The sequence below is a fragment of the Burkholderia cenocepacia genome, assembly GCF_900446215.1.
Lineage (GTDB): Bacteria > Pseudomonadota > Gammaproteobacteria > Burkholderiales > Burkholderiaceae > Burkholderia > Burkholderia cenocepacia.
The window spans coordinates 1-56,228 of record NZ_UAQZ01000003.1 but is presented as its reverse complement, the minus strand read 5'-3'; the positions used below and the strand labels follow the sequence as shown (position 1 = coordinate 56,228).

Sequence of the window (56,228 nt, the reverse complement as noted above, 5' to 3'; positions counted from 1 at the left end):
ATCGTCGACGCTCGCGCACCAATCCGAACACATCTTCAAGGCTTGCGGGCTGCCGGTGCTGTTCCCGTCGAACGTGCAGGAATATCTCGATTTCGGCCTGCACGGCTGGGCGATGAGCCGCTACTCGGGCCTGTGGGTGGCGCTCAAGTGCGTGACCGACGTCGTCGAATCGTCGGCGTCGGTCGACATCGACCCGCATCGCACCGAGATCGTGCTGCCGACCGATTTCATCCTGCCGGAAGGCGGGCTGAACATCCGCTGGCCCGATCCGCCGCTCGTGCAGGAAGCGCGGCTGCTCGACTACAAGTGGTACGCGGCGCTCGCGTACGTACGGGCGAACAAGCTCGACCGGATCGAGATCGATTCGCCGAACGCGCGCTTCGGGATCATGACCGGCGGCAAGGCGTATCTCGACGTGCGCCAGGCGCTGACCGACCTCGGCCTCGACGACGAAACCTGCGCGCGGATCGGCATCCGGCTCTACAAGGTCGGCTGCGTGTGGCCGCTCGAAGCGCAGGGCGCGCAGGCGTTCGCGCGCGGCCTCGACGAAATCCTGGTGGTCGAGGAAAAGCGCCAGATCCTCGAATACGCGATCAAGGAAGAGCTGTACAACTGGCCCGACGCGCAACGCCCGCGCGTGTTCGGCAAGTTCGACGAGAAGGATGGCGCCGGCGGCGAATGGTCGGTGCCGATGGGCAACTGGCTGCTGCCTGCGCACTACGAGCTGTCGCCCGCGATCATCGCGAAGGCGATCGCGACGCGGCTCGAGAAGTTCGAATTGCCGTCCGACGTGCGCGCGCGCATCGCCGCGCGGCTCGCGGTGATCAACGCGAAGGAAATGGCGCTCGCGAAGCCGCACGTGCAGACCGAGCGCAAGCCGTGGTTCTGCTCGGGCTGCCCGCACAACACGTCGACCAACGTGCCGGAAGGCTCGCGCGCGATCGCCGGCATCGGCTGCCACTACATGACCGTGTGGATGGACCGCAGCACGAGCACCTTCAGCCAGATGGGCGGCGAAGGCGTGCCGTGGATCGGCCAGGCGCCGTTCACCGACGAGAAGCACGTGTTCGCGAACCTCGGCGACGGCACCTATTTCCACTCGGGCCTGCTCGCGGTGCGCGCGGCGATCTCGTCGAAGGCGAACATCACCTACAAGATCCTCTACAACGACGCGGTGGCGATGACGGGCGGCCAGCCGGTCGACGGCGTGCTGACGGTGCCGCAGATCACGCACCAGCTCGCGTCCGAAGGCGCGAAGAAGATCGTGATCGTCACCGACGAGCCGGAGAAGTACGACAGCCAGAAGGCGCTGCTCGCGCCCGGCGTGACGATCCATCACCGCGACCAGCTCGACGACGTGCAGCGCGAGCTGCGCGAGATCGAAGGCACGACGATTCTGATCTACGACCAGACTTGCGCGACGGAGAAACGCCGCCGCCGCAAACGCGGCACGTATCCGGACCCGGCCAAGCGCGTCGTGATCAACGACGCGGTGTGCGAAGGCTGCGGCGACTGCTCGGTGCAGTCGAACTGCCTGTCGGTCGAGCCGCTGGAAACCGAATTCGGCACGAAGCGCCAGATCAACCAGTCGAGCTGCAACAAGGACTTTTCGTGCGTGAAGGGGTTCTGCCCGAGCTTCGTCACGGTCGAGGGCGGCCAGTTGAAGAAGCCGAAGGCGGTGTCGGTCGACGGCAGCGCATTACCGCCGATTCCGGAACCGACGCTGCCGGCGATCGATCGCGCGTACGGCGTGCTCGTCACCGGCGTGGGCGGCACGGGCGTCGTGACGATCGGCGCGCTGCTCGGGATGGCCGCGCATCTGGAAAACAAGGGCGTGACCGTGCTCGACGTCACCGGCCTCGCGCAGAAAGGCGGCGCCGTGATGAGCCACGTGCAGATCTCGCACGCGCCGACCGACATCCACGCGACGCGGATCGCGATGGGCGAAGCCGATCTCGTGATCGGTTGCGATGCGATCGTCACGGCCGGGGACGAGTGCACGTCGCGGATGCGGCACGACACGACGCGGGTGGTCGTCAACAGCGCGCAGACGCCGACCGCCGAGTTCATCAAGAACCCGAACTGGGCGTTCCCGGGCCTGTCCGCCGAGAACGACATCCGCGCGGCGGCCGGTGTCGCGGTCGACTTCATCGACGCGAACCGCTTCGCGGTCGCGCTGCTCGGCGACGCGATCTACACGAACCCGTTCGTGCTCGGCTACGCATGGCAGAAGGGCTGGCTGCCGTTGACGCTCGCGTCGCTCGAGCGCGCGATCGAGCTGAACGCCGTGTCGGTCGACAAGAACCGCGCGGCGTTCGACTGGGGCCGCCGCGCCGCGTACGACCTGGCCAGCGTGAAGCAGGCGGCGGCCGGCGACGCCCGGCCCGCGCAAGGCGCCACGGTGATCTCGCTGCACACGAAGAAGGCGGTCGACGCGCTGATCGCGAAGCGCGTCGAATTCCTGAGTGCGTACCAGAACGCCGCGTACGCGTCGCGTTATGCGGCGTTCGTCGACAAGGTGCGCGCCACCGAGCGCGCACTGGCGGACGGCGACACGGTGCAGGAACCGCTGACCGAAGCGGTCGCGCGCAACCTGTTCAAGCTGATGGCGTACAAGGACGAGTACGAGGTCGCGCGGCTGCAGTCCGACCCCGCGTTCCTCGCGCGCCTGCGCGCGCAGTTCGAAGGCGACTGGAAGCTGAAATTCCACCTCGCGCCGCCGCTGTTCGCGAAGACGGACGCCCACGGCCATCTCGTGAAGAAGGCGTACGGCCCGTGGATGATGTCGGCGTTCCGGCTGCTCGCGAAGGCGAAGTTCCTGCGCGGCACGGCGCTCGATCCGTTCGGCCGCACCGCGGAGCGCCGCACCGAGCGCGCGCTGATCGGCGAGTACGAAGCGCTGATCGGCGAGGTACTCGCGAAGCTGAACGCGGCCAACCGGCCGCTCGCGCTCGAACTCGCGGCGCTGCCGGACGGCATTCGCGGCTACGGCCACGTGAAGGAGAACAACCTGCGCGCGGTACGCCAGAAGTGGGACACGCTGCTCGCGAAGTGGCGTTCGCCGGCAGGCGGCCAGTCGCACCAGCAGGTCGCGTAACGCGCGGTCGCGGCGCGGCGTTCGAAGCAGGAACGCCCGCCCGTGCCGCCGCCCGTCGCGGTTCATGCAAAAAAAACGCCACGGAATCCAGGTTCCGTGGCGTTTTTCATTGCGCCGCGCCTGACGCGCGGCACACGCGGGCGTGAGCTTACTTCGTGTTCACGTTCGCGGCGGCAACGGCCGTCATGTTGATGATCCGGCGCACGGTCGCGGCCGGCGTCAGGATGTGGACCGGCTTGGCGGCGCCGAGCAGGAACGGGCCGACCGTCACGCCTTCGCCGCCGACCATCTTCAGCAGGTTGTACGCGATATTCGCCGCTTCGACGTTCGGCATGATCAGCAGGTTCGCTTCACCCGACAGCGTCGTGCCCGGGAACGCCTGCTTGCGGATCAGTTCCGACAGCGCCGCGTCGCCGTGCATTTCGCCGTCGACTTCGAGGTTCGGCGCACGCTCGACGATCAGCTTGCGGGCCTCGGCCATCCGGCGCGACGACGCCGACGGCGCGCTGCCGAAGTTCGAGTTCGACAGCAGCGCGGCCTTCGGCGCGATGCCGAAGCGCTCGATCTCGGCCGCGGCCTGGATCGTCATGTCGGCGAGCTGGTCGGCGCTCGGCAGCTCGTTCACGTACGTGTCGCACACGAACAGGTTGCGGCCCGGCAGCATCAGCAGGTTCATCGCGGCGAAGTGCTCGGCGCCCTTCGCGCGGCCCAGTACCTGCTCGATGAACTTCAGGTGGCTGTGGAACGTGTCGATCATCCCGCAGATCATCCCGTCCGCATCGCCCAGATGCACGAGCATCGCGCCGATCAGCGTGTTGAACTTGCGCATCGCGGCCTTCGCGACTTCCGGCGTCACGCCGTCGCGCGCGCCGATCTCCTGATACGCCTGCCAGTAGCGGTGGTAGCGCGCATCGTCTTCCGGATCGACGATTTCGAAATCGACACCGGCCTTCAGCTTCGAGCCGATCTTCTGCAAGCGCATGTCGACGACCGACGGACGGCCGACGATGATCGGCTTGGCGATCTTTTCCAGCAGCACGAACTGCGCGGCGCGCAGCACGCGCTCGTCCTCGCCCTCGGCGAACACGATGCGGGCCTCTTTCTGCTTCGCGGCCGCGAACACCGGGCGCATCACCATGCCGGTGCGGTAGACGGTCGCGCCGAGCTGCTCGCGGTACGCGTCCATGTCCTGGATCGGGCGCGTCGCGACGCCCGAATCCATCGCGGCTTGCGCGACGGCCGGCGCGATCTTGATGATCAGGCGCGGGTCGAACGGCTTCGGGATCAGGTAGTCCGGCCCGAATTCGAGCGAATGGCCTTCATACGCCTTCGCGACTTCCTCGCTCTGGTCGGTTTCCTCGGCCAGCTCGGCGATCGCGCGCACGCACGCGAGCTTCATTTCTTCCGTGATCGTGGTCGCGCCGACGTCGAGCGCGCCGCGGAAGATGAACGGGAAGCACAGCACGTTGTTGACCTGGTTCGGGTAGTCCGAACGGCCGGTCGCGACGATCGCGTCCGGGCGCACGGCCTTCGCGTCTTCCGGGCGGATTTCCGGTTCCGGGTTCGCGAGCGCCAGGATCAGCGGCTTGTCGCCCATCGTCTTGACCATGTCCTGCTTCAGCACGCCCGCGCTCGAGCAGCCGAGGAACACGTCCGCGCCGACGATCGCGTCGGCGAGCGTGCGCGCGTCGGTGTTGGCCGCATAGCGCTGCTTCGACGGATCGAGGTTGCCGCGCCCTTCGTAGATCACGCCCTTCGAATCGGCGACGAGGATGTTCGACTTCGTCAGGCCGAGATTCACCAGCAGGTCCAGACACGCGATCGCCGCCGCGCCCGCGCCCGAACACACGAGCTTCACTTCCGACAGCTTCTTGCCGACGACCTTCAGGCCGTTCAGGATCGCGGCCGACGCGATGATCGCGGTGCCGTGCTGGTCATCGTGGAAGACCGGAATCTTCATGCGCTCGCGCAGCTTCTGCTCGATGTAGAAGCATTCCGGCGCCTTGATGTCCTCGAGGTTGATGCCGCCGAGCGTCGGCTCGAGCATCGCGATCGCCTCGACGAGCTTGTCGGGGTCGGACTCCGACAGTTCGATGTCGAACACGTCGATGCCCGCGAATTTCTTGAAGAGGCAGCCCTTGCCTTCCATCACCGGCTTCGCGGCCAGCGGGCCGATGTTGCCGAGACCCAGCACGGCGGTGCCGTTCGTGATGACCCCGACGAGGTTGCCGCGCGACGTGTACTTCTGCGCGTCGAGCGGATCGGCGTGGATCGCCTCGCACGCGGCGGCGACGCCCGGCGAATACGCGAGCGACAGATCGAGCTGGTTCGACAGCGGCTTGGTCGGGGTGACCGAAATCTTGCCGGGTTTCGGGTTCAGGTGATAAGCGAGAGCGGCCTGCTTCAGTTGTTCGTCCATGATTGACCTGCGAGAGACATGCGGAATATTGACGACTCAGTACACAGCACCTTCGGCCGCGTCTGCTTGAATCGAGGGGATGGTCGACTGCGAGACGGCCCGCGACGCACCGGATCGGCACGCCATCGAACCTTGGCGGATGGCAAGAGGAAAGTACAAAGTACTGAACGATTTCTAAGGGTCGCCTAGTGTACACCCCCTAAATGACGTCCGTTGCTGCGACGCCGCATCTCCGGCATCAGCGCCGGGATGGTCTACCCCCGTTTGTTTCGCCGGTGGTGAGCCGGGCAGCGAACCCGCGCGAATTCCGCCGAAAACCTGCCTGAATCGGGTAAAATAGCGGGCTACGCGCGCAGCGATGCGATCGGCCCGCCGATCGCACCCCGGCCCTTCGGGCAGGTTCCCCTTGCTGCGCCACCGGGCCCGCGCCCGCTCCTCGCTCATCACCCAAGGAATGCCCATGACAGGCTACGATCGTCAGTCGATCTCGGATACGACCGCCAAAATCCTGCTCGAAGTGCAGGCGGTGCACTTCAATGCCGAAAAACCGTTCATCTTCACGTCCGGCTGGGCAAGCCCCGTCTATATCGACTGCCGCAAGCTGATCTCGTATCCGCGCGTGCGCCGTGCGCTGATGGAAATGGCGGAAACGACGATCACGCGCGACATCGGCTTCGAGCAGATCGACGCGGTGGCGGGCGGCGAGACGGCCGGCATCCCGTTCGCGGCATGGATCGCGGACCGGATGATGGTGCCGATGCAGTACGTGCGCAAAAAGCCGAAGGGTTTCGGCCGCAATGCGCAGATCGAAGGCCATCTCGAGGAAGGCTCGCGCGTGCTGCTGGTGGAAGACCTGACCACCGACAGCCGCAGCAAGATCAACTTCGTCAACGCGCTGCGCACCGCGGGCGCGACGGTGAACCACTGCTTCGTGCTGTTCCACTACAACATCTTCAAGGAAAGCGTGTCGGTCCTGAAGGACATCGACGTCGACCTGCACGCGCTCGCGACGTGGTGGGACGTGCTGCGCGTCGCGAAGGCGTCGGGCTACTTCGAGACGAAGACGCTCGACGAAGTCGAGAAATTCCTGCACGCACCGGCCGAATGGTCGGCCGCGCACGGCGGCGCGACGGCCCCGAAGGAATGACGCCCCGCCGGCACGCATGCCGGCGCACTGGCTGAACGAGCCGCCTGCTTCATCGCAGGCGGTTTTTTTTCGTCCGTCGCGTTGCGCGCCGACCGCGCGCAATCGCGGGCGCCGGTGTGCGTCGCTCATCGAACCCTAATGCTAGACTTGATCCATCGCCGCCCTCAGCTGCGCGGGCAACATACAACGCCAACAATGCCGGGAGCCTCGGCCCGGCCCACGTGACGGGAGAAGCGCCATATGCGTGTGGATCGCCGGATCACTCCGCCTGCGCCATCGGGTCGCCCTTCTCCGCTCCGTTTCTCCGCCCTCCTGTGCGCCGCCGTCTTCGCGGCGCTGCCCGCGCATGCGGAAGGCCCGTTCACCGTGACGAGCGACGACCTGACGGCGGGCGCCCGCGTGCGGCCCGCGAACGTGTTCGACCGCGGCGACTGCAAGGGCGCGAACCGCTCGCCGCAACTCGCATGGCACAACCCGCCGCCGGGCACGCGCGGCTACGCGGTCACGATCTTCGATCCCGACGCGCCGGGGCACGGCTGGTGGCACTGGGCCGTCGCGGGCATCCCGGCGACCGTCACGAGCCTGCCGGCCGATGCGAGCGCGTCCGGCTTCCTGCGCCGCATCGGCGCGAGCGAGGCGCGCAACGACTTCGGAATCGACGGCTACGGCGGCCCGTGCCCACCGCCCGGCAAACCGCATCGCTACGTGATCACCGTCTACGCGCTGAAAGGCACCGACCTGCGTATCTCGCAAGGCCGCCCCGCGCCGATGTTCGAGCACGAGATCGGCACGCTCGCGATCGGCACCGCGCGACTCACGGTCACTTACGGGCAGTAGGTAAGCGCGCGCCGCCGCCCGTGGCGGTCGCGATTGCCCGCGCCCGCGAATTTCTGTGCGCGGCCTGCGCGCTTTCTTCCGGTCATTTCGGCTTGCTAGACTCGGCTGCACCGGTCGCGGCATCCCGCCGCGCATCCGTCGCGCCGCCCAACTGCGGCGCGTGTCGCGGCGAGCCTGCGGGCCGCCGTTCCCGTCCCTTTCCGGAGAACGCTTCATGTCGAACATCGTCATCGTCTATCACAGCGGCTACGGTCACACGCAGAAACTGGCCGAGGCCGTGCACGCCGGTGCGCAGGATGCCGGCGCCGCCGCACGCCTCCTCGCCGTCGGCGAGCTCGACGACGCGGGCTGGGCCGCGCTCGACGCGGCGGACGCGATCGTCTTCGGCGCGCCGACCTACATGGGCGGCCCGTCCGCGCAGTTCAAGCAATTCGCCGACGCGACCTCGAAACCGTGGTTTACGCAGAAATGGAAGGACAAGATCGCCGCGGGCTTCACGAACTCCGCGACGATGAACGGCGACAAGTTCTCGACGATTCAGTATTTCGTCACGCTGGCGATGCAACATGGGATGGTGTGGGTCGGCACGGGCATGATGCCGGCCAACTCGAAGGCGGCCACGCGCAACGACATCAACTACGTCGGCGGCTTCACGGGCCTGCTCGCGCAGTCGCCGGCGGACGCGACGCCCGACGAGGGCCCGCTGCCCGGCGACCTCGATACCGCGAAGGCGTTCGGCCGGCGCGTCGCCGAAGCGACGGCGCGCTGGGTGGCCGGCGGCCGCTGAGCGCGCCCGGGGCACCCGCCCGCTCGCACCGGCCGCTGGCGTGGCCGCGCAGCGTGGGGGTGCACCAAAGGGACACAAGACGGCCCGCGGGCCGTCTTTTTTTCGCCCCGTGCGGTACAGGCCCGCCGGATGACGTCTTAAAATGGCGGTTTCAGGGCGCCGCGGCTCCCGTTTCATTCAGTGAGAGCGAAATGAGCACCAAAGTTTTTGTCGACGGCCAGGAAGGCACGACCGGCCTCAAGATCTTCGAATACCTGTCGGCACGCAGCGACATCGAGATCCTGCGCATCGATGAAGCGAAGCGCAAGGACGTCGACGAGCGCCGTCGCCTGATCAACGCGTCCGACGTCACGTTCCTGTGCCTGCCGGACGTCGCGTCGCGCGAATCCGCGTCGCTCGTCGAGAACCCGAACACCACGCTGATCGACGCGAGCACCGCGTTCCGCACCCATGCCGACTGGGCCTACGGCCTGCCCGAGCTGACCCGCGCGCAGCGCGAGAAGATTCGTACGTCGAAGCGCATCGCGGTGCCCGGCTGCCACGCATCGGCGTTCGTGCTCGCGATGCGGCCGCTCGTCGATGCGGGCATCGTCGCGCCGACGTTCGCCGCGCACAGCTACTCGATCACCGGCTACAGCGGCGGCGGCAAGTCGATGATCGCCGAGTACGAAAGCGCCGCGCCGGGCGGCAAGCTCGCGAGCCCGCGCCCGTATGCGCTCGGCCTCGCGCACAAGCACCTGCCCGAAATGGCCGCGCACACCGGCCTCGCGAACGCACCGATCTTCACGCCGATCGTCGGCCCGTTCCTGAAAGGCCTCGCGGTGACGACCTACTTCACGCCCGGGCAGCTCGCGAAGCGCGCGACGCCGCAGGACGTGCAGCGCGTGTTCGCCGAGTACTACGCGGACGAAGCGTTCGTGCGCGTCGCACCGTTCGACGCGGATGCGAACCTCGACAGCGGCTTCTTCGACGTGCAGGCGAACAACGACACGAACCGCGTCGACCTGTTCGTGTTCGGCAACGCGGAGCGCTTCGTCACGGTCGCGCGCCTCGACAACCTCGGCAAGGGCGCGTCGGGCGCCGCGATCCAGTGCATGAACCTCAACATCGGCGCGGCCGAGGACGCCGGTCTCAAACGCTGATTCAGCATCGCATGCCATGCAAAGCCGGCCACTGGCCGGCTTTTTATTTACCCGTATCAGGCAATATATAAAAACACCGGATCGCGCATTTACAAATATTTACAAGCTTTCCATTGCGCGATTACCAGTGAATTAATCCAGTCCGTTCTTTATCCAGTCAATCCCGAATAGGGATAAACCGGATACCGTCGATTTAAACGCTGCCGTTATACGCAGGAAGGCGCGGCGCGAGCGTGCCAGGCGTCGCGCAGCCCCCACTCCGGCAGCTTTCGACGGCCCGCCGCGCGTTTTAATTCTTACCAACCGCCTTATCGGGCAAGGATTCAAATTGCCGATCCCGTTTCAATCGCCTTTTTTAGACGGGTTCATCAATTGACAGCAAAAATCCAGGCAGCGACATTAGCTCGCACAATTAAACGATTGGAGACAGCGGCATGTCGCACGCCTTATCGAAGGGGGTGGCAACGGCCTTTGCCATTGCCCCTTTCCTGGTTGCATGTGGTGGGGGGGACTCTGGCGGCGCGCTCGCGCCGATCGATGCGCCCCAATGTTCCGGCTCGAGCTGCGGCACGCAAGGGCCGCCGCCTTCGCAGCCGATCAACGGCGCACTGTGCCCGGCCAACGCGGATATCGTGAAGAGCACGTATCTCGGCGGCGCGGGCAGCGGCGAGATCGTCAGCGTCAACATCGACGCGGTCGCGATGACGTACACGCTCAAGTGGCTCGAATCGCCGATTCCGCTGAAGACGGGCACCGTCACGCCGAGCCGCGCCGGCACGACGATCACCGGCAAGGTCGTCCATCCGCCGACCGGCACGCTGCCGACCGCCGAGCAGACGCGCTGCGCGTTCGTCCTCACGCCGGGCACCGGCACCGCGCCGGACGGTTCGACCTATTCGACGGCCGCCGACTTCAACCAGGCGAACCCGCCGATGCTGCTGGTCGGCATGGGCGTGGCGGGCGGTGGCATTCCCGGCGCGACGGTTCAGTACGACGGGCTGACGATCAGCGTGATCGGCCTCCCCGTATTCCAGAACGTCGGCCAGGTGCCCAATCGCCACTTCGACTTCTACCCGTTCCTCGGCTTCGCGAACACGACGACCGACCTCACGAAGCTGCCGGGCACGTACAACGCGCTGCTCTATCACCTCGTGCCGTCGGGCAACTATGCAACGAAGGGCGTCAACTCCAGCGAGACGTTCGATGCGAACGGCGCGTGCACGTCGAGCGGTTCGGGCGGCTGCCAGACCACCGGCGATCCATGGAAGACGAGCGCGAACGGCGGCTACTTCGACAGCACCCAGGCACCGCAGATCCTGCCGCAAACGAAGCTGCCCCTGATCGGCGCGACCGGCAAGTCGGCCACCGCGCACATGGTGATCGGCCAGCTCAACGGCGCGACGGTGCCGGTAATCGTGCGCACCGGCTACGTGAACCTCGGCACGCCGCCGTTGCACACCGACGCAAAGGTCGACGACGAATCGGGCATCGCGGTGCTCGGCGCGGCGACGGCGATCACGTCGGGCGCGATCGACGGCGGCTACGCGGGCGCGGACTCGAACTTCAAGTACACGGCTGCGCTGATCCGCGGCAGCAACGCGTCGTTCATCAACCCGTCCACGCAGGCCGAGGAAGACGGCTTCACGCTCGACTACGGCCAGGCGACGCCGGGCCTGCTGAACGCGAAGACTACCCCGCCGAGCGGCGCGAGCTACCCGTCCGCATCGGGCGTGGTGATCGCGACGGGCGGCCTGTATGCGGCGCTGATCCAGGGCACGGTGAACGGCGGCGTCACGCCGACGTCGGCGAATTCGACGACGTCGTCGACCCCGTACTTCGGCGTGGGCGCGCAGATCAGCAAGTAGCGATCGAGGACGCGGCGGCCGGCCTGCCGCCGCGCATTGCAGGGAAGGCACGAAGGCGCTCGGCACGGCGCAAGCAGGACGAGCACGACCAACAGAAGCGGCCGACAGGGAGCTGGCCGCCGCACAAAGACAAATCTGGAGGAGCAACATGAAGCGCAACCTCATTCTGGCGGCGGCCCTTGCCGCCCCCCTTCTTTCGGCTTGCGGCGGCGGCAGCGACAATCCGCCCCCGCTCGTCGAAGACCGGCTTTGCCCGGCCACGCTCGACTACAACACCGTGTTCACGGGCGGCGCGGGCAGCGGCGAACTCGCAAAGGTGCAGCTCGACACGACCAAGATGACCTGGCAGGTCACCTATGTCGAATCGCCGGTACCGCAAAAGACCGGCACCGTCGTGCCGACCCGCGCGGGCACCGTCGACAGCGGCACGCTCACGCAGGAAACGCTGCTGCCGACCAACAAGCTGAACCAGTGCGCGTTCCGCCTGAACGGCGCGAGCCTCGACGCGTCGCGTCCGGCGCGCATCTTCGTCGGCTTCGGCGTCGCGGGCGGCACGATTCCCGGCAAGGAGATCCAGTTCGACGGCGTGCTCGGCCAGGCGGCGGTGCCCGACACGAAATTCCCGTACTACCCGTTCATCGGCTTCTCGTCGATCGAAACCGACATCACGAAGGTCGCGGGCACGTACAGCCACATCGGCTTCGGCGAAGTGCCGTCGCAGAAATTCGCGCCGGCGTCGATCGACGCGAAGGTGACGATCAACGCGGACGGCACGTGGACCAAGTGCGACACGACGGGCCAGTTCGCGGGCGGCGCGTGCGTGCAGCAAGGCACGAACTTCGTGCAGTCGGCCGACGGCAGCGGCGCGTTCCAGTCGAACAACTACCGGAGCCAGCTGAAGCCGACGCTGTCGGCCACGCCGCAAGGCAAGGGCTTCATGATCGTCGGCAAGCTGCGCAACCAGCTCGTGCCGATCCTCGTGCGCACGGGTGTCGCGAACCCGAACCCGACACCGGACAGCAACGGCGTGCCGGGCCTGACCGCCGACGACGAATCGAGCATCTCGATCCTCGCGCCGCAGACGGCGGTGGCGGCCGGTTCGCAGAACGGCGAGTACATCGGCGTCGACAGCCAGTTCGACTACCGGACCACCGCGCTGATCGACAAGCAGGCCACGCTGCTCGATCCGTTCCAGCCGTCGCAGGCGTCGCTCGCGACCGCGCTCGATCTCGACTACACGCAGAAGGTGCCGGGCACGGTCACGACGATCCACACGGGTTCGGGCAGCACGTCGCCGACCGGCAAGTTCATCTTCACGGGTGGCGTGTTCGGTTTCCTCGACAACGCGGGATCGACGCCGTATTTCACGATCGGCGCATTCGTCCAGTAAGCGGAGGGAAAAGCCGTGATGAAGAAAACCCTTCTCTGCGCGGCGGCCGGCGCCGCCGCCGTGGCGCCGCTCGCGGCGCACGCGCAGAGCGCCGGCAGCAACGTCGTCACGCTGGGCTGGTTCCACATCATGCCGCAGCAGAGCAGCACGCCGATGACGACCAACGTCGCGCCGACGCCGATCAACACGCCGCTGCGGCTGCCGCCGTCGTTCACGTCGCCGGGCACCGGGCTGCACACGAGCGGCGCGGACACCGTCGGCCTGACGGTCAGCCACTTCCTGACCGACCACATCGCGGTCACGTCGGTGGCCGGCGTGCCGCCGGTGTTCAAGGTGTCGGGCCAGGGCACGATCAAGCCGCCCGGCCCGGCCGGCGCGCTCGGCACGCAGAACATCGGGCTGGGCTCGGTCAACCCGATCGTGAAGAGCGTGCGGCAGTGGAGCCCCGCGGTGATCCTGCAGTACTACTTCGGGCAGGCCACCGCGAAGTTCCGGCCGTTCCTCGGCCTCGGCGTGTCGTACAACTGGTTCAGCGACCTGCAGCTCAACACGAACTTCATCAAGCAGACGCAGGACAACCTCGGCGCGATTCTCGCGGCGGGCGCGGGCAAACCGGGCACGACCTCGGTGGAAGCGAAGGCGTCGTCGTCCTGGCAGCCGGTGTTCAACGCGGGCCTGCAGTACAACATGACGGAACACTTCGGGCTGGTGGCGTCGGTCACCTACATCCCGCTGAAGACGACGTCGACGGTGACGATCAAGGCGGCCGACGGCTCGGTACTCGCCGAGTCGAAATCGGACCTGAAGGCGGACCCGATCATCAGCTACGTCGGGATGACGTACAAGTTCTGAGCGCGGCGACAGCCGGCAACGGAAGCGCCGCGACAAAATCGCACGCAAAAAAAAGCCCGCCTAAGTGGCGGGCTGAATCCATATCAGAGGAGACATGGAGGAGACAGTTCCAATCATATCGAATCGGTTTCCGCAATGCAACATTTCCGTAGAGAAAATAAGGATTTTCCCTCGAATGCGGCCTCTAGTCCGCCGTAACGGCACCTGACCCCGTTCCGTTCTCCCGCTCGAGCACCTCGCCCAGCGCGTCGCGCAGCAGCGCGACCGGCCGCATCAGCCGGCCCGGTAACGCGCCGTGCACGATCCACACGTTGATTCGCGTTTCCAGCCCCGCCGTTTCCACGATCCGCAGCGCATCGCGATGCGCACTGCGCGCCAGCGCGTTCGGCGGCGCGATGCCGATGCCGGCGCCGCGCGCGACGAGCGACAACTGCAGCTCCGAGCCGAAGGCCTCGACCGCGACGTCGAACGGCAGCCCGGCCGCGCCGAGCGCGCGGCTCAGCGCCGAGCGCATTCCGCAGCCGTCCTGGCTCAGCACCCACGGAAAACCCGACAGCGTGTCGAGCGACAGCGGGCCGTCCGGCAGCGGGAAATCGCGCGCGGCGACGAGCACCGTCGGCTGCGTGGCGAGCAGCGTCGCGGTCAGCGCGTCGGGCAGCGTCGCACTCGCCGGCACCATCACGGTGGCGACGTCGAGCGCGCCGCGCTCGATGCCCTGCACCAGCGCAGGCGACCAGCCGGCCGTCACGCGCAGCGTGAGACGCGGAAATGCATCGCGCAGCCGGTCGATCGGCCGCTCCAGCGCGAGCTCGGACAGGAACGGCGGCACGCCGATGCGCAGCTCGCCCGACGGCTCGCTGTCCGGCGCGCCCGCCGCCATCAGCTCGTCGACCGCGCCGAGCACGTTGCGCGCGAGCGCGTAGACGTCGCGCCCGGCCGCAGTCGGCTTCAGCGGCTTGCTCTGCCGTTCGAGCAGCGGCACGCCGAGCAGCGTTTCGAGGTTCTGCACGCGCCGCGTCAGGCCCGGCTGCGTCAGGTGGAGCTTCGCGGCCGCGGCGACCATCGACCCGCTGTCGACGACCGCGACGAACGCCTGGAGATCACGCGTATTCAAAACAAACTCGCATAATCATGTTAGACATATTTCAATTGTCGCATAAACATCGGCCCCCTACGATGGGAGTTCCTTCGATCTTCCTCCCAGGCTTCCGATGAACTGCCCTGCCCACCGTTGCACTGCCCCCGTTTCCCCGTCCGTCGCCGCGCCGCCCGCGCTGAGCACCGGCATGACGCTGTTCTTCGCCGCGACGGTCGGCGTGATCGTGATGGACCTGTTCGCCGCGCAACCGCTGACCGGCCCGATCAGCGCGGACCTGCACCTGCCGCCCGGTCTCGCCGGCCTCGTCGCGATGCTGCCGCAACTCGGCTACGCGGCCGGACTCGCGTTGCTCGTGCCGCTGGTCGACCTGTTCGAGAACCGCCGGCTGATCGTCGCGACGCTCGCCGTCTGCGCGGCGGCGCTCGCGCTGCCCGCGTTCACGCAGTCGGGCACCGTGTTCCTGCTCGCGACGCTCGTGGCCGGCGCCGCGTCGAGCGTGATCCAGATGCTGGTGCCGATGGCCGCGTCGATGGCGCCCGAAGCCCAGCGCGGCCGCGCGGTCGGCAACGTGATGAGCGGGCTGATGCTCGGGATCCTGCTGTCGCGGCCGCTCGCGAGCCTGATCGCCGGGTCGGCCGGCTGGCGCGCGTTTTATCTGCTGGCCGCGCTCGCGAACGCGGCGATCGCCGTCGTGCTCGCGCTGCGCCTGCCGGCGCGCACGCCGTCGATCACGGCCGGCTACCGCGCGTTGCTCGCGTCGATGGGGCGCCTGCTCGCCGACGAGCCGGTGCTGCGCCGGCATGCGCTGTCGGCCGCGCTCGCGATGGCCGCGTTCAGCGCATTCTGGACCGCCGTCGGGCTGCGGCTCGCGCAGCCGCCGTTCGCGCTCGACCTGCACGGCATTGCGCTGTTCGCGTTCGCCGGCGCGAGCGGCGCGATCGTCACGCCGCTCGCCGGCCGCGCGGGCGACCGCGGCCACGGCCCGGCCGCGCAGCGGCTCGCGCACGGCACGATGCTCGCGGCGCTCGTCGTGCTCGGCGTCGCCGGCGCCGGCTGGTTCGGCTTCGATGCGCATGCGCATCGCGGCGTCGCGCTCGCGCTGCTGGCCGGCGGCGCGGCGCTGCTCGATGCGGGCGTCATCGTCGACCAGACGATCGGCCGCCGCGAGATCAACCTGCTGAACCCGGCCGCGCGCGGACGCCTGAACGGGCTATTCGTCGGGCTGTTCTTCTGCGGCGGCGCGCTGGGTGCGGCGCTCGCGGGCAGTGCATGGGCATGGGGCGGCTGGAGCGCGGTATGCGGTGTCGGGTTCGCGTTCGCGGGCGCGACGGCCGTGTTCGGGCTGGTGGCTGGACGCGGGGCCGGCGCGGCGGCGCTGGATCGGCCGCGTGGGTGAGCAGGCAACGCGGTGAAGCGGCTTCCAAAAGCCGAACGCCCCGCCCTCTTGCAAGGGACGGGGCGTTCGGTACGCCGGAGCCGGCCGGGAATCAGTGACGGACCAGCGCCATCATCGCGCCGAAGCCGACGAACAGCCCGCCCGTCAGCCGGTTGAACACCTTGGCGACGCTCTGGCTCTTCAACGTGGCGCCGATGCGCGTGCCGAACGACGCGTAGACGAGATACCAGCTCACCTCGATCACCGCGAACGTGACGACGAGGATGCCGAACTGCGGCAGCGTCGGCTCGGCCGCGTTGATGAACTGCGGCAGCAGCGCGGCCGCGAACAGGATCGCCTTCGGGTTGCTGCCCGCGACCAGGAAGCCATTGCGGAACAGCACCGCGCGCGACGCCGACGCCCCGTGCGACACGGCATCGACGTCGGCCGCCGGCGTGTCGTCCACGCGGGCGCGCCATGCCTTCACGCCGAGATAGATCAGGTAGGCCGCGCCCGCGAAGCGCAACCCATTGAACATCGCCGGCCATGCCTCGAGCACCGCGCCGAGGCCCGCCGCGGATACCGCGAGCATCAGCACCAGCGCGCTCAGGCAGCCGGCCATCGTCGCGGACGAGCGCCGCAGCCCGTGCCGCGCGCCGTGCGTCATCACGAGCAGCATGTTCGGGCCCGGAATCGCCGACACGACGAACACCGTCGCCACGAAAAGCCACCACGTATGCAAGTTCATGACTGCCTCTGCCTCAAATGTAGGGGGAAACGAACCGCCGATTATGCCGTGCGGGTCGCGCTTCTGTCGCGGGTCAGCGGCCAGCGCGGCGCAGCGCGGCCTCGCCGAGCACCGCGAAGTCCTGGTCGCCGCCGCCGTGCGCGAGCGCGTCGAGCAGGCTGTCGCGCACGACGCTCGCCACCGGCAGCGGCACCGACGTCGCGTCGCCCGCCTCCAGCGCGAGGCGGACATCCTTCAGCCCGAGCCGCGCCTTGAAGCGCGCGGGCTCGTAGCGCCGCTCGGCGATCATCGCGCCGTAGCCTTCGTAGACAGGCCCCGGAAACACGCTGCTGGTGATCACGTCGAGGAAATCGCGCATCGCGACGCCGTGCGCGCCGAGCAGCGCGGACGCCTCGCCGAGCGTCTCGATCGCCGACGCGAGCGTGAAGTTCGCGGCGATCTTCGCGACGTTCGCGTGCTGCGGCAGCGAGCCGAAGCGCCAGGTCTTCTGGCCGATCGCGTCGAACAGCGGCTGCACGCGGTCGATCGCCTCGGCCGGGCCGCCGGCCATGATGGTCAGGCGCGCGGCGGCCGCGACGTCGGGCCGGCCCATCACCGGCGCGGCGACATAGTCGATGCCGCGCGACGCATGCGCGTGCGCGAGCGATTCGGCGAGCGCGACCGACACGGTCGCCATGTTCACGTGGATCAGCCCACGGGGCGCCTGGGCCAGCAGCGCATCGTCGAACACCGCGCGCGCGGCCGCATCGTCGCCGAGCATCGAGAACACGGCGTCGCCGCGAAACGCGTCGGCCGGCGTGTCGACGATCTGCGCGCCGAATGCCGCGAGCGGCTCGGCCCGCTCGCGCGACCGGTTCCAGACCCGCACCGTGTGACCCGCCTTCAGCAGGTTCGTCGCGATCGCCTGCCCCATTTCGCCCAGCCCGATAAACCCGAGATCCATGTCCTGCTCCTTCGCTCCGTGAAGCCGCGAGTTAAACACAGATGCCGGCGGTCTGCAGCGCCTGCCGCCGGCCGGGCGCGGTGCGATACTGCACGGATGGCGACCGCGACCTTCCGCTTTCACGGCGAACTGAACGCCTTTCTCGCGCGCCCGCAGCGCGACCGGGCGTTCGCGCACGCATGCGCCCGCGACGCGACGGTCAAGCATGCGATCGAGGCGCTCGGCGTCCCGCACACCGAAATCGGCCGGCTGTACGTGAACGACGCGCCGGCCGCACTCGACCGGCCGCTCGACGACGGCGACCGTGTCGAAGTCCTGCCCGAACGCGCCGGGCCGGCGGCCAACGGTGCAACGGGGCCGCCACCGGCGGCATGGCGCTTCGTCGCCGACGCGCATCTCGGCGGCCTCGCGCAACTGCTGCGCCTCGCCGGGTTCGACACCTGCTACGACAACCACTACCGCGACGACGAACTCGCGGCGCTCGCCGAGCGGGAGAACCGGATCGTGCTGACGCGCGACCGCGAGCTGCTCAAGCGGCGTGCGGTCGTGCGCGGCTGCTACCTGCATGCGCAGCGGCCGGCCGACCAGTTGCACGAGCTGTTCGAGCGGCTCGATCTCGCGCCGCACATGCGACCGTTCCGGCTGTGCCTGCGCTGCAACGCGCCGCTGCATCCGCTCGATGCAGCCGCCGCCGCGCCGCGCGTGCCGGCCGGCGTCCGGCTGCGGCACCGGCGCTTCGCCGCGTGCGACGTGTGCCGGCGCGTGTTCTGGGAAGGCTCGCACTGGCGGCGCATGCGCGCGGTGGTCGACGCGATGCGCGCGCCGCCGCCCGTCCGGGCCGACGAACCGGGTGAATCCGGTGCCTGAAAAAACAAAACCCCGCATGCCGAAGCATGCGGGGCTGGCCGACCGATGGCCGGCAACGCCGGCCGTGGCGGCAGAACCGCTTAGTTCTGCGTGCCTGCGTCGTTCGTGCCGGCGGCCGATGCGGCTGCAGCCTTCGCCTGGCCCTTCTTCGAACCGTGGTGCTTCAGCTGGTGCTTCGGCTTGCTGTGATCCTTCTTGGCCGGTGCCGGAGCGGCGGCCGACGTGTCGGCTGCCGGCGCGGACGCCTGTGCGAATGCCGAAACCGATGCGAGAGCGAATGCTGCGGCGATGATCGAAGCGAGCGTCTTCTTCATTGTTCTTCCTTTAGCGGAGAAAAAATCAAACGTACCGGTAATTAAAGATGCGAGGCATTCGCATCGGAGCCCCAGGCCGCATGGCCGGCTTGCGCCGTGCCGTCGCGACAAAACCTGACGCACTGGTTCTATAACGCACCGCCTTCGCGGCAAGTTGACACGTTGCTTGCGTCCTCGGGTTTCCCCGGGGGGGCGCTCGTCGGCCGGCGCCGGCCGGCCCGACGGGCCGCCGCCGCACGGCGCCGCAAACCGGCTCGCGCGGCGCCGGAGCGACGCTTATACTGGCGTCCATCCGTCCCTTTCCCGGAAACCGGATCGCGGCCGGTCACACGACCCCCGCCGTCTCGAGGCGCTCAAATTGCCCGACCACAATCTGGACAAACTGAAAATCGACCGGCGTCCGATCGCCCCGGTGCCGCGCCGGCGCCGCTGGGCGCGCTATGCGGTCGCCGCCGCGCTGATCGTCGTCGCGATCGTCGCCGGCCTCGCCCTCACCGGCCGGCCGACCGTCGACACCACCTCCGTCACGTCCGCCTACCCGTACCAGAACGACACGCAACTCAATGCGACCGGTTACGTCGTGCCGCAGCGCAAGGCCGCGGTCGCGTCGAAGGGCCAGGGCCGCGTCGAATGGCTCGGCGTGCTCGAAGGCACACGCGTGAAGAAGGACGAGATCATCGCGCGGCTCGAAAGCAACGACGTGCAAGCGTCGCTTGCGCAGGCGCGCGCGCAGGTGCAGGTGTCCCGCGCGAACTTCGGCGTCGCGCAGGCCGAACTGAAGGACGCCGAGATCGCATTGCGCCGCACGTCCGCGCTCGCGCCGAAGGGCGCGGTGCCGGCCGCGCAGCTCGACACCGACACGGCCCGCGTGAACAAGGCGCGCGCGACGCTCGCCAGCGACCAGGCCGCGATCGTGTCGGCCGAAGCGAACGCGCAGGCCGCGCAGGTCGCGGTCGACCAGACGGTGATCCGCGCGCCGTTCGACGGCATCGTGCTCGCGAAGCATGCGAACGTCGGCGACAACATCACGCCGTTCTCGTCCGCGTCGGACAGCAAGGGCGCGGTCGTGACGATCGCCGACATGGACACGCTCGAGGTCGAGGCCGACGTCGCCGAATCGAACATCGCGAAAATCCGCGCCGAGCAGCCGTGCGAGATCCAGCTCGACGCGCTGCCGGACATGCGCTTCGCGGGCCGCGTGTCGCGCATCGTGCCGACCGTCGACCGCTCGAAGGCCACCGTGCTCGTGAAGGTGCGCTTCGTCGACCGCGACGAGCGCGTGCTGCCCGACATGAGCGCGAAGATCGCATTCCTGTCGAAACCCGCGACGCCGCAGGACCGGCAGCCGGTGACGGCCGTGCAGGCGAGCGCGGTGGTCGAGCGCGACGGCCGGCCGGCCGTGTTCGTCGTGAAGGACGACAGCGCGCACGCGGTGGCCGTGACGCGCGGCATGCGGATCGGCGAGCTGGTCGCGGTTCGCGGCGTGAAACCGGGCGACACGGTCGTGCTCGCGCCGGACGCGAAGCTGAAGGACGGCGCGAAAGTGACCGTCGCGAAGAAGTAGCGCGCGTGAACGACGCCCCGCCGCCCCTCGTCGAGCTCAGCCACGTCGCGAAGTCGTACCGGCGCGGCAACCAGATCGTGCCGGTGCTGACCGACATCACGCTCGACATCGGCGAAGGCGATTTCGTCGCGCTGATGGGGCCGTCGGGCTCCGGCAAGAGCACGCTGCTGAACCTCGTGGCCGGCATCGACCGGCCGGACAGCGGCGAGCTGCGCGTCGGCGGCCTCGACATCTCGCAACTCGCCGAGGCGCAACTGGCCGAATGGCGCGCGGCGAACGTCGGCTTCATCTTCCAGTTCTACAACCTGATGCCCGTGCTCACCGCGTTCGAGAACGTCGAGCTGCCGCTGATGCTCACGCACCTGTCGCGCCGCGAGCGGCGCGAACGCGTCGAGCTGGTGCTCGACATGGTGAATCTCGGCGACCGCACGAGCCATTACCCGTCCGAGCTGTCGGGCGGCCAACAGCAGCGCGTCGCGATCGCGCGCGCGCTGATCACGGATCCGGTGCTGATCGTCGCCGACGAGCCGACCGGCGACCTCGACCGCGCGTCGGCCACCGACGTCCTCGCGATGCTGCAGCGGATGAACGCCGAACTCGGCAAGACGATCATCATGGTGACGCACGACGCGCATGCGGCCGGCGCCGCGCGCTCGCTCGTCCATCTGGAAAAAGGGGAGCTGATCGATGGGCACGCCGGCTGACCGGCGGCGGGAGCGCGCGCGATGTACGTGCTGAAGCTGATCGCGCGCAACGCGCTGCGGCACCGGCTGCGCACGCTCTTGACCGTGCTCGGGCTCACGATCGCGGTGCTCGCGTTCGGGCTGCTGCACACCGTCGTCGACGCGTGGTACGCGGGCGCGGCGGCGGCGTCCAGCGGGCGGCTCGTCACGCGCAACGCGATCTCGCTGGTGTTTCCGCTGCCGGTCAGCTACGAGAACCGCATTCGCGGCGTCGACGGCGTGACGGCCGTGGTCCGCTCGAACTGGTTCGGCGGCATCTATCGCGACCCGAAGAACTTCTTCGCGAGCTTCGCGGTGTCGGAGAACTATCTCGACCTGTACCCGGAATTCATCCTGCCGGCGCAGCAGCGCGCCGACTACGACCGCGACCGCCGCGGCTGCCTCGTCGGCCGCCAGCTCGCGACGCAGTTCGGCTTCAAGGTCGGCGACGTGATTCCGCTGAAGGGCACGATCTATCCGGGCACGTGGGATTTCGTCGTGCGCGGCATTCTCGACGGCCGCGACGATTCGACGATCACGCGCCAGCTGGTGTTCCACTGGGATTACCTGAACGAGACGGTGCGCAAGCGCACGCCGAAGCAGGCCGACCAGGTCGGCGTGTTCGTGCTCGGCGTCGCGAACCCCGACGACGGCGCGTCGATCGCGCGCAACGTCGACGCGGTGTTCAAGAACTCGCTCGCCGAGACGTTGACCGAGACCGAGCAGGCGTTTCAGCTCGGCTTCGTCGCGATGTCGAACCAGATCATCGCGGCGATCCGCCTGGTGTCGTACGTGGTGATCCTGATCATCATGGCCGTGATGGCCAACGCGATGGCGATGAGCGCCCGCGAGCGCACGGCCGAATACGCGACGCTGAAGGCGCTCGGCTTCGGCCCCGGGTTCCTCGCGTTGATCGTGTTCGGCGAATCGGTCGTGATCGCGGTGGCCGGCGGCGGGCTCGGCATCCTCGCGACGCCGCCCGCCGCGAGCCTGTTCAAGCAGGCGGCCGGCGGCATCTTCCCGGTGTTCAAGGTGTCGACCGAGACGATCGTGCTGCAGGCCGCGTGCTCGGTCGCGGTCGGCCTCGCGGCCGCGCTCGTGCCGGCGTGGCAGGCCGCGCGCGTGCGCGTCGTCGAAGGCCTGCGGGCAATCGGCTAGAGGCGCGCATGGCGATCCCGCTCACCTACATCGCGCGCAACCTGTGGACCCGGCGCCTCACCACCGCGCTCACCGCAGGCGGGATGGCGCTCGTGATCTTCGTGTTCGCGACGGTGCAGATGCTCGATGCGGGGCTCACGAAAACGCTCGTGTCGACCGGCGAACCGGACAACGCGGTGGTGATCCGCAAGGGCGCCGAGACCGAGATCCAGAGTTCGATCGACCATCAGCAGGCCAACGCGCTCGAGATGCATCCGGCCGTCGCGCTCGGCCCCGACGGCCGGCCGCTCGTGTCGAAGGAAGCCGTGGTGCTGATCTCGCTCGTGAAGACGTCGACCGGCAAGCCGTCGAACGTCGTGATCCGCGGCGTATCGCCGGCCGGCCTCGCGCTGCGTCCGCACGTGAAGCTCGTGGCCGGCCGCCCGTTCGCGCCCGGCTCGTCGGAGATCGTCGTCGGCAGCGCGATCGCGAAAGGCTTCAGCGGCACGCAGCTCGGCGACCGCCTGCATTTCGCGCAGCGCGACTGGACCATCGTCGGCATCTTCGATGCGGGCGGCAGCGGCTTCGATTCGGAGATCTGGGGCGACGTCGACCAGCTGATGCAGTCGTTCCGGCGCACCAGCTATTCGTCGATGGTGCTGCGCATCCCGAGCGCGGACGGCTTCGCGCGCTTCAAGGCCGACATCGACGTCGACCCGCGGCTGACCGACGAGGCGAAGCGCGAGCAGACCTTCTACGGCGACCAGTCGAAGGCGCTGTCGACCTTCATCAACATCCTCGGCATCACGCTGTCGACGATCTTCTCGATCGCCGCGATGATCGGCGCGATGATCACGATGTATGCGTCGGTCGCGAACCGCGTGGCCGAGATCGGCACGCTGCGCGCGCTCGGCTTCAAGCGCACCAGCGTGCTCGCCGCGTTCCTGCTGGAGGCGCTGCTGCTCGGCTTCGTCGGCGGCGTCGCGGGGCTCGCGTGCGCGTCGCTGATGCAGTTCGCGTCGTTCTCGACGACCAACTTCCAGACCTTCTCGGATCTGTCGTTCCGCTTCGTGCTGACGCCCGCGATCGTCGTGAAGACGCTCGTGTTCTCGCTCGTGATGGGGCTCGTCGGCGGGTTCCTGCCGGCGATGCGCGCCGCGCGCTTGAAGATCGTCGACGCGCTGCGCGCGCAGTGACGCGCGCCGCCGCTCACGCTCGACGTTCGCGCGGCACCCACGCGCCGTGGAACCCGGCCGGCACGCGACGCGGCAGGTGCACGGTCGCGACCGGCCCCGCGTCGATCGCGCGCGCATCGAGGATCACGACGTCGCTCGTATCCGTCGCCGCGCGGTAGACCATCACCAGCAGCCAGCCGTCGTCCTCGTCGGCGCCGCCCGGGCGCGGCACGAACACCGGCTCGCCGTTCTGGTCGCCGGCCGGCACCGCGTAGTGCGTCGTCGTGCCGCGCGCGTGGTCGAAGCGCATCACGCCGCGCATTTCCGCGTTGTTCGGCTGCTCGACCGCGTACAGATAGCGGTAGCCGCGCCCGGTGCGGCTTTCGTTGATGCGCGGCAGCTCGATGCCGCCGTCGGCGAGCGGCCCTTCGTCGATCAGCCCGTTCGCGGTATCGATCACGTAGCGCCACAGCTCGCCGACCGGGTTGTCGGCGAAGCGGCCCGTGCGCGCGTCGAGCCGCAGGAACGATGGATAGCGCACCGCGTCGAGCACGAGGCACGACGCGTCGCAGTCGTACGCGTTCACGACGTGCTGGATGAAGCACGGCTCGACGCCGAACCAGCGCACGTCGCCGCCGTGGCGCGGCAGCACGCCGATGCGCGCGGGCCGGTCGTCGTGCCAGCGCAGCGGCATCCGGTGGCCGTGCTGCAGCAGCGAGAAGTCGTAGCCGACGTTCAGGTCGAGCAGCAGGCTGCGGGTTTCGGTGATCGCGAGGTCGTGCATCATCGCCGGCGCGCCCAGCTCGATCTCGACGTCGACGCGCGTCACCCCCGTCGCGTCGATCACGCCGTAGCGCAGCCAGGGTGCGCGCCAGTCCGCACGGAACAGGATCAGCTCGCCGGTCACCGGGTCGACCTTCGGATGCGCGGTCATCCCGCCGTCGATGCCCGCGTGCCGCGTCGGCGCGCCGAACGAATCGAGCGCGGCAGTGATCGCGAGCGGCGCGCCGCCCTCGGCCAGCGCGAGCAGTTCGCCCGCATGCTGCAGCACGTTCACGTTCGGATTGGTGTCGGGCAGCTGCGGCGCCTGCCCGGGCGCGTGGACGGCCGCCCAGCGCCGCGTGCGCGCCCAGCGGTTCCGGTAGCCGGCCGCGCGGCCGTCGTCGAACGCGATCGCATGCAGCATCGCGGCCTCCGGCCACCACGACAGCATGTCGTTGCCGTCGAAGCGGCCGCCCGGCGGGTTCGGACCGTTGCGCAGCAACGTGCCGTCGAGTTCGCGCGGAATGGCGCCCGTCACGCGCAGCTCGACGACGTCCACTTCGTCGGCGACCGGCGCGAGCGCGCCGCGGTTCAGGTCGAATACGGTCATCGCGTCGGCGCTCCGTCAGCAGTCTTCGGCGGCGGGCGGCAGATCGCCGCGCGCCAGCGCGAGCGCATGGTCGCGCACGTCGTCCGGCCAACCGGCGATCAGCTCGGCCAGCCGCGCCGCATCGTTCGCATACAGCGCCCGCGCGGCTTCCTCGAAACCGGGCAGGTCGCCCGCCATCGCCGACATGAAGTGATACGCGCGCGCCTGCGCGTCGCGCTGCCGGTCGGCCGCCGCGTGCGTGCGCCGCGCGTCCTCGACGAGCTTGCGCAGCGCGACCGACGCGCCGCCCGGCTGTGCGCCGAGCCATTCCCAATGACGCGGCAGCAGCGTGACCTCGCGCGACACGACGCCGAGCTTCGGCCGGCCGCGGCCGCGCTGTTCGGCAGCGCCAGCGCCTGCCGGTTCGCCAGCGCCGCTGGACGCGTCGGCCGCCGGTGCCGCATAGCGCGCGCGGATGTCGTCCGCCGTGCCGCGCAGGTCGAGGTCGATCGAGCGGCCCGTCGCGTCGTCGAAGATCAGGATCGTGCCGGGCATCGCGTCGCCGGCCGCCTGCCGGACGGCAAGCGCGACCGTCGCGAGCGGACCCGACGCGAGCCGCCGGTGGCCGTCGAAGGCCGTGTACGAAGGAAGGAGTGTGGGAGAGGTCATCGTGGTCGTCCGCAGGCTGGAATCGGAATGACGCTATTTTTATCCGGGTATTAATTGGATGTCAATATTATCCGGGTAAAAACATGGGGAGCCGATTCCGCCTTGGGGGGCGACCGAAGTAGCGGATCACACCACCCGCGCCGACACCACGATGTCGCGCGCGCTGGCCAGTGCGTCGTCGAGCGACACATGTCCTTCGAACGCCGACGACGCTGGCGGCGGCAGGTTTTCCTCGATCGCGTGCGCGAACTGCACGCCGGCATCGTCGGCGAGCCGCGCGCGCAGCGCGGCGACGCGCGGGAACGCATCAGGCTCGAACACCGCGTGATAGTCGGCCCAGCGCGCGATCCCGGTGAAGTACGCATCGGCCAGCGTGCGCCGCGCGCCCAGCAGCCACGGGCCTTCGCCGCGCTCGAGCAGCGCTTCGAGCTGACGGTGCGCCTTCAGCACCTTGCCGCGACCGTACGCCTGCAGCGCCGCTTTCTCGGCGCCTTCGGTGTCGTGTTCGTACACGTACCAGAGCGCGCCGAACGCGTTGAAGAACGTCGTGTTCAGCCACGCCAGCATCCGGTTCAGCCGGTCGAACGCCGCGCTGCCTTGGCGAAACGCGAGGCCGCTGTCGAGCGCCTGCGCGCCGATATGGCCGAGGATCGCGATGCTTTCGGTCAGCACGTCGCCGTTCGCGGTGACGAACGCCGGCGTTTCGGCGACCGGGTTCAGCGCGAGGAACGCGTCGCTCGTCACGGCGCCCGGCATCGTGATGCGCGACAGCCGGTACGGGCGGCCGGTCCATTCGAGCGCGACGATGGAGCCGAACGAGCAGCCGGCGGGAATACCGTAGAGAAGGATCGGAGACATCGGGACATTCCGTGAAAGTTGAACGAGCCGTCATGCTCCCATGACGAACGATGACGCAGTAGCCGCTAAAATCGAAACCCTTCGTTTCTTCATGTGGACGCTGGAAGTGAATCTGAACGATCTCTACCTGTTCGTGCAGGCGGTGGATGCCGGCAGCATGTCGGCGGCCGCGCGCCGGCTCGACCTGCCGAAATCGACGGTCAGCAAGCGCGTGGCCGAGCTCGAGCGCACGCTCGGTGCGCGGCTCGTGCATCGCACGTCGCGCAGCTTCCGGCTCACGCCGGTCGGCGCCGAATTCTTCGAGCATGCGCGCGCGGCCGTGATCGAGGCCGACAGCGCGCGCGACGCGGTGCTGCGGCAGGCCGCCGAGCCGGCCGGCGTCGTGCGGATCACGAGCTCGGTGCCGGTCGCGCAGCACATCCTCGCGCCGTGCCTGCCGGCACTGGCGATCGCGCACCCGAAGCTGCTGCTGCAGATTCATGCGAGCGACCGACTCGTCGACATCGCGCAGGAAGGCTTCGACATCGCGGTGCGCAGCCATTTCGCGCCGCTGCCCGATTCCGCGCTCGTGCAACGGCCGCTCGCGGCGTCCCCGATCGTCGTCGTGGCCGCGCCGGCCTATCTCGCGCGGGCCGGCACGCCCGACACGCCGGCCGATCTCGCGCAGCACGACGGGCTCCACCCGGGCCCGCAGCCGTGGCGGCTGCAGCGCGGCGGCGACGCCGTCGACGTGACGCCGCGCCTGCGGCTGCAGGCCGATGAATCGACGCTGCTGCTGCAGGCGGCGACGGCCGGCCTCGGCCTCGCGTGCCTGCCCGACTGGATCGCCGGCGCCGCGCTCGCGTCCGGTACGCTCGTGCGCGTGCTGCCCGGCTGGTGCGCCGGCACCGTCACGACGACGCTGCTGATGCCGCACCGGCGCGGCCAGCTGCCCGGCGTGCGCGCCGCCGTCGAGTTTCTCGCACAGCACGTGGCGCGCCACCACGGCAGCGGCCCGGACGACGCGCGCGCGTGACCGCATGCGTCCATTCGATCGATTCAAATGCTGAATCGATCAAGTCAGCAATTGGCATGAAAGCGCAAATTTCGACATGACAGAATGGCCCGGACGCCCCGCCTGCCTCGGCGTCCGGTGCCCGGTCTCCCGCCGGCGGCATCGATACACACAACGCGCGCACCGACGCGTGTGCCGCACGACGGCACCTTCCGCCCTTCGGAGGAGACGAGTCATGAATCCGCTTCACGCGCTGCCGGCGTCCGCGTCGGCAACGGCCCGGCGCACCCGCGTGCGCTGGCTCGTGCTGGCCGTCCTGTTCGCGGTCACGACGATCAACTACGCGGATCGTGCGGCCATCGCGATCGCGGGCCCGGCGCTGGCCCGCTCGATGCACCTGACGCATGTGCAGATGGGTTTCATCTTCTCCGCGTTCGGCTGGTCGTACGTGGTCGCGCAACTGCCGGGCGGCTGGCTGCTCGACCGCTTCGGATCGCGCATCGTCTACGCATTCAGCATCTTCTTCTGGTCGCTGTTCACGCTGCTGCAGGGCGGGATCGGCTTCTTCGGCGGTGCGGCCGCGTTCGCGCTGCTGTTCGGGCTGCGCTTCCTGGTCGGCGCGGCCGAGGCGCCGTCGTTCCCGGCCAACAGCCGGATCGTGTCGACCTGGTTCCCCGCGCCCGAGCGCGGCACCGCGTCGGCGATCTTCAACGCCGCGCAGTACGCGGCGACCGTCGTGTTCGCGCCGCTGATGGGCTGGCTCGTGCACGCGTTCGGCTGGCAGTCGGTGTTCGCGGTGATGGGCGTGCTCGGCTTCGCGCTCGTGCTGGTGTGGAACCGCACGATGTACGACCCGAAGGATCATCCGGGCATCAATCGCGCGGAACTCGACTACCTGACCGAAGGCGGCGCGCTCGTGAACATCGACCAGGCGATCGGCGGACGCGACGGCGGCCCGTCGCTGCATCACGTGAAGGCGCTGCTGAGAAACCGGATGCTGGTCGGCGTGTACGTCGCGCAGTACTGCATCAACGCCCTCACCTACTTCTTCATCACGTGGTTTCCCGTCTATCTGGTGCAGGCGCGCGGGATGTCGATCCTCAACGCGGGGCTCGTCGCGTCGATCCCGGCCGTGTGCGGGTTCCTCGGCGGGATTCTGGGCGGCGTCGTGTCCGATGCACTGCTCAGGCAGGGCCGGTCGCTGTCGATCGCGCGCAAGGTGCCGATCGTGATCGGCATGCTGCTGTCGATGTCGATGATCGTCTGCAACTACACCGATTCGCACGTGCTCGTCGTGGTGTTCATGGCGCTGTCGTTCTTCGGCAAGGGGCTCGGCGCGCTCGGCTGGGCCGTCAACGCCGACACCGCGCCGCGCCAGATCGCCGGCCTGAGCGGCGCGCTGCTCAACACCTGCGGCAACCTTTCCAGCATCACGACGCCGATCGCGATCGGCTATATCGTCGACCGCAGCGGCTCGTTCAACGGCGCGCTCGTCTATGTCGTCGCGCACGCGCTCGTCGCCGTGATCTGCTACCTGTTCGTCGTCGGCGAGATCCGCCGCGTCGAGCTTCAATGAACGGCGCGGGCCGCGCCGGCGCGTCCGGCGGCCCGCACGCCACCGGAACCAGGAGCGAACCGATGTCCGAACCGAGCCGTGCCGGCACCCCGCGCGTCACGCGCATGCAGGTGATTCCCGTCGCCGGCCGCGACAGCATGCTGCTCAACCTGTGCGGCGCGCATGCGCCGTACTTCACGCGCAACCTCGTGATCCTCGACGACAGCAGCGGGCACACGGGCGTCGGTGAAGTACCGGGCGGCGAAGGCATCCGCCACGCGCTCGAACGCATGACGGATCTCGTCGTCGGCCAGTCGATCGGGCGCTACCAGGCGACGCTCAACGCGGTGCGCGCGGCGCTGTCCGGCGCAGGCGCCGGTGCCGGCCGCACGATCCGCCACGAAGTGACGTCGGCCGGCGAGGCGGCAGTGCTGCGCCAGCCGCACGAGATCAACCTGCGGCTCGACAACGTGATCACCGCGATCGAAGCCGCATTGCTCGACCTGCTCGGCCAGCACCTCGACGTGCCGGTCGCGGCACTGCTCGGCGAAGGTCAGCAGCGCGACGCGGTGCCGATGCTCGCGTATTTGTTCTACATCGGCGACCGGCGCCGCACCGATCTGCCGTATCGCGACGAGGCGCAGGCGCCGGACCCGTGGTTCCGGCTGCGCAACGAGGCGGCGCTCACGCCGGCCGCGATCGCGCGGCAGGCCGAAGCCGCGGTCGAGCGCTACGGTTTCGCCGATTTCAAGCTGAAGGGCGGCGTGATGGCCGGCGCCGACGAGATGGAAGCGATCGCGGCGATCAAGGCGCGCTTTCCCGACGCGCGCACGACGCTCGACCCGAACGGCGCGTGGTCGCTCGACGAGGCCGTCGCGCTGTGCCGCGGGCAAGGCCACCTGCTCGCGTACGCGGAAGATCCGTGCGGGCCGGAAGGCGGCTATTCGGGCCGCGAGGTGATGGCCGAATTCCGCCGCGCGACGGGGATCCCGACCGCGACCAACATGATCGCGACCGACTGGCGACAGATGGATCACGCGGTGCGGCTGCAGGCGGTCGACATCCCGCTCGCCGATCCGCATTTCTGGACGATGCAGGGCTCGGTGCGGCTCGCGCAGCTGTGCCGCGACTGGGGACTCACGTGGGGTTCGCACTCGAACAACCACTTCGACGTGTCGCTCGCGATGTTCACGCATGCGGCGGCGGCCGCGCCCGGCAAGATCACCGCGATCGATACGCACTGGATCTGGCAGGAAGGCGATGCGCGGCTCACGCGCGAATCGCTCGCGATCGTCGGCGGCAAGGTGGCCGTGCCCGAACGGCCGGGGCTCGGCATCGAACTGGACATCGCGCAGGTCGAGGCCGCGCATGCGCTGTACAACGCGGTGGGTGGTACGGCGCGCGATGATGCGGTCGCGATGCGGTATCTGGTGCCGGGGTGGACGTATGACCCGAAGCGGCCGAGTTTGGGGCGGGTCTAGGGCGGGGTGGCGAGACGGTCGAGCAACAGGCCGCGGTTGCCACGGTAAAACAAAAGGCCCGATCTCGCGATCGGGCCTTTCGAATTCCGTTGGTGGAGCGGAGGAGGATCGAACTCCCGACCTTCGCATTGCGAACGTAAAAACACATCCCATATTTCAAGGCATCACGACGTATTTTCGCTTTTATGGCACAATTTTGGCACACTCGCTTCAGATTGATCATTTCTGATGGCTACCATCACCAAACGAGGCCCCTACCAATGGCGCGCGCAAGTACGGCGACATGGTTATCCGGCGCAGAGCAAGACATTTAACACCAAGGTAGAAGCAGAAGCCTGGGCCAATATGATCGAATCGGAGATGTCGCGCGGCGTTTGGATCAGTCGCAGCGAAGCCGAGGCGACTACGCTATTCGAGGCATTGAAACGATACGAGAAAGAAGTCTCGTCAATGAAAAAAGGGACAGCTCAGGAACTGTCCGTCCTTAAGGCCTGCACGCTTGTAGACTTGGCGAAGCGGCCGCTGGCAGCCATCCGTAGTGCAGACCTGGCAAAGCTTCGCGATGAGTGGTTGAAAGACTACAAGCCCGCGACCGTGCTCCGCCGGTTGGCGGTTTTGTCCCATGTTTTCAACATCGCTCGTAAAGAATGGGGCATGGAAAACCTATCCAACCCCGTGGAATTGGTGCGCAAGCCACAACCAAACAACGCACGAACCCGGCGGATCACCGATGCTGAACCGATTGTCGACGCACTGGCTCAGGGCGAGTCCGACCGCCGAGCGCGGCAAGGTGAACTCGAATGCTTGGTCGCCGCCAGCGAGTCTACTTTTCTTCCATCTATCGTCTGGCTGGCAGTCGAGACCGCGATGCGGCGAGGGGAAATTGTGAACCTGCGGTGGGAGCACGTAGACCTCAAACGTCGCGTAGCGCACCTGCCAGTCACGAAAAATGGTAGCGCCCGCGATGTACCGCTATCACCCCGGGCGGTGGCGGTACTTCAAGCACTGAAAGACGCACGAGACGGCACGGGCAGCAAGACCACAGGCGCCACCGATGACGCTGACGTCGGCCGTGTCTTCGAGATTCGCGGGGATGCAGTAACCAGGGCGTTTGAGCGCGCAGTAGTACGCGCACGAACAAATTACCTCGACGCATGCAGGGAAGCTGGTCAACGGCCGGATCGCACATTTCTGACTGACCTACGGTTTCATGATCTGCGTCATGAAGCAACATCGCGCTTGGCGTCGATCTTTCCGATGCACGAGTTAACTAAGATCACCGGCCACAAAGATCCGCGCATGTTGATGCGCTACTACCATCCGCGTGCGGAGGATCTTGCCAAGAGACTGATCTAATGCCACTTAGTTGGCGACACCGCAAACGGGCACGGTAGATGCCACGTCGTCGCTAGTGTGAACGGCGCACTATGACGCATCGCATCTGCGCAGATCATCTGGCGAAATTTGACGAAAACCTACTTTTCCTTTAAAATCAATAGTTTATGCGACATCGCACGGGATTCCGAAAACACATGCGATGTGCGGAGTGCGTCGCATCTGGGCGTATATCCGCCCCATTTCGGTCCCTCAAAATCGACGCGGCACGAGGCCCCCGCCCCTGACGCTCAATCGATCCCCTTAAGTGAAACAAGTGCTACCATACGGCGAGAACCGCGGTGGGCAAACATGAAAAATAGGTGCAGATTCTGCGCAGTAAGCGAAGACCAACGGTCCTTCGGTGCCGCTGATACGAAGCTGGCCAGCGATGGACACTACTTTGCCATCCCTTCAATCGGATCACTGGTCGAAGGGTGGACGCTTATCGTCCCTAACGAGCACTGCGTGTCGCTCCGAGCCCACTATGGAAACAGCGATTTCGGTGCATTTGTCGCAGACGTAGCTGGCAAGGTGCGCGATATCTACGGATCCGTGATTGCGTTCGAGCATGGTGCAAACCATGAAGGGTCAGCCACGGGCTGTGGTACTGACCATGCTCATCTGCACATCGTACCGTTTGATGGCATCGATGTTCGGGATTTGGATTCGTCTGGCGTCATGTTCCATCCGATGGACACCGCTGACATTGCCCAAGTCGTCGGCAGTAGCGAATACTTGGCATTCTTCCCGGACATCGTCGCAAAGCCAACATATGCGCTGGTTGCCATTCTGGATACTTCAATCTCCCAGTTTTTCCGACGCCTGATCGGCCACAAGCTTGGACTAAGCGCCGAGGAAATCGACTATCGCAAAAGTCCGCGGCTCGATGTAGCTTCGGCCACCGTGGCAGCCTTGACGCCAGCATTCGAGACCGCCACCGAAAATGAGTGATGACGTCTTGAGGAGACAGACGGGGTCCGAAGACGGCGCCACTGAATCAAATGGCGGCACCGGTGAGCCTGTGCGTGGCAGTGCGGCTGAAGATGCCGCAAGCGACTCTCCCGACCCGGATACGGATCCGAAACCCAAAGACGATGCGTCGTCCGGAGCCAAACCGCGCTCGTCCGGGCCAGACAGCGGAGATCCCACGGATGGGCGACAGAAATTCCAGTGGCAAACACGATATACCGGTGGTACTGCCTGGCGACAGATAAGCATTGAGGCGATCTACACGGTCGCAGTTGCCCTGCTCTCGCTGATTCTCATTTTTGTGGTTTGGCGAGGCATTATCCCAAAATGGCTCGACTTAACCGCCGCGGAAGCGAAGGCTTTTCGCGTCTACGGCTTCTATACAGCGGCTGGATTGCTTGGCGGCACCGTATTTTGTTTGAAATATCTCTATAGAGTTGTGGCAAGAGGATACTGGCACGAAGACCGACGGCTCTGGCGATTCATCTCACCTTTAATAGCCGCAAGCGTTGCATTCGCGATCGGCGCATTAATACAGAGCAAGCTCATTTCTTTTGCAGTGTCGAGTCGGGCGCCCGGAATTGTCGGAACAGGCTTTCTTGTAGGATACTTTGGCGATCAAGCAGTTGCTAAACTGCATGAAATCGCAAACGTACTTTTCGGAACGTCCACTCGGTCCTCATAGTCGTGCCTATTCAACCACAGCATCCGATAACAATCGTAGACGAAAGCGATACTCGAATTATTTCAGCATCGCTAATTACAAAGGAGCTCGTGGGAGAAAAAGCCTACGGCCTGAGCTGCATCCCGAGCGCCTGGACTCTTCCATTTGTCGTAGCCTCATCCAAACTATACGAAGGGTATTCCCGAGCAACGCCCAGCGCAAAAGTAGAACTTATTTCGCGCTGGGCATCTCGGGTGGCTGATGCATTAAGCGGCATTGGAATATCTGGCGATACCGCTGTCTGGGTTCGGTCATCTGGCGTCACCGAAACAATCGCGCAACGTGGGCGATTTCATTCCGAGCAAACCACTGTCACCGACCTCGCTCGCGCGCTTGAAATATGTCTCCGACAGATCTCGTCGTCTCTAAGCTCGTCATCTGAGCAAGTTTGCTTAATCGTTCAGCGTGCTGTTGTCCCCATTTCTGCAAAGGGCCACTTATCCGACGAGCGGCAATATGCCCAAGAGGCCCGAGATTGGCTCGGCGAAATCGAAACACCCGCACAGGATCCATATTTTCAGATCAATTTGCGGCAATGGCGTCGCCGCCAGAACGAAGCAGCATTCTCCCTTCCCTTGGGCTGCACGCTACGCGTATCAATCTCGCGCGCACTCGAGCCTGCCGCATGGTGGGCATACAAGCTCGATACGCGAGCTCATTTTGAGTGGGTTTGGGACGGCAAAGCTGTTTATTTAGTCCAGGTCGACGAGGCTATTACGCGGGACGGCTTCGACCCAACAGCGCAAACTAAAGCACTGCAACGCCAGAAAGGTACTACACCGGCACTAAGATGCTTGAAAGAGATTTCCGAAGAGCATGCAAGAAAATTTCATAAGATAAACAACGTCGAGATCTACAAGAAACTCGGCTTGCCTTCGTGCCCGATATTTGTCCTTGACGACGTCGATATTCTCTCCGAGATAATTTCAGGAGAAATTCGCGATGATCTCCGGAGTGACATAGAGAAACTTTGCGAATACTCCCTCGTCATTCGTACGGACATAGAAACCGACGCGCAAGCAAAGCGCCAACTTCTGCCACGCACGTGCGAAGTTCGCGATAGCCAAGCCGCCCTCAAATTCTTGAAAGAAACCCTAGAGAATTTTAAGCAAGCAAATATTACTGAACCGGTTGCATTCATCTTTCACAACTTCATCCCTGCGGTTAGCTCTGCATTCGCCTATGCGGCGCCGGGAGCGAGGAAGGTACATATCGAATGCTTGTGGGGTCTTCCAGAAGGACTCTATTACAACAGTCACGACAAAATAATTGTTGACACAAAAAAAGGGCCGATAACCTCCGACTCGACGCTTGATCCCCAAAAATTCTCCATCCAGTACAAGGAACGTTACAAGGGATTTTGCGTTGCCCCTGATCACGACGGCCAATGGGTTCGCATGGCTCTTGCAGAGCCGTACGATTGGCGGAGAGCTATTAGCAAAGACGAATGGATACGCGAAATAGCGCTCCAATCTCGACGCATTGCAGAAATGTCCGCCGAACCACTAAGCATCATGTGGTTCGTTGGCGTGCCCTCGAGATTTTCATCAAAACCAACATTCCCTTGGTACCATGAACCGTATTTGGTTCAGGAGCAGCAGAGAAACGCATCCAGACGACGCAAGGCGGCTTGGGACAAAACTTTAGTCATTGAAAGTGCCGCCGACGTAGAGCGCTTAAAGGCAGAAGCGACGCAGGAACATTCTCAAGTTAAGCAAATTCGGCTGCAGCCAGCCGATAATGATCTACTTCGAAATAAGCATCTACTTGAAACGGTTGGGGAGCTCGCGAAGCAAATTGATGCCGTCGTCTATTTGGAGGGCGGCACATTATCCCATGCCTATTACCAACTCCTCCAAACCAAGGCGCAAATCGACATCGCCCAACCATTCGATCAATTAGACGAAACGCAGGAATTTCACAAACTGGTGCGCGATGGTGTACCGCGTAAAATAACCTCCGGCGGTGAGGCAGCAAAAATTGTTCGCCTTTCCGGCGATGATTTCTTGCACGCTCTCCGAGAGAAGCTTGTTGAAGAAGCGATCGAGGCGCTTGACGCACGCGGTCACGACAAATTACTTGAGGAACTCGCTGATGTCGAGGAGGTTATAGATGGAATTCTGCGTCAGCTAAAGATTAGCCGCACCGAACTAAATCGATTAAAGAAACAAAAACATGCTCAGTCTGGGGGGTTCGAGGAAGGTGTCGTTCTCGTCGCGACGGCAAACCCATCTCGAATCGGACAACCCACTGAATCCGGAAATCTTTTCGAAGATAACTCGACTGCGATCGCCGCACCCTCGCTTGAGACAGTAGATCGACGTGGTGCAGTTACGCGCCGATGGGAAGACAAGCGAGAGCACTCGTCCAAGACTGAACGTGTTTTAAGAGTCTCCGTCGGTCTCACACAAGACAATTGGACAACTGATTCAAGAGAAATCTCCGTTGGCGAGCGCGGCGACTCAGCAATTCGAGCACGTATTACTGGTCGGAGAGAGGGATCATCAATGACCTTGGAAGTGTCACTCTACACACTTCCCCGACAGCTCGATCTTTTCCAATTAGAAGATGAAACGCCGTCATCGCCTCGTCAATAACAGTTCATACTTTTTTACCGAGTGGGCGGTGCGCATCAGAATACGCTTAACGTCGAATTCATGCTGCATCGCTTTCTTCCTAACCAAATCGCTATCGTCGTAAGTTATTAAAACATCATGCGACGTTCGATGTAGTCGTCCAAACAGTTTTGCGTGATCGATATGATTAAATCTGTATAGTGGCTTTACCCCATACTCAGAAAGTTTCGTGTATGGCGGATCAACAAAGAGCTTTACCGGTCGTCGCCGACGATTTAAGAGAGCCAAATACTCAAGGGCATCCCCCTCAATCACCTTAAAGCTTTCCGCATATCCATTGAGTCGCCCAATGCGATCAATCAGAGTTTGAGGATACCATCGGGAAGCCAGCCCCTTATTACGTTCACCCGCTCGAAGTATCCCCGCTCCATCCGCAAGAATGCCTCCTCGCCTAGCTCGATTCTTTACAATCGTCTGGAAAGCGAGTCCAACATCCGTTCTGAATTTTTTGTCGAGCAATTCTTCCACATTCTCTTCCGTGAAGCGAAAGGCTCGGATTCGAGAGCACAATTTTCTGGCGTCACTGGAAAAAACTGTGCGCCAGACTGCACAAATTGCCGGATCGACCTCGACTAGAGTCGCGCGATGCACGTACCCCTCCAATACAGCGAGCAAAGACGCGTAGGCTCCTCCGGCAAAAAGCTCAACCAGCTCTGCTTGACCATCCTTGGCCAGCCACTCACGAAGTTCAGGAGCCAGCCAGGACTTTCCTCCCGGGTACCGCAATGGACTATAGTGTTTGATTAGGTCTGGCACGTGATCTTAGGCGCGTCTTGGACGGCGAATTTTAGCGTATGTGAATCCCCATCTGACCAATTCGGGCTACCGGCGGAGCAGTTCCCGCGTCCTCGGGAAACGTCAGACAAGGCTCAGCATCACGTCAGATGCTCGTCGCCGCGGCAGCGTGCGTCCGGGCCGGGCCGGGCCGGGCCGGGCCGGGCCACCAGACTACTGAATTGAATCCTTGGTCGCAGCAATCAAGTCCGACAACGTGCACCGTGAGTGGACTTGGCGAACCGATCGGCACGAACCGTGGTCAGCCAACCGCTGCAGGTCGACCTCGATCACCAACCGTCCTCGGCCATCCGTACTAGCGCCTGAGCTACCGTTTCGCCAGGACGCCGGCCGAACAGTTCGCGAGCATTAGCTCTCGTGATGAACAGGGGAATGACATCGAGAGGGCCAATCTCTTCTACGAACGTTGGTCCAAGAGCGTCAGATCGATCGGCGAGGACGTTGCGATTTGCTAGCCCCTCCCGGGCACTCAAAGCATCGTCCGCGAGCACATGACTTGGGATGGCTTCGCCGCCACTCGGCTTGGGGCTGAGATTGACGTGTGATTGCTTCTCGTTGCTGTCTGCGATCATAGCCGTCCCCATTTGTCCTGGTCGGAAGTTTTGCAGCCAGTTGCCGACCCGAAATCCACCTCACCATGCAAATTATCAGGGGTTACGCCATCCAACATGCGGACCAGCTCTGGCTCCGCGCCCCGCTGGTCAAAGTCGCTTTGCAGAGTCATCCAGACGCGTGCAGAACTGAATCCAGCGCGCTCGAGGTGCATCGCCAGATCGGGGCTGATGCTGGCGCGGCCGTCGAGCACACGCGAAAGCATCGTGCACGACACATTGAGCCGTTTGGCCGCGCCGGCTACATCGAGGCCGAACCGACGGCGAACTTCCTCAAGCAGCAATTCGCCGGGGTGCGGATGATTTTTCATGACCATACCTTGTTCGCCCCCTCCCCCGAAATGACGTCGTAGCGCTTCGGCGGTTCTGCATACTGCTGCAACGCTTGGCGTACGGCCGTCATTGCCTCTCTGAAATCCGAGCGCGTCGCCCGGCCCGTTTCGGCCTGGTAGAAGACGACCACGAATAAGTTCGCAACGGCCTCAGCCATTTGAGATAGATCCTTAGCAGCGTGCCGATCTATGAATTCTAGGGCCGCGAGTCGCATTGCCGTGTGATGGATAACTTCCCGAGCTTCGGTATCATGCATGGTTGCCATACTTCACCTCTCAAGCAGGTGTTGTTGTGGAAGTGCCGGCCGGTTGCCGCCGGCCGGTGCGCTTTTAGGCTTCCTCGTGCGAGGAACGATCCTTGTTCACGAACGCGGCGACTTCGTCATGCATATGATTCTGCCGGCTGCGACCATTGCTGGCGCCGAGACTGTCGTCTGCGAAGCTCACCGTATTTGCACCGGTTAAGTCCCGGAAATCAGCCCCTCCGTGGATTGCCGACGCGATCTTGCCGCCCGTGGTTTGTGCCACGTTCCCCTTCGCCGACTCCATCATCGCAGCAGCCTTGTCCTTCGCAACATCGCCAGCGCCTTTCGCGAGATTGCTGCTCATGTCGGCCGCGAAGCGGCCCGCGTTGCTCATGAACGAGGAAAAGCCACCACTGCCGCCAGACGAGCTGCTAACGCCACCATTACCGCCCGCGAGACTTCCGGAGGCTGCATTGCTGCCGCTGAACATGCCAGTTCCGCCGGCCATGTGTTGTTGCGCTCCCTGGAACGCAGCCTTCAGGGCTGACGCTCCACCTGCGGCATTGGTCGCACCGGCCATTACCGAGGAACCGGCCGATGCGGCTGCGCTTGCCGTCATGGCGGCCGCTGCCATTACCGAACCAACGCCGACACCGCCGATCGAGCCAACACCGCCAACGCCAACGATGCCTGCGATCCTCGGCGGTATCTTGTTTGTGAGATACATCAGCGCGAAGGCAGCGATGAGCATGACCGCCATTTCCTTGAGGTCAATGCCAGCGGCCATGCTGGAGTAGTACTCGTTGATGAAAGTCTTGCCGATGCCAATGAGCAGGAGCATTACCATCAGCTCCGCACCTATCGCCAAGACGTGCTTGTAAAAGCTGATAGCGATATCCGAGGTCCAGCGCGATCCCCCGAAGCCGAGGAAGAACACGCCACCGTAGATGACGATCCAGGCCGATACGAAGACCAGGAGCAGATTCACGCCGACGATCGTCAGGACAAGCATCACGGCCAGCGCCATGAGAAGCCCAACAACACTGTCGGTGGGTGACCAGACAGAAGACTGGTCGAGCGCCTTGGCAAAAATGTCGTAGCCGATTTGTACGATGCCGCCAGGCGTAAAGTCGGTTGCTTGGCCGATTGCCTTTGCTCCGATCATCCACATCGATTTGACGATGGCATCTCCGATCGCCGGGCCGTTGTACAGAATCCACCAGAAGAAGCCCAGGGTGCCGAAAAATCGAATCGATTCAGCAAAGAACTCTTGAATGTCCGAGCGGCGCATCGCCATCATTCCGTACGTCCACACCATGCTGACGAGCGCCAATCCCCAGAAGAGCCACGATCCGTAGCTCACCATGACGCCGCCCCACGAACTGGCCGCAGATTGGTACTTGCCCATCACCGAATCAACGACATTGACGTCCATCGGTGCGGCAAAGGCAGTCGCAACGTGAAGGAGCATCATCAAACCGAGCGCAAAAAGATTGCCTCGTTTGAAAAACATGGATCTCATAGCGTGGCCCTCACTGATTTTTCTTCGGTTGTTGAGACGGTGCATCGCCCCACGTCCAGTTCTTCGGCGGAGAGCTGACGACATTGCTGCCGTCACGTAATTGCGCGGCGGAGGCCGCCTGTTTCGCCTCGGCTGACGCCCCCTTGTCGTCGCACCCGGCGAGCATTGCAAGGGACACGAGTGCCCAAATTGCCACTTTCATTTCTGGCCCTTATTGGAAAGTCCAGCTCTTGGGAGCGGAGTGTGTGATGTTGCTGCCATCGCGCAGTTGAACACCAGCGGCAGCCTGTTGAGCCTCGCGATCTGCAACGATCTGCGCACGCGTTGCAGCAGCAGCCTGTTGTGCGACGAGCAGCCCACGGAGCTGGAGAAGCTGATTCGTTTGAGCGCTGGCGAGCTGATTGGCCGCCTGGATGGCCTGCATTTGCCCCTGTGCGCTCGAGGCTTGCGCCTGTAACGAACGCAGGTTTGCCGCGTCCGTGACCAGCGTTTGTTGCTGCTGATCGACGCCCTTCAGCACAGCATCGTTTGCACGCTTTTGAGCTTCCGATCCGTTCACTTGCGCATCGGCCAGAGCTTGCCGCTGGGCGTCCGTGCAGCCAGTCGCGGTGAAACATGGGGACGATCGGTAGTACGCCACGTCCTGATATCGCGACAGATAAGCGTCGATGTTGCCGGCCTGATTCTTGTAGTAATTCAGCATGTCCTGCGCTTGCAGGAGCTTGTTGATCGTGCCGTTCACCTGATCCCACACGTACGCGGCCGGCGCCACCGTGTTCTGGAGCATGTTCTGGTACTGCTGCAACTGCGTTGTGTATTGCTCGATTTGCTTCTGAACAGCTTGCACGTTGTTAATCGCGCTGATCGTTGTCTGCATTACGTTCGTAACGTCGATCACTGGAATACCACCAGCCAGCGCGGAATGCGATACCGCACCGCCGATCGCCACCGCGAGTACGACCGTTTTAGCCGCTAAAATTTTCATCTTCACAAGTGATCTCCTATCTGTTGCAGACGAATCAATTGGAACGCCAGGTAGGCCGCAGACGTGGCCCCACTCATCTACCACTGGCTGAACGACACATCTTCTTGGCGTTCAGCCGCATCAAAATCATCGCGCTACAACCAGCGCCATGATCTGGCGCATCTCGTTTTGGGTACCTTCAATCTTGGCGAGCAAGGCAAGGATCGTGGACTGGCTAAACCCCTCAACTCGCTTATCGTTGGTCAGCCAGAGTTTCAGCAGACCACCGAGCCGTCCGAGGTCACCATTCACTTTCGCGAGGTCGGCGATACGTGCGTAATCGAGGATGCCGCGTATCTCGTAGCCGAGTCCGACATTGCGCAGATAGGCGGCCACGCTAAGGCCCGCCTTCGCCGCATTGCTACGAATGGCCGCCTCCTCGTCAGGCAGCACCGGCACGCGAAGGTGAAGACCACGTTTGCGCGTCATCGATTTCTTACCGTTTTCCATCGTCTATCCGAGTTCGAGCCGGCTGTTCCGGCAGTTCGCGGCGGTAGCCGCTGCCTCGCAGAGCAGGATTCCCGTTGAGCGCCGTAGGTGCGAATAAGGGATGTGAAGGTAGATATCCGGCTTCGCCGGTTAGCTAACTTCACCTATCCTGCCCCGAGATTTGCGCGCAACTTTCACATGCCCCGAACACCATCTGTCTCGTTGTTGAGGCGCCATCGAAACGCAACAGCGCAGCGGCAGCGAATCAGCGCACGGAAAACAGTGAAACTAGTGCGATTACAGCGTTTCGATTGCGTTTCAGTGGTGCATCGATCACACATCCGCAGCGATGAAGCACGACTTTCAAAGCAGCTCATCGCCGTTTGGAGTTGCCTTAAAGCTGAAGCCGCCAATCGCTGGAATTTCCCCCTTCTTTGACGAACCAATTTCGTTGGTTTTCGACTTGTCGCTGCGCCCCCTTTCGCTCCCGCGCCGAGCGGGTGTGACTCCAGGGAGCGACGAATTCGCGATATGTCGTCGCACGTATTTGAGGAACGTCTCGTAGCGAAACGACACACGCCCCGTCGCCTGCATGTGTTCCCAAATGGTCTTGAGCGCGTACCCGGCAGCCGTAGCCTCGATCACGTCATTACGTACAGCTAGGAACGAAACCAGATACTCATTGCGCTTGTGCTTCGCCGCATTGCGCCGCTGCGCTACCCACGCAGCCAACTCATCCGGAAAATTCTTCGTCATCTCCGCCTCTTTGCAGTTCAAAGCCAGAATCGAACAGGTGTGCGACTACTTCGGTTGGAAAATACATTCGCCGCCCGACATAGAACTTGTGACTATTGAGGCAGTGCGCCCATTCGCTCTTCGGCTTGAGCAACGCCATTCGCAAACCCTCCGGCTTCCGGCTCAACGCCGCGGCCAGTTGATCGAGCGTCATGACTGCACCGTACCGATCTTTCAGGATGTCGAACATTAGACTCACACACTTGGCTTGATTCCGGTTGATTGATGTCGTTACGCGAATTCTTGGGCTAATGGGTATAGAATCAAAGTGCCATTAATTGAGGGTTTTCTTACTAGGACGCAAAGACCTATGGCACGACCGGCACGAAGTGATTTTGAAAAGCGACGAGGCGGAATGCGTGCGGCAGCATTGCTGCACGAACTTGCTGCTCGCATGGGGGCGAAGAATCCACATCAGTTCGCGGTGTGCTTTGACAACAATTTCGGGATGCTTACTCAGCAGTCCGGAAAATGGCGGGCCAACTTCGGCGGCGCAAAACCACTGTCTGCTCAGCAACGGAAGCTGCTGGCACGCCTTGATACTGACGCTGACGTTCTGCACGACGACGGACCGGCCGCACTATGGAAAGCGATGTGGGGGCAACTGAACGAGTTGCAGTCGATAGTCTCCGTTGAGCTGGAGAAATGGCTAACACTCGATATGGTGCTTGCTGAATTTGAGGCCGACCTATTGTTGGCCGAATTGGAGCGCGCGCCCCTCTCTCTTGCGAATTTGGCAACAGCTGTTGCCTTGTATCGGCTACATCTCGAGGTCGAGGCCATCGTTCCTCTGGGCCTTGACGGCAAGGGAATATGCAGGTGTCTGAGGCTCTGCCTGGATAACGATCAAATACAGCAGGAACTCTCCCGTCTTGGCGTTCAACACGCCGTTGATTCCGAGCTGACGAGCTGGATCGTGTCTCGACCTGACCTGGAGGTCGCGTGGGCATCGTCCCGAACGCGATGGAACGTCCTCGCGGAACGGCTCGATTGGGTCAGTTGACGTGCCAGAAAATTTTAGCGGCTAAAATTCGGCTGCTCGCGTCCCTCAAATGTCAACGACATAACCCCGGCACGGGCGCGACTTGCCACAACAACACTATCAAACTGAGAGGAAGCTATGAAATTCAACTGTCCCAAACTCGTGTACGGATTGCTTGTGATCGCCGCGACATACAGCCTGACGGCGCATGCCGAAGCAGACTACGACGGGAAATACGCTCGGAACATCGACATCACATATCAGGTTGGCGAGAACAACTCCGTTGTCGGGCAAATCACCAACAACGCGGATCGCACCGTGTATGTCTCGGCGGCATTCAAGGGTTATGCGGCAGACGACCACGTGAGCCAAGGCGGGGCCACCGTGATCTTCGATCACCTTGGCCCTGGCGAGACCGCGCGCTTTAAGAGCGGCGGCTTTTTCGAGGCAATCAAGTCCGCCAAGCTGACGACGCTGCGCACGGTACCGTGAGTCGAGGACTCAAACGATCAGCGCCGGCAGCCCCGGCGCACGAGCCGCGCGTGGTCGACAAGTTCGAGCCGCGCTCTAGCTACCGTGGTACACAACTCAGACGTTAAGGTTTACATAGAGTTAAATCGCGCGCGCGCGTTACGGTTCTTGAAACCCTTACTACGCAAGGCTTCTCGGGATGTTCCCATCCCTAAAAGCACGAAGTAGCTCATCCGTGAAAGCACGTGGTAGCCCACAGCCTGCATCCCTAAAGGCACGTGGTGATTCACAGTCGAGCCTCGGTTATCCACAACGATAGGCACGCGATGTCAGCATCATTTTGGTCTACCGCGCTTACGAGCATGCGCCTTCTCGCGAGCCTTGACCGAGGTGTGAGGCAGACCCTTCATTATGGCTGCGATCTCGGCCCGATACCCCTTGGGGCCGTTGGCGTAGAACGTCACGTTGTCGGCTTTAGGATCGTAGGCCATGCGGTAGTCGGGTAACTCGCCAGACGCCGCCAACGCTTTGATGGCTGCCCGGAACTTGAAGAGCTTGTCGGCGCTGCCGCTCTTTTCATGCAACGTGGCAATGCTGGATTTCCAAGTTGGCTGATTGCCGCAGTGCTTGCAAGCCAGCTCGTAGATGCGCCGGTCCAATGGCTTGCGCAAGCGGAAGTAGTTGGGCGAAAGGGTTTTCACCTGCATGGCGTCCACGCTGCGAAACAGCCAATCTGGCAAGGTCACTTCCACGGCCACCATGCGATCGCCTCCGTCTCGCTCGATGACCTTGGCGGAATCGATCAACCCGAAGAACCCGCGTTCGCGTTTGCCGGCCGTCTCGATGTTGGTTTCGATGCGTGTGCCAGTGAGTCGTGCCAGCATCTCTCCCATGCGAATATAGGCGCGGCCACTGGTATCGCGATTGGTCGAGTGCAGGAAATCGTAGGCCGTGAAACGCACCGTGCGCGTGATCTCGCGGCCACGGTTCTTCGCCGCGACCAACTGACTGATGCAGTAGATCCATAGATCTTTGTCGTGAATCGTCGCGCAGCCATCGACTCCAGGTTTGACGGTTACCCGAGTCTCTTTTCGTTCGTACACACGTATGCGTCGGTCGCCAGCGCGCAGGGCGAACAGCGGGTGCTCCATGCTTGCCAGGTCATCCTTCGGCGAAGCATCGAGAATGTCCGCGACGAAGAAATCGCATTGTCGGTGCCTGAGTGGAGCAAGGCGTGAGTATGTCGAGGCAGACGCATCGCAAGCCTCGGCCGGCGACGCCGGCGGCGTCGCTTCCGCGATGAATACTTGCATCGCTTACACCTCGGCCGTAGCTTCGGAGGGATGGACGCTGGCTTGCTTGCGATGCAGGCTCCGCTGCCGCGTAACCTGCTCGGCTTTGGTAGGGCGGCCTCGGCGTGGTCGCGGGTCATCGGAGCAAACTGAGACCGCCGGGCGAGACAGACCCTCGACATGAGCCGCCAACCAGTGCTCTACGTCTTCGAGACGCCAAAGCAACCGCTTGGTGTTCGGCAGACGGCAAATCGGAGGAAGGGACTGCGGATTGCGAGTAGCATCGCTGCGGATGCTCGCGACAGACTTATGAATGCACTTTGAAAGATGTTCTACGGTGAGCAGAGATTTCATGGGCGAACCGCTCCGATCCCGGCTGGTCGATGACCAGCCAAGTTCGGATGAGTCCGCGGTTCCGTACCTTGCCCAGATGGACGAAGACTTTACGCTTATCGCTACTTGCCCAAATTAGCAGCGAGCACTTGTACGGCGGGGTCGTCCCCCATGTTTCCCTCGCTCTCCAAGCTATGCTGTCCAGTTAGTTTCCGGCCTCATCCTGACCGGTGGAAGTCATAAACCTGGCGATTGCTTTCGGCATCCTTTCTGGCTCACCCGCCAATCCGCTTATGGCAGGGGCTGCTGAACAGTCCGTGGCTCCACGCTTTGTGGGCAAGGTGCGGTTTGCTAGACCCCTTGCCCTTTGCTTTTGTCTCGTAGCCGTTCTGTACGTCTTCAGCGCGATTGCCAAGAATCGTACCCGCAATTTGCTGCAATGTCATGCATGCGGCGTGGGGGATGCGCTGCACACCTTGGCACAAATTTGGCACACATGGTGTGCCAAAGTCTGCTTCCAAATGCAAAACAACGCACTACATCGTGAGACGTAGTGCGTTGTTTTTACTGGAATTTATGGTGGAGCGGAGGAGGATCGAACTCCCGACCTTCGCATTGCGAACGCGACGCTCTCCCAGCTGAGCTACCGCCCCAACAGTCAATCATCATACACACGCATTTCCGCGCTTGGCAATAGGGGTTACGTCACCCCCGACGCGTTACTTTGACGGCGCGCCAGCCAGCACCCATTCGACCACCGACCGGACGTCGGCGTCGCTCATGCGCGGATGCGCGGGCATCGGAATCGCGCCCCACACACCGGAGCCGCCGTCCTTCACCTTCTTCGACAGCTTCGCGACGGCCTGCGGATCGGACTTGTAACGCGCGGCGATATCCTTGAACGACGGGCCGACGAGCTTGCGGTCCACCGCATGGCAGCCCATGCACGCGTTGCTGCGCGCAACCTTCAGGCCGTCGCCGACGTCCGCATGCGCGGCGCCCAGCGTGCCGGCCACGAGCGCCGCGGCCGCCGCGCCCTGCACCACCCGGCGTTTCATCGATTTGATCTGCATGCCCGTCATTGCGCCTTCGCCTTCGGATTGCCCGGATGCACGCTCGACGAATTCGAGATCGGCGCGGGCGGCTGCAGCGGCGTGGACTGCACCGACGCGTCGGGCACCGCGCCGACCGTCGCGTTGTCCGCCGGTGCGGCAGCCGCCTGCGCGCCGGAGGCGCCGCTCGCGGGCGACGCGTCCTGCAGCGCCTGCGCGTCCTGCGGCTTCACATACTGGAACACCTTCACGACCTTCTCGACGCCCGGCACCTGGCTCGCGGCTTCCGCGCCGCGATTGCCTTCGTCCACCGTCACGAGGCCCATCAGGTAAAGATTGCCGCGTTCGCTGACGACCTTGTAGTAGTTCGCCGAGATGCCCTTCGTCGCAATCAGCTCCGACTTCACGCGGCCTTCGAGGTACGAGTCGTTCGCGCGCGACGACAGCGACGACGCCGGCTCGACCGACAGCTCGTTGACGATGCCGTTCACGTTGTTGATGCCGCGCACGATTTCCTCGGCGCGCTGCTTCGACGCATCGTTCGGCACTTCGCCCGTCAGCAGCACGCGGCGGTTGAACACCGTCACGTTCACGTGCGACTGGTCCGGCAACCCGTTGTTGATCTGCGTGAGCGACTTGACCTGGATCTCGCGATCCTCCGTCTGCGCGCCCAGTGTGCGGCGATCGGTCGCGATCAGCGCGCCGCCGCCGGCCGCGGCCCCCACGACCCCGAGCACGCAGCCCTGCAGCGATACGGCGAGGCCCGCCGTCAGCGCGGCGAGCAGCGTGGTTCTGACGAGCGTCTGTTTGACGCGGCTTTGATTCATCGACGGCTCTCCTTCGTTCAATCCTCACCCAGCAGCATCGCGTCGATGCCGTCGCACAGGCTGTGGATGGTCAGCAGATGGACTTCGTGGATGCGCGCCGCGCGAACGGCGGGCACGCTGATCGGAATATCGGTGTCGGACAGCGCGGCCGCGACCGTGTGGTCGTTGCCGCCCGTCAATGCGACGACGGTCATCTCGCGCTCGTGCGCCTCGCCGATCGCCGCGAGCACGCGCGGCGATGCGCCGCCCGCATCGAGCACCAGCAGGATGTCGCCCGTCTGGCCCAGCACGCGCACCTGCTGCGCGAACAACTGCTCGGCGGCGGCCGCGCCGGCGAGGCCGGCCTGCGACGCGTCGGTGGCCAGCGCGATCGCGGGCAGGCCCGGACGCTCGCGCTCGAAACCGCCGACGAGCGACGCGGCGAGGTACTGCGCGGCGGCGGCCGACGGGCCGTCACCGCACGCGACGATCTTGTTGCCGTTCGCCAGCGCGGCGAACATCGCATCGACCGCGGCTGCGATCGGCAGCGACAGCGCGTCGGCCGCTTCGGCATGAAGCGCGGCGCTGTCGCGGAATTGTTGCTGAATACGTTCGACTGACATCGATTCCTGGTGAACTGGGCGCGTGGCACCACTCGCGCGACATCGTGGGTGCGGCGAGTTTACCGTACTCCGGCGCCCTCTCCGGGGGTCCGGCAAGAACTCTTTACATCTCGTCACAGCTCGCCGCTACGCGTCGTCGGTACGAAATGCGTCGCGCAGCCACGCAAGCCGGCCGGCCTCGAACGCGACGACGTCGAAACGGCACGCGGCACCGGCGCCGTGCCGCGACCAGAACTGCAACGCGGCCGCGACCAGACGCCGCCGCTTGCGCCAGCCGACGCTCGCGGCCGCGCCGCCATGCCGGGTGCTGCGCCGCGCGCGCACCTCGACGAACACGAGCATGCCGTCGGGCTCGCGCATCACGAGATCGAGCTCGCCGCCGCGCATCGTCACGTTCGCGGCGACGAACCCCAGACCGTGACGCTCGAGAAACTGCCGCGCGCGCTGCTCGAACGCGGCGCCGACCGGTTTGGATCGCGCCGCGCCGGAAAAGTTGTCGCCCGAACGCGGCCGACCGCGCGCGCCCTCCGGCCGCGCCGGCGCCGCGTGGCACAATGCCGTCCTTGTTCCGCTCGTGCCGCGATTGCGTGCATTGCCTGCCATGACTGCCCTCCTCGAACTCGCGCATACGCAGCACTACCCGGACGCCACGCTCTACGTGGTCGCCACGCCGATCGGCAATACGGCCGACATCACGCTGCGCGCGCTGCACGTGCTCGGCCTCGCCGACCGCATCGCGGCCGAAGACACCCGCAACACGGGCCAGCTGCTCGCCCGCTACGGGATCTCGAAACCGCTCGTCGCCGTGCACGAGCACAACGAACGCGAAGCCGCGCAGCGCGTGATCGAGCTGCTGCGCGGCGGCGAACGCGTGGCCTACGTGTCGGACGCGGGCACGCCGGGCATCTCGGACCCCGGCGCGCGGCTCGTCGACGCCGTGCGCGCGGCCGGCTTCGCGGTGGTTCCGCTGCCTGGCGCGAGCGCGGCCGTGACCGCGCTCAGCGTGGCCGGCGACTGGGCCGGCGCGTTCACGTTCGCGGGCTTCCTGCCGCCGAAGGCGAAACAGCGCGCGAGCGCGCTGCAGGCGCTGGTGTCGCACCCGTACGCGCTGGTGTTCTACGAAGCGCCGCACCGGATCGCCGAAACCGTCGCCGCGCTCGCCGACGCATTCGGCCCCGCGCGCCGGCTGCTGATCGCGCGCGAACTCACCAAGCTACACGAGCAGTTGTTCCAGGGCACCCTGGCCGAAGGACAGGGCTGGCTCGCCGGCGACGCGAACCGGCAGCGCGGCGAGTTCGTGCTGGTCGTCGAAGGTGCGCCGGCGGCAAGCGGCGAAGCCGACGACGCCGCGCACGACGCGCTGCTCAGGCTGCTGCTCGAAGAGGTGCCGGTGAAAAGCGCGGCAAAGCTCGCGGCCGCGCTGACGGGCGCATCGCGCAACGCGCTGTATGCGCGTGCGCTCGTGCTGAAGGAAGGCACGGAAGGCTGACGCGCACCGCCGCCGCGCGGAAACGACAAAGGGCTGCCGGAAGGCAGCCCTTTGTGCATGAGCGGACGATTGGCCGCGTTACTTCGCCGAGATCGACGCGAACATTTCGTCGCGGGCCTCGCGTGCTTCCTGCGGCGACAACCCTTCGATCTTCACGCGGCCCGTGCCGGCGTGCACGAGGCCGATCACCTTGGCCGCCGCGTACGACAGGTCGAGCACGCGACCGCGCTTGAACGGCCCGCGATCGTTGACCTTCACGACGACCCACTTGCCGGTCGATGCGTTCGTCACCTTGATGTACGACGACAGCGGCAGCGTGCGGTGCGCGGCGGTAAACGCGTTCATGTTGAAGCGTTCGCCGTTCGCGGTGCGGCGGCCGTGGAAGTCCCGCCCGTACCACGATGCGCGACCGGTCTGGCGGAAATCGGATACATCCTTGCCGTCGATCGGCTCGGCGTCCGCCAGCGACGACTTCTTCGCGTCCTTGCTGTCGGCCGCCGGCATCGATGCCAGCGCGGAATCGAAACTGAGGGGCTGCTTGTCGTCGTCCGCCTTCGCGGCAGCGGCCGTCTTGTCGACCGCCTTCTTCTGGTTCACGCTGCCGGTGGTCTGGCTGGGTGGCACCGCACAGCCCGTCAGCGCAAAAAACAATGCAATGGTTCCGAATCGGCTCGGAAAACGTAAATTCATCGACGTGTCGCCTTCTGGTTCGGGCCGCATCGATACAACGCTGCTACACAACGCAGAGATGCGGCCCGGACGGCAAATGCGTGCACGCCCCGCTCGAAGGCGAGCAGGCGGCTAGCATGGGCGCGGCGTTCGTCTAGGCCGCAACCGTCCTGATTAGTTTTCACGTCTGGCGCAACCTGTCCCCAACAGCCTGACCAGACCCCACATGCCGCCATCGAACATGGCTTCACGTTCGCGCGCGTCGATACGACCAACGCACAGGAACGGCGGCACAGGCCTCATCCGGCGGCGCGGCAGCAGGGCCGCAGGCGGGCGCGCAGCACCCGGCCGGACAAGACGTGAGCACCGAATGCTCGGTGCTGGATACACCGCCGGACTCCCCGGCGGCCGATGCTTGACGGTGAATCGGACGCCTCATTTAACGGGGCCGAAACACCAGCGAATTGCGTGAAATTCACGCGCAATGGGGCGCATTATACATAAATCAAAACCTTGTCTCGAAAAGCACCCCCGACGCACCATTGATTCTCGCTATGGCTGTAACAATCGACATGCTCCGGGAATGCCCGCATCCGCGCGCCGCAGCATGCATCGCGCGCCCGGCAGCCCGCACGCGCGACCGGTACAATCGCTCCTTTTAGCCGCCGGTGCTCCCATGAAAGTCACGCTCATTCCGGTCACGCCGTTCCAGCAGAACTGCTCGCTGCTCGTCTGCGAGAAGACGGGCCGCGCGGCCGTCGTCGATCCGGGCGGCGATCTCGACCGGATCGAACAGGAAGTCGCGCGGCAGAACGTGCAGGTCGAGAAGGTGCTGCTCACGCACGGGCACATCGATCACTGCGCGGGCGCGAAGACGCTCGCGACGCACTACGGCGTGCCGATCGAAGGGCCGCAGGAAGAAGAGCGCTTCTGGATCGAGAAGCTGCCGATGCAGAGCGAGCGCTTCGGCTTCCCGGCCGCCGACAGCTTCGAGCCCGACCAGTGGCTGAACGACGGCGACACCGTGCGGTTCGGCGACGAGACGCTCGAGGTCTATCACTGCCCGGGCCACACGCCGGGCCACGTCGTGTTCTTCAGCCGCGCGCATCGCATCGCGATCGTCGGCGACGTGCTGTTCGCGGGCTCGATCGGCCGGACCGATTTCCCGCGCGGCAATCACGAGGACCTCGTCCGTTCGATCAAGGAAAAGCTGTGGCCGCTCGGCGACGACGTCACGTTCGTCCCCGGCCACGGCCCGGTGTCGACGTTCGGCGACGAGCGCCGCACGAATCCGTTCGTGTCCGACAAGGTATTCGGATGAACCAGACCGCCATCCCCGAAATTTACGTCAGTACCGACGTCGAGGCCGACGGCCCGATTCCCGGTCCGCACTCGATGCTGAGCTTCGCGTCGGCCGCCTATACCGAGGACAAGCAGCTGATCGCGACGTTCTCGGCGAATCTCGAGACGCTGCCCGGCGCGCACGCGCACCCGGTGCAGGAAGCGTGGTGGAAGACCGAGCCGGAGGCCTGGGCCGCGTGCCGGCGCGATCTGCAGACGCCCGAGGCGGCGCTGGTCGCCTACGTCGAATGGGTCGAGGCGCTGCCTGGCAAGCCGGTGTTCGTCGCGATGCCGGCCGGCTTCGATTTCACGTTCATGTTCTGGTACATGATGCGCTTCGCCGGGCGCTGCCCGTTCTCGTGGTCGGCGCTCGACATCAAGACGCTCGCGTTCGCGATGACCGGCCTGCCGTACCGCAAGGCGATCAAGCCGCGCTTTCCGAAGCACTGGTTCGACGATCATCCGCACACGCACGTCGCGCTCGACGATGCGATCGAGCAAGGCGCGCTGTTCTGCAACATGCTCGCCGACCTGCGCCGGCAGCAGGCCGCGCTGGCGGGCCTGGCCGTGTCGGATACCGATCGGTCGGAAAGCGCGGGGGCGGGACAAAATCCCACGGATCCGCGGGCAAATTAGCGAATCTCGCTCAACAGCGCGTCGCCAGATTGCGTTTCCTTTCCCGGCCCTCTAACATTCAGCGTGTTGTAGCTGCCGCATGGAGGCGCAGGTGACGCTCGATTCCTTTTCGCAAAAAATCCTTCGCCTGTTGCAGCTCGACGCGCGCCGTTCCGTTCAGGAAATTTCCGACCAGGTCGGCCTGTCGAGCACGCCGTGCTGGCGCCGCATCAAGGACATGGAACAGTCGGGCGTGATCCAGCGCTATACGGCGCTGCTCGATCGCGAGAAGCTCGGCCTGCACGTCTGCGCGCTCGCGCACGTGCACCTGACGCGCCACAACGAAGGCGGCGTCGAACAGTTCGAGCGCGAGATCGCGACCTGCCCGGAAGTCACCGAGTGCTACAGCACGACCGGCGAAGCCGATTACATCCTCAAGATCGTCGCGCCGGACATCAAGGCCTACGACGTGTTCCTGCACGAGCGCATCTTCAAGATCCCGGCCGTGTCGCAGGTGCGCACGAGCGTCGTGCTGCGCGAAATCAAGTTCGACACGCAACTGCCGCTGTAACGCGCCGGCCCGCCCCCGCGGCGGGCCGCGTTCACGGTTGCCGGTTGCCGGTCACGTCCGCGCGGGCAACGTGCGCGTGAAGCCGATCCGGCGCGCGCCGAATTCGCGCTTCAGCGTCTCGATGTCGAGCCGGCCGGCCAGCGCCGCATCGGTGTCGTGCGGATCGCTGTCGAGCGTCACGTCGACCTCGAGCCCCGTACTCAGGTAATGCAGGTTGATCGCCGCCGCGCGCAGGCCGCGCTGCGCGAGCGCGGCCTCGAGCCGCGCCGCGAGCTCGCCGCGCGGCGGCAGCGCGAGCGCCGGACGGCGCGCCGCATCGTTCCCCGGGTCGACGTGGATCAGCGCATCGAGCACGCGCGGGTCGGACAGCACGCGCGCCCGCGCGGTCTCGGCGATGTAGTGCCCTTCGGAGACGGAGATCTTCGGATCGACGAGGATGTGCGCATCGACGAGCGCGGCATCCCCCATCTTGCGCGTGCGCAGGTCGTGCACGTCGCGCACGCCGGGCGTCGCGGCGAGCAGCGCGCGGATCTCGGCCGTGTCGGCCGTATCGAGCGCGCGGTCGGAGAGGTCCTGCAACGCGTCATAGCCGAACGTCCAGCCCATGCGCGCGACCATGAAGCCGACGATCGCCGCCGCGATCGGGTCGAGCAACCGCACGCCGGCCAGGCTGCCGACGATGCCGATCGCGACGACGAGCGACGACGCGGCATCCGAACGCGCATGCCACGCGTTGGCGACGAGCATCGCCGAGCGTACGCGCCGCGCTTCGCGCAGCATGTAGCGAAACAGCGCTTCCTTGGACACGAGCACCGTCAGCGCAACGATCAGCGCGGAAAAATGCACGGCCGGAATGTTTTCGAGATTAACCAGGCGATCGCCGGCACGCCAGAGCATGCCGATACCGACTGCAATCAGGATCGCGCCGAGAAACAGCGACGCGACCGTCTCGTAGCGGCTATGGCCGTAATTGTGGTCGGCATCCGGCGAGGCACCGCTATGCCGATTCGCAACCAGCACGACAAAATCCGAGATCAAATCGGAAATCGAATGCACACCGTCAGCAATCAATGCCTGCGAATGCGCAATCACGCCGACGACGATCTGAAATGTCGCAAGCACGACATTCAGGACAATACTGACGAGCGTGCTCTTGCGCGCAACTGCGTGCTTATCTGCGCTCTGCGCGTCGCCGGAAAACGTAGACATGAAATATGAGATATCGGTGTGCGCATCGGTGTGCGATACGCAATTCTATCAAAAGCGCCCCGCAAGCCCTTCCAATACCCACAAATTTCTCATTTAAATCAACCGCTTATACGAACGTGTCGCATTTTCATTCACACGACGTTTCTTACATTTTTATGACGGCGCCGAGCGGGCCGCCGGCGCCCGGAAAACAAAAAAGCCGCGCTCCTCGACGGACACGCGGCTCTTTTGAAGAGCGGGCAACCTAAACGAACGTTTAAATCGCAAACTGTTCGCGGTTCTTGCCGGCGATCCAGCGCGGCGGCTTGCCACGGCCCGACCACGTCGCGCCCGTTTCCGGATCGCGGTATTTTGCCGCCACGCCTGCGCGCGGACGACCGACCTTGCCGGCCTTCGCGCGACTGAGACCGAGTTCGGCGAGCGAAAAGCCGTAGTCGGCAATTTTCTGCTTCACGTCATTCAGCACTTCAGCGTATTCACGCGACTTCGCTTCTTCGATTTGCTTCTCCAGCTTCTCCTGCTGGGCCAGCAGGTCCTTGTAAGAAGACATAGTTTCCCTTTCTATCTGACCAATGGCGCCGGTCTGCAGCCAGCTCACCATTCATGAAATATATGTGCCTCGGATTTTCGAAGGCAGAGATTAGCACAAAAAAGATTTGATAGAAGCGAGATTCATGAAAATACCGAGACCCATTGTAATTCACACATGTCATTTTGACCGGCCGCGGCCTTTTCTCAAATTTTTACGCTCCTACACAGAGATTAGGACATTAGCGATTGAGTATTAGGTCTATCAACATACGCAATTACCCTGCATTCGAAAAAATCAAAGCTTTCATCGGACGACAGTTTTGCGAAAACCACATGACGCGGTTTGCTAAACGGACTCATCACTGACCCGCGACGTCACGTCACATCCTGTGCGCAGGCGATCAGCCGGTCGCGCAGCGCGCCGATGTCGGCCGACGGCGCGTCGAACGGCGTGCGCACCCGGCGGCCGTCGCATCGCCAGTCCGCGCCATGGCGATCGACGCCGAGCAGGTCGAGCCCGTCGCGGCGTGCGTCGCCCGCCTCGTACGCGTGCCACAGCGCCTGCTCGTCGTCGAACGCGAGCGGCGGCAGCGCATCGAGCTGCGTGCCGTCGACCCAGCCCATTCGCCCGAACCCGCCGATGTAGCGCAGCCGCTCGATCTCGAGCGCCCAGAACGCGAAATCGCCGAGCGCGAGATAGCGTGCGGCGTCCGGTTCGTAGCGCAGGTAGCGCGCGGTGACGTGCGGATCGTCGCCGAGCGGCACGAACCGGCCCAACAGCGTCGCGCGCTCGGCGTTCAGGACGTCGCCGTCGCCGGCATCGACGACGAGGAAACCCGCACGCGGATCGGCGACGAGATTGCGCGTGTGCTCGGCCAGGCCGCTCACCAGGATCACGGGCCGATGGCTCGCATCGGGTGCAAACGGCACGACGGTCGGATACGGAAAGCCCTGCGGTTCGCGCGCATGGGTGGCGAGCGTGCCGAGCGCGCAGCGGTGCAGCAGATGCAGGGCGAAGGCGGGATCGATGTTCAAGGGGACTCCTGCGGTCGAAGGGGCGCATCGGTTTCGATGTTACCCGCGCACGCCGCGTGCCGCGCATCGGCCGAACGGCCAGTCCGTCACCGGGGCGCCACCGCGAGACGACCCGCTCTCCAGCGCATCGGCCGAACGGCCATCGCCCGGCAGGATCGTAAGCGGTTCGATAGAATCGGACAGGTCCGACGGGCGCCACGTGCGCCCGCGCATTTTCCTGACGAGCCTTCCCGTGTCCGAATCCTCCTCCCCCGAATCGTCGTCCCCGTTCGCCGCGCCGCCCGACGCGCACCGCGTGCTGTCGCTGCCGGCCCGCCAGCGTGCGCGCACGGCGTCGATGGCGCTGTTCTTCGTCGCCGGCATGATGTACGCGTCGTGGGGCGTGCACGTGCCGACCGTGCGCGACAAGTTCGCGCTGAGCCCCGGGCTGCTGTCGATCGCGCTGTTCGCGGTCGCCGGCGGGTCGATCGCCGCGATGCTGACCATCGCGCGCTGGATCGCGCGCGTCGGCTCGCGCACCGCGTGCCTCGCCGGCGGGCTCGTGATGTCCGCGTGCGCGGCGCTGATCCTCGTCGTGCCCGACTACTGGATGCTGCTCGCGGTGCTCGCGCTGTTCGGCTTCTCGATGGCGACACTCGACGTCGCGATGAATGCCGAGGCCAGCGCGGTCGAAATCGCGCTCGGCAAGCCGATCATGTCGTCGCTGCACGGGATGTTCAGCATCGGCGGGATGGCCGGCGCAGCGGCCGGCGGCGCGCTGCTGTCGGCCGGCATGGCGCCGGTCGCGCATCTCGCGCTCGCGGCGGCGGTAAGCGCCGCGGTGCTCGTGGCCGCGAGCCCGGCCGTGCTGCCGCACGTGCCGCACCACGAACAGGCGCACGGCGGCGGCAACCGCTGGCGCTCGCCCGCATTGTGGATGCTCGGCGGCATCGCACTGATCGCGCTGATCGCCGAAGGCGCGATGTACGACTGGGCGACGGTCTACATGCGCGACGTCGTCGCGGCGAGCCCGGCGCTCGCGAGCGCCGCGTACGCGGCGTTCTCGGGCGGGATGGCCCTCGCGCGCTTCGCGGGCGACGCCGTGCGCGCCCGCTTCGGCGCGCCGCAGCTCGTGTTCGCGAGCGCGTCGCTCGCGTGCGCGGGGATGATCGGCGCGCTGCTGCTGCCGTATCCGGCCGCGGTGCTGACCGGCTTCACGCTGATGGGTCTCGGGCTGGCCAACATGATGCCCGTGCTGTTCGCGGCCGCCGCGCGCGTGAAAGGCATCCACGCGGCCGAAGGGCTCGCGCACGTGGCCGGGCTCGCGTATTTCGGACTGCTGTTCGGTCCGGTCGTGATCGGCGCGGTCGCGCAGGCCGCGAA

At 65.0% G+C, this 56,228-nt stretch carries 55 protein-coding genes and 1 tRNA gene (1 of these 56 running past the window's edge); 28 read left to right on the top strand and 28 right to left on the bottom strand.

Features of this window, described 5'->3' with window-relative positions:
* Positions 1 to 3,097, top strand: partial view of an indolepyruvate ferredoxin oxidoreductase family protein gene (locus DTA15_RS10885; protein WP_006491408.1) — the 3' portion only. 494 nt of this gene lie to the left of the window's left edge; the window shows 3,097 of its 3,591 coding nt (coding positions 495-3,591); the start codon falls outside the window, past its left edge; its stop codon occupies positions 3,095 to 3,097.
* A gap of 148 nt (positions 3,098 to 3,245) precedes the next feature.
* On the opposite strand, the gene DTA15_RS10880 is transcribed toward DTA15_RS10885, so the two are convergent.
* Positions 3,246 to 5,516 carry an NADP-dependent malic enzyme gene (locus tag DTA15_RS10880; RefSeq protein WP_006482927.1) on the bottom strand — a complete coding sequence of 757 codons (2,271 nt, stop codon included), beginning with the start codon at positions 5,514 to 5,516 and terminating at the stop codon, positions 3,246 to 3,248.
* Between the two features lie 460 nt (positions 5,517 to 5,976).
* Between DTA15_RS10880 and DTA15_RS10875 the strand changes: the two genes are divergently transcribed.
* The 7 genes from DTA15_RS10875 (at position 5,977) to DTA15_RS10845 (ending at position 13,536) form a co-directional block, all read left to right on the top strand.
* The gene (locus tag DTA15_RS10875) at positions 5,977 to 6,663 is read left to right on the top strand and encodes an orotate phosphoribosyltransferase (protein WP_006482887.1); all 687 of its coding nucleotides are present in this window, start codon (positions 5,977 to 5,979) and stop codon (positions 6,661 to 6,663) included.
* Between the two features lie 240 nt (positions 6,664 to 6,903).
* Positions 6,904 to 7,500: a YbhB/YbcL family Raf kinase inhibitor-like protein gene (locus DTA15_RS10870; RefSeq protein ID WP_006482912.1), complete on the top strand. Its 597-nt coding sequence runs from the start codon at positions 6,904 to 6,906 to the stop codon at positions 7,498 to 7,500.
* Between the two features lie 214 nt (positions 7,501 to 7,714).
* Positions 7,715 to 8,287, top strand: coding sequence for a flavodoxin family protein (locus DTA15_RS10865; protein WP_006497426.1), 573 nt, complete (start codon positions 7,715 to 7,717; stop codon positions 8,285 to 8,287).
* Positions 8,288 to 8,478: 191 nt separating this feature from the next.
* Complete coding sequence (gene argC / locus DTA15_RS10860; RefSeq protein ID WP_006481596.1) at positions 8,479 to 9,429, top strand: N-acetyl-gamma-glutamyl-phosphate reductase; 951 nt, start codon at positions 8,479 to 8,481, stop codon at positions 9,427 to 9,429.
* Positions 9,430 to 9,863: 434 nt separating this feature from the next.
* Entirely contained in the window at positions 9,864 to 11,294 is a 1,431-nt protein-coding gene (locus DTA15_RS10855; RefSeq protein ID WP_012492289.1) for a DUF2957 domain-containing protein, read from the top strand.
* A 148-nt stretch (positions 11,295 to 11,442) separates the two neighbouring features.
* The gene (locus tag DTA15_RS10850; RefSeq protein WP_006481600.1) at positions 11,443 to 12,684 is read left to right on the top strand and encodes a DUF2957 domain-containing protein; all 1,242 of its coding nucleotides are present in this window, start codon (positions 11,443 to 11,445) and stop codon (positions 12,682 to 12,684) included.
* Positions 12,685 to 12,702: 18 nt separating this feature from the next.
* Entirely contained in the window at positions 12,703 to 13,536 is an 834-nt protein-coding gene (locus tag DTA15_RS10845) for an OmpW/AlkL family protein (protein ID WP_006491960.1), read from the top strand.
* 184 nt (positions 13,537 to 13,720) lie between these two features.
* On the opposite strand, the gene DTA15_RS10840 is transcribed toward DTA15_RS10845, so the two are convergent.
* Positions 13,721 to 14,650 carry a LysR family transcriptional regulator gene (locus DTA15_RS10840; protein WP_006481594.1) on the bottom strand — a complete coding sequence of 310 codons (930 nt, stop codon included), beginning with the start codon at positions 14,648 to 14,650 and terminating at the stop codon, positions 13,721 to 13,723.
* Between the two features lie 97 nt (positions 14,651 to 14,747).
* Here DTA15_RS10840 and DTA15_RS10835 point away from each other — a divergent pair, with 97 nt between their 5' ends.
* Positions 14,748 to 16,031: an MFS transporter gene (locus DTA15_RS10835; RefSeq protein WP_012492288.1), complete on the top strand. Its 1,284-nt coding sequence runs from the start codon at positions 14,748 to 14,750 to the stop codon at positions 16,029 to 16,031.
* Between the two features lie 91 nt (positions 16,032 to 16,122).
* Here DTA15_RS10835 and DTA15_RS10830 read toward each other — a convergent pair whose 3' ends face one another.
* Both DTA15_RS10830 and DTA15_RS10825 read right to left on the bottom strand, forming a co-directional pair.
* Entirely contained in the window at positions 16,123 to 16,758 is a 636-nt protein-coding gene (locus tag DTA15_RS10830) for a LysE family translocator (RefSeq protein ID WP_006489505.1), read from the bottom strand.
* Between the two features lie 73 nt (positions 16,759 to 16,831).
* Positions 16,832 to 17,908 (bottom strand): NAD(P)-dependent oxidoreductase, encoded by a 1,077-nt coding sequence (locus tag DTA15_RS10825; protein WP_256097636.1) that lies wholly within the window; start codon positions 17,906 to 17,908, stop codon positions 16,832 to 16,834.
* Here DTA15_RS10825 and DTA15_RS10820 point away from each other — a divergent pair.
* On the top strand, positions 17,798 to 18,568 hold the full coding sequence (locus DTA15_RS10820; RefSeq protein ID WP_006494171.1) for a Mut7-C RNAse domain-containing protein: 771 nt from the start codon (positions 17,798 to 17,800) through the stop codon (positions 18,566 to 18,568). The two genes, DTA15_RS10825 and DTA15_RS10820, sit on opposite strands and share 111 nt — an antisense overlap.
* An 80-nt stretch (positions 18,569 to 18,648) precedes the next feature.
* On the opposite strand, the gene DTA15_RS10815 is transcribed toward DTA15_RS10820, so the two are convergent.
* The gene (locus DTA15_RS10815) at positions 18,649 to 18,882 is read right to left on the bottom strand and encodes a hypothetical protein (RefSeq protein WP_006494172.1); all 234 of its coding nucleotides are present in this window, start codon (positions 18,880 to 18,882) and stop codon (positions 18,649 to 18,651) included.
* Between the two features lie 358 nt (positions 18,883 to 19,240).
* Here DTA15_RS10815 and DTA15_RS10810 point away from each other — a divergent pair, with 358 nt between their 5' ends.
* From DTA15_RS10810 to DTA15_RS10795, 4 genes are read left to right on the top strand one after another with little or no spacing between them, the layout of a single operon-like run.
* Positions 19,241 to 20,446: an efflux RND transporter periplasmic adaptor subunit gene (locus tag DTA15_RS10810; protein ID WP_006484502.1), complete on the top strand. Its 1,206-nt coding sequence runs from the start codon at positions 19,241 to 19,243 to the stop codon at positions 20,444 to 20,446.
* 5 nt (positions 20,447 to 20,451) lie between these two features.
* Positions 20,452 to 21,150: an ABC transporter ATP-binding protein gene (locus DTA15_RS10805; RefSeq protein ID WP_006484506.1), complete on the top strand. Its 699-nt coding sequence runs from the start codon at positions 20,452 to 20,454 to the stop codon at positions 21,148 to 21,150.
* 21 nt (positions 21,151 to 21,171) lie between these two features.
* Complete coding sequence (locus DTA15_RS10800; protein WP_006484503.1) at positions 21,172 to 22,326, top strand: ABC transporter permease; 1,155 nt, start codon at positions 21,172 to 21,174, stop codon at positions 22,324 to 22,326.
* 8 nt (positions 22,327 to 22,334) lie between these two features.
* Entirely contained in the window at positions 22,335 to 23,501 is a 1,167-nt protein-coding gene (locus DTA15_RS10795) for an ABC transporter permease (RefSeq protein ID WP_006484505.1), read from the top strand.
* Between the two features lie 13 nt (positions 23,502 to 23,514).
* On the opposite strand, the gene DTA15_RS10790 is transcribed toward DTA15_RS10795, so the two are convergent.
* The 3 genes from DTA15_RS10790 to DTA15_RS10780 form a co-directional block, all read right to left on the bottom strand.
* Positions 23,515 to 24,852: a carotenoid oxygenase family protein gene (locus tag DTA15_RS10790; protein ID WP_006484504.1), complete on the bottom strand. Its 1,338-nt coding sequence runs from the start codon at positions 24,850 to 24,852 to the stop codon at positions 23,515 to 23,517.
* Positions 24,853 to 24,867: 15 nt separating this feature from the next.
* Positions 24,868 to 25,500 (bottom strand): DUF2239 family protein, encoded by a 633-nt coding sequence (locus tag DTA15_RS10785; protein WP_006493604.1) that lies wholly within the window; start codon positions 25,498 to 25,500, stop codon positions 24,868 to 24,870.
* 126 nt (positions 25,501 to 25,626) lie between these two features.
* Positions 25,627 to 26,358, bottom strand: coding sequence for a glutathione S-transferase family protein (locus DTA15_RS10780; RefSeq protein WP_006486215.1), 732 nt, complete (start codon positions 26,356 to 26,358; stop codon positions 25,627 to 25,629).
* A gap of 40 nt (positions 26,359 to 26,398) precedes the next feature.
* On the opposite strand from DTA15_RS10780, the gene DTA15_RS10775 reads away from it, so the two are divergent.
* The 7 genes from DTA15_RS10775 (at position 26,399) to DTA15_RS10745 (ending at position 36,055) form a co-directional block, all read left to right on the top strand.
* Positions 26,399 to 27,373 carry a LysR family transcriptional regulator gene (locus tag DTA15_RS10775; protein WP_020979462.1) on the top strand — a complete coding sequence of 325 codons (975 nt, stop codon included), beginning with the start codon at positions 26,399 to 26,401 and terminating at the stop codon, positions 27,371 to 27,373.
* A gap of 214 nt (positions 27,374 to 27,587) precedes the next feature.
* A complete protein-coding gene (locus DTA15_RS10765) occupies positions 27,588 to 28,928 on the top strand; it encodes an MFS transporter (protein WP_006483349.1) in 1,341 nt (446 codons plus the stop codon).
* Between the two features lie 62 nt (positions 28,929 to 28,990).
* Positions 28,991 to 30,388, top strand: coding sequence for an enolase C-terminal domain-like protein (locus DTA15_RS10760; RefSeq protein ID WP_012492286.1), 1,398 nt, complete (start codon positions 28,991 to 28,993; stop codon positions 30,386 to 30,388).
* Positions 30,389 to 30,616: 228 nt separating this feature from the next.
* Positions 30,617 to 31,744, top strand: a complete 1,128-nt coding sequence (locus DTA15_RS10755; RefSeq protein WP_006483353.1) for a site-specific integrase — start codon at positions 30,617 to 30,619, stop codon at positions 31,742 to 31,744.
* A 486-nt stretch (positions 31,745 to 32,230) separates the two neighbouring features.
* Positions 32,231 to 32,716, top strand: a complete 486-nt coding sequence (locus tag DTA15_RS38245; protein WP_006483354.1) for a hypothetical protein — start codon at positions 32,231 to 32,233, stop codon at positions 32,714 to 32,716.
* Positions 32,709 to 33,419: a hypothetical protein gene (locus DTA15_RS38240; RefSeq protein ID WP_127837590.1), complete on the top strand. Its 711-nt coding sequence runs from the start codon at positions 32,709 to 32,711 to the stop codon at positions 33,417 to 33,419. The genes DTA15_RS38245 and DTA15_RS38240 overlap by 8 nt, the downstream gene beginning before the upstream one ends.
* An 89-nt stretch (positions 33,420 to 33,508) precedes the next feature.
* Positions 33,509 to 36,055, top strand: coding sequence for a nucleoside triphosphate pyrophosphohydrolase (locus tag DTA15_RS10745; RefSeq protein ID WP_006483341.1), 2,547 nt, complete (start codon positions 33,509 to 33,511; stop codon positions 36,053 to 36,055).
* On the opposite strand, the gene DTA15_RS38235 is transcribed toward DTA15_RS10745, so the two are convergent.
* The 10 genes from DTA15_RS38235 to DTA15_RS10700 all read right to left on the bottom strand — a co-directional run bounded on the left by DTA15_RS38235 (position 36,038) and on the right by DTA15_RS10700 (position 42,037).
* Complete coding sequence (locus DTA15_RS38235; RefSeq protein WP_012492282.1) at positions 36,038 to 36,850, bottom strand: DNA adenine methylase; 813 nt, start codon at positions 36,848 to 36,850, stop codon at positions 36,038 to 36,040. The two genes, DTA15_RS10745 and DTA15_RS38235, sit on opposite strands and share 18 nt — an antisense overlap.
* 308 nt (positions 36,851 to 37,158) lie before the next feature.
* Positions 37,159 to 37,461 carry a hypothetical protein gene (locus DTA15_RS10740; RefSeq protein WP_012492281.1) on the bottom strand — a complete coding sequence of 101 codons (303 nt, stop codon included), beginning with the start codon at positions 37,459 to 37,461 and terminating at the stop codon, positions 37,159 to 37,161.
* Positions 37,458 to 37,811 (bottom strand): HigA family addiction module antitoxin, encoded by a 354-nt coding sequence (locus DTA15_RS10735; protein ID WP_227743242.1) that lies wholly within the window; start codon positions 37,809 to 37,811, stop codon positions 37,458 to 37,460. Before DTA15_RS10735 ends, DTA15_RS10740 begins: the two co-directional genes overlap by 4 nt.
* Positions 37,808 to 38,089: a type I toxin-antitoxin system ptaRNA1 family toxin gene (locus tag DTA15_RS10730; RefSeq protein WP_227743251.1), complete on the bottom strand. Its 282-nt coding sequence runs from the start codon at positions 38,087 to 38,089 to the stop codon at positions 37,808 to 37,810. Before DTA15_RS10730 ends, DTA15_RS10735 begins: the two co-directional genes overlap by 4 nt.
* 73 nt (positions 38,090 to 38,162) lie before the next feature.
* A complete protein-coding gene (trbL, locus tag DTA15_RS10725; RefSeq protein WP_006483351.1) occupies positions 38,163 to 39,590 on the bottom strand; it encodes a P-type conjugative transfer protein TrbL in 1,428 nt (475 codons plus the stop codon).
* 19 nt (positions 39,591 to 39,609) lie between these two features.
* Positions 39,610 to 39,801 carry a hypothetical protein gene (locus DTA15_RS10720; RefSeq protein ID WP_012492279.1) on the bottom strand — a complete coding sequence of 64 codons (192 nt, stop codon included), beginning with the start codon at positions 39,799 to 39,801 and terminating at the stop codon, positions 39,610 to 39,612.
* 9 nt (positions 39,802 to 39,810) lie between these two features.
* Positions 39,811 to 40,590 carry a P-type conjugative transfer protein TrbJ gene (gene trbJ, locus DTA15_RS10715; RefSeq protein WP_006483348.1) on the bottom strand — a complete coding sequence of 260 codons (780 nt, stop codon included), beginning with the start codon at positions 40,588 to 40,590 and terminating at the stop codon, positions 39,811 to 39,813.
* 120 nt (positions 40,591 to 40,710) lie between these two features.
* Entirely contained in the window at positions 40,711 to 41,073 is a 363-nt protein-coding gene (traJ, locus tag DTA15_RS10710) for a conjugal transfer transcriptional regulator TraJ (RefSeq protein WP_006483345.1), read from the bottom strand.
* A gap of 342 nt (positions 41,074 to 41,415) precedes the next feature.
* Positions 41,416 to 41,808, bottom strand: coding sequence for a TraK family protein (locus DTA15_RS38530; RefSeq protein WP_012492277.1), 393 nt, complete (start codon positions 41,806 to 41,808; stop codon positions 41,416 to 41,418).
* Positions 41,786 to 42,037 carry a hypothetical protein gene (locus DTA15_RS10700; protein ID WP_006483352.1) on the bottom strand — a complete coding sequence of 84 codons (252 nt, stop codon included), beginning with the start codon at positions 42,035 to 42,037 and terminating at the stop codon, positions 41,786 to 41,788. The genes DTA15_RS38530 and DTA15_RS10700 overlap by 23 nt, the downstream gene beginning before the upstream one ends.
* Before the next feature lie 165 nt (positions 42,038 to 42,202).
* Here DTA15_RS10700 and DTA15_RS10695 point away from each other — a divergent pair, with 165 nt between their 5' ends.
* Together DTA15_RS10695 and DTA15_RS10690 are read left to right on the top strand one after the other, a co-directional pair.
* A complete protein-coding gene (locus tag DTA15_RS10695; RefSeq protein WP_227743241.1) occupies positions 42,203 to 42,850 on the top strand; it encodes a hypothetical protein in 648 nt (215 codons plus the stop codon).
* A 117-nt stretch (positions 42,851 to 42,967) separates the two neighbouring features.
* Positions 42,968 to 43,321 (top strand): FxLYD domain-containing protein, encoded by a 354-nt coding sequence (locus tag DTA15_RS10690; protein WP_006483343.1) that lies wholly within the window; start codon positions 42,968 to 42,970, stop codon positions 43,319 to 43,321.
* A gap of 314 nt (positions 43,322 to 43,635) precedes the next feature.
* On the opposite strand, the gene DTA15_RS10685 is transcribed toward DTA15_RS10690, so the two are convergent.
* From DTA15_RS10685 to DTA15_RS10655, 6 genes are all read right to left on the bottom strand, one after another.
* Positions 43,636 to 44,613, bottom strand: a complete 978-nt coding sequence (locus DTA15_RS10685; protein WP_006483355.1) for a replication initiator protein A — start codon at positions 44,611 to 44,613, stop codon at positions 43,636 to 43,638.
* 889 nt (positions 44,614 to 45,502) lie between these two features.
* Positions 45,503 to 45,578 (bottom strand) — tRNA-Ala (locus tag DTA15_RS10675).
* Between the two features lie 66 nt (positions 45,579 to 45,644).
* A complete protein-coding gene (locus DTA15_RS10670) occupies positions 45,645 to 46,007 on the bottom strand; it encodes a c-type cytochrome (RefSeq protein ID WP_006493588.1) in 363 nt (120 codons plus the stop codon).
* Positions 46,004 to 46,804, bottom strand: coding sequence for a BON domain-containing protein (locus tag DTA15_RS10665; protein ID WP_006483342.1), 801 nt, complete (start codon positions 46,802 to 46,804; stop codon positions 46,004 to 46,006). Before DTA15_RS10665 ends, DTA15_RS10670 begins: the two co-directional genes overlap by 4 nt.
* Positions 46,805 to 46,821: 17 nt before the next feature.
* Positions 46,822 to 47,406 carry an SIS domain-containing protein gene (locus DTA15_RS10660; protein WP_006493587.1) on the bottom strand — a complete coding sequence of 195 codons (585 nt, stop codon included), beginning with the start codon at positions 47,404 to 47,406 and terminating at the stop codon, positions 46,822 to 46,824.
* 126 nt (positions 47,407 to 47,532) lie between these two features.
* A complete protein-coding gene (locus DTA15_RS10655) occupies positions 47,533 to 47,961 on the bottom strand; it encodes a YraN family protein (RefSeq protein ID WP_012492275.1) in 429 nt (142 codons plus the stop codon).
* A 46-nt stretch (positions 47,962 to 48,007) separates the two neighbouring features.
* Between DTA15_RS10655 and rsmI the strand changes: the two genes are divergently transcribed.
* Positions 48,008 to 48,895 (top strand): 16S rRNA (cytidine(1402)-2'-O)-methyltransferase, encoded by an 888-nt coding sequence (rsmI, locus tag DTA15_RS10650; protein WP_006483673.1) that lies wholly within the window; start codon positions 48,008 to 48,010, stop codon positions 48,893 to 48,895.
* A 78-nt stretch (positions 48,896 to 48,973) separates the two neighbouring features.
* Here the strand turns inward: rsmI and DTA15_RS10645 are convergent, their stop codons facing one another.
* Positions 48,974 to 49,585, bottom strand: a complete 612-nt coding sequence (locus DTA15_RS10645) for a septal ring lytic transglycosylase RlpA family protein (protein WP_006483675.1) — start codon at positions 49,583 to 49,585, stop codon at positions 48,974 to 48,976.
* A gap of 655 nt (positions 49,586 to 50,240) precedes the next feature.
* Between DTA15_RS10645 and DTA15_RS10640 the strand changes: the two genes are divergently transcribed.
* The 3 genes from DTA15_RS10640 to DTA15_RS10630 all read left to right on the top strand — a co-directional run bounded on the left by DTA15_RS10640 (position 50,241) and on the right by DTA15_RS10630 (position 52,091).
* Positions 50,241 to 50,885: an MBL fold metallo-hydrolase gene (locus DTA15_RS10640; protein WP_006483678.1), complete on the top strand. Its 645-nt coding sequence runs from the start codon at positions 50,241 to 50,243 to the stop codon at positions 50,883 to 50,885.
* On the top strand, positions 50,882 to 51,541 hold the full coding sequence (locus DTA15_RS10635) for a 3'-5' exonuclease family protein (protein WP_006483674.1): 660 nt from the start codon (positions 50,882 to 50,884) through the stop codon (positions 51,539 to 51,541). The genes DTA15_RS10640 and DTA15_RS10635 overlap by 4 nt, the downstream gene beginning before the upstream one ends.
* Before the next feature lie 79 nt (positions 51,542 to 51,620).
* Positions 51,621 to 52,091, top strand: a complete 471-nt coding sequence (locus tag DTA15_RS10630) for an Lrp/AsnC family transcriptional regulator (protein ID WP_006477376.1) — start codon at positions 51,621 to 51,623, stop codon at positions 52,089 to 52,091.
* A 51-nt stretch (positions 52,092 to 52,142) separates the two neighbouring features.
* Here DTA15_RS10630 and DTA15_RS10625 read toward each other — a convergent pair whose 3' ends face one another.
* The 3 genes from DTA15_RS10625 to DTA15_RS10615 form a co-directional block, all read right to left on the bottom strand.
* Positions 52,143 to 53,300: a cation diffusion facilitator family transporter gene (locus tag DTA15_RS10625; protein ID WP_012492274.1), complete on the bottom strand. Its 1,158-nt coding sequence runs from the start codon at positions 53,298 to 53,300 to the stop codon at positions 52,143 to 52,145.
* 256 nt (positions 53,301 to 53,556) lie between these two features.
* Positions 53,557 to 53,850 carry an H-NS histone family protein gene (locus DTA15_RS10620; RefSeq protein ID WP_006485627.1) on the bottom strand — a complete coding sequence of 98 codons (294 nt, stop codon included), beginning with the start codon at positions 53,848 to 53,850 and terminating at the stop codon, positions 53,557 to 53,559.
* Positions 53,851 to 54,206: 356 nt separating this feature from the next.
* Positions 54,207 to 54,866, bottom strand: coding sequence for a HugZ family pyridoxamine 5'-phosphate oxidase (locus DTA15_RS10615; protein WP_006485629.1), 660 nt, complete (start codon positions 54,864 to 54,866; stop codon positions 54,207 to 54,209).
* A gap of 232 nt (positions 54,867 to 55,098) precedes the next feature.
* Here DTA15_RS10615 and DTA15_RS10610 point away from each other — a divergent pair.
* On the top strand, positions 55,099 to 56,228 hold a 1,130-nt coding region (locus DTA15_RS10610; RefSeq protein ID WP_146774343.1), incomplete at its 3' end, for an MFS transporter.

Bases quoted from the DNA above. Each gene is read 5' to 3' on its own strand.
- DTA15_RS10880 (WP_006482927.1), bottom strand. From the start codon at position 5,516: ATGGACGAACAACTGAAGCAGGCCGCTCTCGCTTATCACCTGAACCCG.
- DTA15_RS10875 (WP_006482887.1), top strand. From the start codon at position 5,977: ATGACAGGCTACGATCGTCAGTCGATCTCGGATACGACCGCCAAAATC.
- DTA15_RS10870 (WP_006482912.1), top strand. From the start codon at position 6,904: ATGCGTGTGGATCGCCGGATCACTCCGCCTGCGCCATCGGGTCGCCCT.
- DTA15_RS10865 (WP_006497426.1), top strand. From the start codon at position 7,715: ATGTCGAACATCGTCATCGTCTATCACAGCGGCTACGGTCACACGCAG.
- argC (WP_006481596.1), top strand. From the start codon at position 8,479: ATGAGCACCAAAGTTTTTGTCGACGGCCAGGAAGGCACGACCGGCCTC.
- DTA15_RS10855 (WP_012492289.1), top strand. From the start codon at position 9,864: ATGTCGCACGCCTTATCGAAGGGGGTGGCAACGGCCTTTGCCATTGCC.
- DTA15_RS10850 (WP_006481600.1), top strand. From the start codon at position 11,443: ATGAAGCGCAACCTCATTCTGGCGGCGGCCCTTGCCGCCCCCCTTCTT.
- DTA15_RS10845 (WP_006491960.1), top strand. From the start codon at position 12,703: ATGAAGAAAACCCTTCTCTGCGCGGCGGCCGGCGCCGCCGCCGTGGCG.
- DTA15_RS10835 (WP_012492288.1), top strand. From the start codon at position 14,748: ATGAACTGCCCTGCCCACCGTTGCACTGCCCCCGTTTCCCCGTCCGTC.
- DTA15_RS10830 (WP_006489505.1), bottom strand. From the start codon at position 16,758: ATGAACTTGCATACGTGGTGGCTTTTCGTGGCGACGGTGTTCGTCGTG.
- DTA15_RS10820 (WP_006494171.1), top strand. From the start codon at position 17,798: ATGGCGACCGCGACCTTCCGCTTTCACGGCGAACTGAACGCCTTTCTC.
- DTA15_RS10825 (WP_256097636.1), bottom strand. From the start codon at position 17,908: ATGCTTGACCGTCGCGTCGCGGGCGCATGCGTGCGCGAACGCCCGGTC.
- DTA15_RS10815 (WP_006494172.1), bottom strand. From the start codon at position 18,882: ATGAAGAAGACGCTCGCTTCGATCATCGCCGCAGCATTCGCTCTCGCA.
- DTA15_RS10800 (WP_006484503.1), top strand. From the start codon at position 21,172: ATGTACGTGCTGAAGCTGATCGCGCGCAACGCGCTGCGGCACCGGCTG.
- DTA15_RS10795 (WP_006484505.1), top strand. From the start codon at position 22,335: ATGGCGATCCCGCTCACCTACATCGCGCGCAACCTGTGGACCCGGCGC.
- DTA15_RS10790 (WP_006484504.1), bottom strand. From the start codon at position 24,852: ATGACCGTATTCGACCTGAACCGCGGCGCGCTCGCGCCGGTCGCCGAC.
- DTA15_RS10785 (WP_006493604.1), bottom strand. From the start codon at position 25,500: ATGACCTCTCCCACACTCCTTCCTTCGTACACGGCCTTCGACGGCCAC.
- DTA15_RS10780 (WP_006486215.1), bottom strand. From the start codon at position 26,358: ATGTCTCCGATCCTTCTCTACGGTATTCCCGCCGGCTGCTCGTTCGGC.
- DTA15_RS10775 (WP_020979462.1), top strand. From the start codon at position 26,399: ATGACGAACGATGACGCAGTAGCCGCTAAAATCGAAACCCTTCGTTTC.
- DTA15_RS10765 (WP_006483349.1), top strand. From the start codon at position 27,588: ATGAATCCGCTTCACGCGCTGCCGGCGTCCGCGTCGGCAACGGCCCGG.
- DTA15_RS10760 (WP_012492286.1), top strand. From the start codon at position 28,991: ATGTCCGAACCGAGCCGTGCCGGCACCCCGCGCGTCACGCGCATGCAG.
- DTA15_RS10755 (WP_006483353.1), top strand. From the start codon at position 30,617: ATGGCTACCATCACCAAACGAGGCCCCTACCAATGGCGCGCGCAAGTA.
- DTA15_RS38240 (WP_127837590.1), top strand. From the start codon at position 32,709: ATGAGTGATGACGTCTTGAGGAGACAGACGGGGTCCGAAGACGGCGCC.
- DTA15_RS10740 (WP_012492281.1), bottom strand. From the start codon at position 37,461: ATGATCGCAGACAGCAACGAGAAGCAATCACACGTCAATCTCAGCCCC.
- DTA15_RS10735 (WP_227743242.1), bottom strand. From the start codon at position 37,811: ATGAAAAATCATCCGCACCCCGGCGAATTGCTGCTTGAGGAAGTTCGC.
- DTA15_RS10730 (WP_227743251.1), bottom strand. From the start codon at position 38,089: ATGCATGATACCGAAGCTCGGGAAGTTATCCATCACACGGCAATGCGA.
- trbL (WP_006483351.1), bottom strand. From the start codon at position 39,590: ATGTTTTTCAAACGAGGCAATCTTTTTGCGCTCGGTTTGATGATGCTC.
- DTA15_RS10720 (WP_012492279.1), bottom strand. From the start codon at position 39,801: ATGAAAGTGGCAATTTGGGCACTCGTGTCCCTTGCAATGCTCGCCGGG.
- traJ (WP_006483345.1), bottom strand. From the start codon at position 41,073: ATGGAAAACGGTAAGAAATCGATGACGCGCAAACGTGGTCTTCACCTT.
- DTA15_RS38530 (WP_012492277.1), bottom strand. From the start codon at position 41,808: ATGACGAAGAATTTTCCGGATGAGTTGGCTGCGTGGGTAGCGCAGCGG.
- DTA15_RS10700 (WP_006483352.1), bottom strand. From the start codon at position 42,037: ATGTTCGACATCCTGAAAGATCGGTACGGTGCAGTCATGACGCTCGAT.
- DTA15_RS10695 (WP_227743241.1), top strand. From the start codon at position 42,203: ATGCGTGCGGCAGCATTGCTGCACGAACTTGCTGCTCGCATGGGGGCG.
- DTA15_RS10690 (WP_006483343.1), top strand. From the start codon at position 42,968: ATGAAATTCAACTGTCCCAAACTCGTGTACGGATTGCTTGTGATCGCC.
- DTA15_RS10685 (WP_006483355.1), bottom strand. From the start codon at position 44,613: ATGCAAGTATTCATCGCGGAAGCGACGCCGCCGGCGTCGCCGGCCGAG.
- DTA15_RS10670 (WP_006493588.1), bottom strand. From the start codon at position 46,007: ATGACGGGCATGCAGATCAAATCGATGAAACGCCGGGTGGTGCAGGGC.
- DTA15_RS10665 (WP_006483342.1), bottom strand. From the start codon at position 46,804: ATGAATCAAAGCCGCGTCAAACAGACGCTCGTCAGAACCACGCTGCTC.
- DTA15_RS10660 (WP_006493587.1), bottom strand. From the start codon at position 47,406: ATGTCAGTCGAACGTATTCAGCAACAATTCCGCGACAGCGCCGCGCTT.
- rsmI (WP_006483673.1), top strand. From the start codon at position 48,008: ATGACTGCCCTCCTCGAACTCGCGCATACGCAGCACTACCCGGACGCC.
- DTA15_RS10645 (WP_006483675.1), bottom strand. From the start codon at position 49,585: ATGAATTTACGTTTTCCGAGCCGATTCGGAACCATTGCATTGTTTTTT.
- DTA15_RS10640 (WP_006483678.1), top strand. From the start codon at position 50,241: ATGAAAGTCACGCTCATTCCGGTCACGCCGTTCCAGCAGAACTGCTCG.
- DTA15_RS10635 (WP_006483674.1), top strand. From the start codon at position 50,882: ATGAACCAGACCGCCATCCCCGAAATTTACGTCAGTACCGACGTCGAG.
- DTA15_RS10630 (WP_006477376.1), top strand. From the start codon at position 51,621: ATGGAGGCGCAGGTGACGCTCGATTCCTTTTCGCAAAAAATCCTTCGC.
- DTA15_RS10625 (WP_012492274.1), bottom strand. From the start codon at position 53,300: ATGTCTACGTTTTCCGGCGACGCGCAGAGCGCAGATAAGCACGCAGTT.
- DTA15_RS10620 (WP_006485627.1), bottom strand. From the start codon at position 53,850: ATGTCTTCTTACAAGGACCTGCTGGCCCAGCAGGAGAAGCTGGAGAAG.